The organism is Ruminococcus sp. AM42-11 (assembly GCF_003480145.1).
Lineage (GTDB): Bacteria > Bacillota > Clostridia > Lachnospirales > Lachnospiraceae > Blautia_A > Blautia_A faecis.
In genome coordinates, this window is the sequence record NZ_QUIO01000020.1 from 1 (window position 1) to 56,490 (window position 56,490).

Genomic DNA, 56,490 nt, shown 5'->3' on the forward strand with positions numbered 1-56,490 from the left:
TGGACTTGCCCGAATAACCGCCCGACCTATCCGACACAATGCGCAAGTGCCGGATAGGAACGGCAAAATTTTTTACACTTCTATTACTTCTTTATCGCACATCAGTAAAATCCCAGGGAATTAAACAGCTGATGAGCGGTGGTGGTGTTATCCTGATCGGAACACAGCTGATCCCGCTTCTGAGTGGATTATTTGGTTAAGAGAAAGGAGTAGAGATCCATGTTCAGTCAGATTTTTGATGCGATTGAGGAATGGATGAGGGAACTCTTAACCGGGATGATCACTTCCAACCTGGACACGATGTTTACTGATGTCAATCAAAAGACTGGTGAGATCGCTACCCAGGTTGGACAGACCCCGCAAGGGTGGAACGGCAGCATATTCAGTATGATCCGGAACTTATCGGATTCCGTGATCATGCCGATCGCAGGTATTATTATCACACTCGTACTCTGCTACGAATTGATTTCTATGCTGACCGAGCGCAACAACATGCATGATATTGATACCTGGATGTTTTTCAAGTACTTCGTAAAAATGTGGATCGCTGTATATCTGGTGAGTAACACATTTACGATCACAATGGCGGTATTCGATGTGGGCCAGCACGTAGTTAATTCTGCGGCCGGTGTTATCAGCGGAAGTACCGCCATTGATATTTCTTCGGCATTGACGGATCTTTCCGCAACCCTGGAAAGTATGGAAATCGGAGAACTTGTTGTATTGGCGCTGGAAACCCTTATCGCTGGCTTCTGTATGAGAATCCTGTCTGTACTGATCACAGTGATCATGTATGGACGTATGATAGAGATTTACCTATATACCTCAGTTGCGCCGATTCCATTCGCAACTATGAGTAACAGAGAATGGGGACAGATCGGCACGAATTATTTCAGAGGACTCTTTGCCCTGGCTTTCCAGGCATTTCTGATGATGGTATGCGTTGCAATCTATGCAGTGCTTGTTGCAGGTATCCAGTATTCAGATAATCTGAGTTCTTCATTATTTGGCGTTATGGCTTATACGGTGATCTTATGTTACAGCCTCTTTAAGACAGCATCATTAAGTAAGTCGATATTTAACGCGCACTAATTTACAGGAAGGAGTGAAAATCATGGCATATGTCAGCGTACCGAAAGACTTAACGAAGGTAAAAAATAAAGTAGCATTTAACCTGACCAAAAGACAGCTGATCTGTATTGGGATTGGTGCTGCAATGGGAATTCCAAGCTATTTCCTCTTGCGTAATGTGATGGGAAACAGTAATGCAGCAACAGTCATGGTGCTTTTGATGTTACCGGCATTTTTATTTGCCATGTACGAAAAAGACGGGATGCATCTGGAAGATGTTCTGATGCATATGATCAGGGTGAAGTTTCCTCGTTCACCCGTTAGAAAATATGAAACTGAAAACTATTATGAGACAGATCCGGAACAGATCAGACAGTCTCCGGATACAGGAAAACCGAAAGGAGGAAAAACGGTTGCGAAAAAAGAAAAATAAGAAAACTGTCGCAGATACCGGATACAAAAAAGTAGACAGAAAAGAGAAAAAGAAAAAAGAAAAGCAGGAAGAGAAACGCAGGCAGAAAAAACTGTCCGTCCAGCAGTCGATCGCTTATAAGGAAATGGGAAGAGATGGAATCTGCAGGGTACAGGGAAAAACGTATTCTAAGTGTATCCGCTTTTATGACATCAACTACCAGCTGGCTCAGAATGAAGATAAAAATGCAATCTTTGAAAACTGGTGTGATTTCCTCAATTACTTTGATGCCAGTATCCATTTTCAGCTGAGCTTTATCAATCATAAGAGCAGCATGAAGGAGTTTGAGCAGGTGATCCAGATCCGGCCACAGGAGGATGCTTTTGATGATGTTCGCATGGAATATGCAAAGATGTTGAAACAGCAGCTGGCGAAAGGAAATAATGGACTGGTGAAATCAAAATATATCACCTTTTCCATCGAAGCAGATAATATCCGGGAAGCAAAGCCAAAGCTGGAACGTATTGAATCAGATATCCTGAACAACTTCAAGATCCTTGGAGTTCCGGCATATCCGCTGAATGGCGTGGAACGTCTTCAGATACTGTATGAGACTTTCAATCCGGATATCATGACAGACTTCCAGTTTGATTATGGTTCCATGATCCGGACAGGACTCAATACAAAGGATTATGTGGCACCGACCAGTTTTGTATTCCGAGACAGAAATACGTTCCAGATGGGAAATACTATCGGGGCTGTCTCTTATCTGCAGATCCTGGCACCGGAGCTTACGGATAAGATGCTGGCAGAATTTCTGGATATCGATAAGAACCTGATCGTCAACCTGCATGTCCAGTCTGTGGATCAGATGAAGGCAATCAAGCTGGTAAAAAGCAAAGTGACGGATATCAACCGTATGAAAATCGAAGAACAGAAAAAAGCAGTCCGGGCCGGATACGATATGGATATCATTCCATCGGATCTGAACACGTATGGCGGAGAAGCTAAGCGTCTGTTAGAAGACCTGCAGTCACGAAATGAGCGTATGTTCCTTGTAACAGCGCTCTTTTTAAATACAGCAAAGACCAAACAGGCACTGAACAATGCCATCTTCCAGACTGCCGGAATTGCACAGAAATACAACTGTGTACTGAAACGTCTGGACTATCAGCAGGAAGAAGGACTGATGAGCAGTGTTCCGCTGGGAGTCAATCATATCCCCATCAAACGTGCACTGACCACGACCAGCACTGCTATCTTCGTACCGTTTACCACTCAGGAACTTTTTATGGCAGGAGAATCCCTGTATTACGGATTAAATGCACTCAGCAACAACATGATTATGGTGGATCGTAAAAAGCTGAAAAACCCGAATGGACTAATCCTTGGTACACCTGGATCCGGTAAATCCTTTGCTGCAAAAAGAGAAATCACCAACGCGTTCTTTGTCACGAAGGATGACATTATCATCGGAGATCCGGAGGGTGAGTATTATCACTGGTCCATGCACTTGGCGGACAGGTCGTACACATTTCACCAACCAGTAAGGATTATATCAATCCGATGGATATCAATATGGATTATTCCGATGATGACAATCCACTTGGAGTGAAATCCGATTTTGTCCTGTCTTTATGCGAGCTGATCATGGGAAGCAGGGATGGAATTGAAGCAGAGGAAAAATCAGTGATCGACCGCTGTCTTCCACTGGTGTATCAGAAGTACTTTGCAGATCCAAAACCGGAAAACATGCCGGTCCTCGGTGACCTGTATGACTGCCTCAGAAAGCAGAAAGAACCACAGGCCCAGAGAATTGCAACAGCACTGGAAATCTATGTAAATGGATCACTGAAAGTATTCAACCATAGAACCAATGTGGAACTGAATAATCGAATTGTCTGTTTTGATATCAAAGAGCTTGGAAAGCAGCTGAAGAAAATCGGAATGCTCATCGTCCAGGATCAGGTATGGAACAGAGTTACGATCAACCGTGGCATCAAATCCACCAGGTACTACATCGATGAGTTCCACCTTCTGCTCAAAGAAGAACAGACAGCAGCTTATTCCGTAGAAATCTGGAAGAGATTCCGTAAATGGGGAGGTGTACCGACTGGTATCACTCAGAACATTAAGGATCTTCTTGCCAGCAGGGAGATTGAAAATATCTTTGAGAACAGTGATTTTATCCTGATGCTGAACCAGGCTGCAGGTGACAGACAGATCCTTGCAAAACAGCTGAATATTTCCCCATATCAGTTGTCTTATGTGACGAATTCCGGGGAAGGTGAAGGACTTCTTTTCTATGGAACAACGATCATTCCATTTAAGGATAAGTTCGATAAGACATTGAAATTATATGGTCTGATGACCACGAAGCCCGAGGAAACATTGAAACGAGATAAAGAAATGAGGGATGCAAATGAAGGAAATCGATAAGATCCGAATCAAGCAGTGGAATCAGGACAATCCTTACATTCAGATGAAAAATCTGGAAAATGTGCAGCCAGGATACCGTGTTCATACAGTCAATGATGATCATCATCTGTATGAACTTCCGCTGGAAACACAGAACATTATCCTTGACTGGGTATTCTGGAATTTTTATCCGGCACAGAAAATCTATCCGTATCTTACCAGTGATGATCTGAAAGAAGTTCTGTATAAACGTACCCAGATCCATCTGCACAACAATCAGTTCAAGGAGGCTATGCTGATCAATGGTTTCTGGCCGAGAGATCCGAGTGAATTGAACTGGGTATTTCATATTCAGGCGAGCTCTCCGGCAATCAGGACACAGGCAGATGGTTATCCTGGTATCCCGATTATAGGACGCCAGGAACTGAATGAGTACAGAAAGAAAAGTTGTGCCAGGAGGTGATGACCTATAGCTGGAAAAGAATTTAAAGGCAAAGATAAAAAGGTCGCAAAGATGACCAGAGATGGTCTGACAGAAGAAAATCTCCATGATGGTAGTGTAAAAGATATCAGTCACAGGAGCCGTGGGCGACCGGAAACTAAAGAAGAATTTGTTCCTGAACGGGAACGAAAAAAGGCTGAAAATGAAGATACAAAATCGGGAAAAGGAAAACGACTGCAGATGGAGAAAGTCCGTAAATCTTCTGTCCGGCAGGAAGCTGTTGAGGATACAGTTGAAGTTACACCGGAAGAAAAAGTATCCGGATATCGAAAGAAACTGCATCGTTATGAAAAAATCCCGGATGATGATAATAATCTGAACAGCCAAAAGAAATCCATTCGGAAGAAACAGTTGCAAAAACAGATGACCAAAGAACAGGCAAAAGCTGGAAGATTATCTTTTGATGATGAAGGAAATCAGATGGTGAAAGGTGCTGGCATGAAACCGGGAGGGACAGCCGGGAAATACATTGCTACACAAGCTGTTATATCTGGCATGAAAGCAGTCTCTTCCGAAGAGGAAGAAACAGATGAAAATGCAGGTGTGGAAAGTGCCAGACTTGTAGAGCGTGAAACAGAAGATGCGTTACGTGGTCTGCGTCATGCTCAGATCCGCAGCAAACGGACGGATGTGAAAACCCATCGCAGAGGTTATCGTGAGGCTACCGTAGAAAAGAAACTGAAATTTGGTTCTGCAGAAAGTATGGAAGGAGTCAAGAATGCAGAAACGGTAAAGAAAGCCGAACAAAAGAGACATTTCTATAACCGCTTCTTCCAGAAAAAACGATATAAGGATGCTTACCGGGCAGCCAGAGCCGGAAAATCCGCTGGCAGTCTGGGTGGAGCAACAACCATTGCCGGTGTCGAGAACATGACGGTAAAAGCAAAGATCGCCTTGAAAGAGATCATAAAGCGTAATCGTGCCATGTTCGCAGGCATCGGTATTTTTGCGCTTCTTTTTCTTGTCATAGCGGTATCTCTGGGGAGCTGCAGTGCTTCTATCGAGGGTGCTGGATCTGTGATCGGTATTACAACGTATCCAAGTTCAGACGAGGATATTTATGCTGCCGAAAACAGATATGCTGCTTTGGAAAGTGCCTTGAATCAGCAGATCAATGAGATGGAACGAAGACATCCAAATTATGACGAGTATCAGTACAACATTGCTGAGATTGGTCATAATCCATATCATCTTATCTCGTATCTTACTGCAAAATATGGAGACTGGACGTACTCAGATGTTGAAAACGAGCTGCAAGCACTTTTTGAAGCACAATATCATCTGAATACGGAAGGTCGAACAGAAACGGTGACAGAAACCAGAAATGTTCGAGTCGGAGAATCATTAGGACAGGTAGTGACCAGCGGATATTGTAACTGTCGAATCTGTTGTGGTGTATGGTCCGGAGGTCCAACTGCTAGTGGTGCATATCCAACTGCAAACCATACCATTGCTGTAGATGCTTCCAATCCATTTGTGCCGATTGGCACTAAGGTAGTAATGAATGGTGTGGAATACACAGTTGAGGATACCGGAGCCTTTGCACGATATGGTGTGCAGTTTGACGTTTACTATGATAACCATGCTGCCGCTTCTGCTCATGGACATCAGACCTGGGAAGCCTATATCGCAGATGACAATGGCAGTCAGGAAGTAACGGTTACCAGTACAAGCACTAAGAAGATTCTATATGTGACACTGACAAATGGAAGCTTTGACGCTGTGGCAAGAGCCAATCTGAATGCGGAGCAGCTGATCATCTATAATGCATTAAATACGACCTATGGAAACAGAAATTATCTGTGGGATGTAAACAATGTGACCAGTGGATCAGGCGGTAATGGAATGAGTTATGAGATTCCACCGGAAGCACTGCAGGATGAAGAATTTGCCCGGATGATCCGAGAAGCAGAAAAATATCTGGGAGTACCTTATGTATGGGGTGGCTACTCTCCATCTGGATTTGACTGCTCAGGTTTCGTATCCTATGTCATTAACCATTGTGGTAATGGCTGGAACTATGGACGGTTGACCGCAGAAGGATTAAGAGGCGTATGTACTTATGTATCACCGGGAGAAGCAAAACCAGGAGATCTGATTTTCTTCCAGGGAACGTATAACACATCCGGTGCAAGCCATGTGGGTATCTATGTCGGTAACAATATGATGATCCATTGCGGGGATCCGATCCATTACTCAAATATCAGCACATCCTACTGGCAGCAACATTTCATGTGCTTTGGAAGACTGCCATAAAGGGGTGAACGAAGGGAGGTGAAAGTTTGAATAAAAAGATTAAAAAATATCTGGATGAGATTGTCAAGACAGAGAAAAAGATCGCGGATCTGCAGCAATATCTTAGGGGTGTCCAGGCTGCATTAAAGCAGGAAGAGGACAATGAGATGATCAGGTGCATTCGTGGTATGAAGATGGATAATGATCAGTTATATGATCTTTTGGATGGTATCCAGAGTGGAACAGTTAAATTTCAGGTAAGCAGGGAGTCTGACGAAGAAGGTTCAGGCTCCTTTGTATTCACAGAAAAAAATAAGGAGGAAAATCAGAATGGTGAAATGGAAGAAAATGAATAAGAAAATGGCAGGACTGTTGTTGGGAGTCATGATGCTTTTTACAGCATCAACCACAGCATTTGCCTATGTGGATGAATCAGCAGAGGCATCCAAAGTAGAGACAACTCAGACAGAGCAGTCAACAGACAAAGAAGAGAAAAAAGATGACAAAAAGGATGAGGTGGCAAGTACAAGTGAGGTGCTGCCGGAAGATGGAACAGACAAGGGAACTGCCTTTACGACACCAGGAAATGGCGAAGTCAAGGATGACATTACCGATGATTCCACAAAGGAATTTCTTACGGTTACAACGAAGAATAATAACACTTTCTATATCGTGATCGACCGCAGTGCCACATCCCAGAATGTCTATATGTTATCCCAGATTGATGAGAATGATCTGTCTGAATTTCTGGATAAAGACAGCACTTCTACTGTCGTAACACCACAGCCGGATACATCAAAGGTAGTGTTGGATGAAACAAATAATGAGGATGTAGACAAGGAAGCTACCGTTGATCCGGAGAAAACAGCATCTACCAAAACCAATATGGGTGCAATGGCAACAATCCTGATTTTGGCTCTCGGCGGTGTGGCAGCTTACTACTACTTCAAGATCTATAAACCTAAAAAAGAGGAAGATGAGGATGATCAGCCGGAAGGTTTGGAAACAGGTGGACTGGAAGAAGTTCCGGATGAGGAAGAGTCTGAAGACGAAGATTTTGAAGAAAATGAAAAATAAATAACTTTTTTAGCGGAGGGGGCTGTAAAACATGCTCTCTCCGTTTCGTTATATGAAGGAGGTAATACATCATGTATTTAGTAATTGCAGAAAAACCAAGTGTATCAAGAGCAATCGCAGAAGTGATTGGAGCACAGGAACGAGAAGACGGATATTTAAGAGGAACCGACTGTATGGTCAGCTGGTGCTTCGGACATCTGGTCGAGTATGTTTCACCGGATGTCTACGATGAGAAATTTAGCCAGTGGAGATATGAAGATCTCCCGATCATCCCGAAAGACTGGAAAGTTACAGTCTCAGAAGATAAGAAAGATCAGTTCTATATCTTAAAAAGACTGCTCAACAGTCCGGAAATTGAATACGTCGTAAATGCCTGTGATGCCGGACGTGAAGGAGAATTAATCTTCAAACATGTCTATGACTTATCCGGAAGTAAAAAGCCGGTGAAACGATTATGGATCAGTTCTCTGGAAGATTCCGCAATCTTTGATGGAATGCAGCATCTGAGATCCGCAGAGGAATACCGACATCTGGCCGAAGCTGCTGTATGCCGTTCTCAGGCTGACTGGCTGGTAGGAATGAATGCAACCAGAGCTTACACCACAAAGTACTTCAAAAAGCTGACCGTTGGAAGGGTTCAGACACCGACACTTGCCATGTTGGTGGAACGTGCCGGACAGATCAGCAATTTCCAAAAAGAAAAGTATTTCAATGTGGAACTGGATTGTGACGGAATTCCGGCAGTAAAGTCAAAGATCTTTGATCCGGATGAGGCGGAACAGTTAAGAAGCAGATGCCAGGGAAGTGAAGCTATTGTCACTGCTGTAAAAGAAGCCGAAAAGAAAGTAAAAGCCCCAAAGCTTTATGATCTGACCACACTGCAGAGAGAAGCAAACCGTATCTATGGAATGACAGCCAAACAGACATTAGATACCGCCCAGAGCCTGTACGAAAAGAAGCTGATCACTTATCCAAGAACGGACAGTCAGTATCTGACCGAAGATATGGAGCAGACCGCAAGAAATGTGGTACGTCAGATTTATGAGAAATATCAGCTGACAGGTCCTTTCGATCAGCCGGAACAGCCAGATGTGAAGAAAGTCATGAATAACAGCAAAGTGACAGATCACCATGCAATCATCCCAACGATGGAACTTACATCCTGCCATATGGATGAACTGAAATCCTGGGAAGAAAAGATTCTGTTTCTGATCGCAGTCCATACGGTCATGGCAATGAGTAAAGATCACATTTACCAGGAAACAGAGATTGAAGTGGAATGCCAGGGAGAAGTCTTCAAGACAAAAGGAAAAACTGTCCTGCAGGATGGATGGAAAATCTTTGAAAACTGCTTCAAAAATAAGGACCGCATGGCAATAGCAGATCCAGATCAAGAAATGAAAGAGAGGATTCCGAAAGTAACCAAAGGACAGACTTTCTATGCTGTAGCTGCAGAAAAGACAGAACATTTCACATCACCGCCAAAACCATACAGTGAAGATACGCTCCTTGCGGCAATGGAAACTGCTGGAAATAAGGAATTCGATGAAGATACAGAAAAGAAAGGATTAGGAACTCCGGCAACAAGAGCCGGTATCATCGAAAAACTGATCTATTCCCAGTATGCCACCCGAAAAGGAAAACAGATCATTCCAACAGATGATGGAAAAGTCCTTGTTGAGATTCTTCCAGACTTCCTGAAATCTGCAAGTATGACTGCAGAATGGGAAAATCAGCTGCTCTTGATGGAGCATGGAGAAATTGCACCGGAACAGTTTATGACTGGGATCAAAAATATGCTCACCATGATGCTGAATGGATGTGATGCGATCTCCGAAGAAGAAACAAGAAGATTTCAGACCAGAGAAAGCATTGGAACCTGTCCGGTATGCGGCAGCCTGGTATACGAAAGCAAGACCAACTTCTATTGCAGCAACCACGATTGCCACTTTGCTCTCTGGAAAGATAACCGCTATCTGCAAAGCATGGAAAAAACCATGGATAAAAAGATGGCTGCAGAACTTCTGAAAAACGGAAGTGTGCATGTAAAAGACCTGTATTCCAAAAAGAAGAATATGTACTTTGAGGCAGATCTTCTTATGGATGCAGATGAAACCGGAAGGGTGAATTTCTCTTTATCCTTCCCACAAAAGAAACCAAAAAACAAAAGCAAAAAGAAATAAGAAAACAGATTAGAGGAGGAAACGAAAAATGAATTTTAATGAATTTGTAAATGAAGTAAAGGACAATATCAAACTCTTTTTACCAAGGGATTATGAGAATGCAGAGGTATCAACGATGGAGTGTCATAAACTGAACCGTGCCTATACGGGACTGATGGTGAGAAAAGAAGGTGAGATGCTTACCCCGACGATCAATCTTAACCGGCTGTATGAAGCATATAAAGCACAGCCTGGCGTAACAATGGAAACTGTATGCAGAAAGATTGCAGATATAGTTATTGAGGCACCGATACAGGTTGATCTGAAAGCTATTTTAAACTATGAAGATGTGAAGGACAAGCTGTTTATCCGTGTGTCATCAGCCGAAGCAAATAAGGAAGTCCTCGAAATTGTGCCACACCAGTTAAAGGAAGATCTTGCAATTACCTATCATGTGGCAGTAGGCAAGAATCAGGATGGATTAAGTTCCATGCTGATTACAAATGAAATGATGAAGGAATATGGAGTGACACAGGAGCAGATTCATGAAGACGCTATGAAAAGTTCACCGCGTGTCATGGTCCCAGAGGTATCAAGTATAGGTGTACTGATAGATGAAATATATCAGAAAAATATTCTCATGCTGACACCAGATGAACGTGAAATGCTGCTAGAAACATTGCAGGAGTCAAGCGAGATGCCGACATTCTTTGTTGTTACGAATACAGAAAGAATTGATGGAGCCGGTGTGATCTTTTATCCGGAATTCATGGATAACATGGGGGAACTTCTGGGAAATGATTTCTTCATTTTGCCATCATCCATCCATCAAATGCTGATCTTGCCGGATGACGGTCAAGTGGATGCGGAAATGTTAAGAGATATGGTAAAAGAAGTTAATGCCACTCAGGTAGCACCAGCAGAACGCCTTACCAATGATGTATATCACTTTGACACAAAGGATCACGTCTTTGAAAAGGCAGACAGGTTCACAGAACGTCAGAAAGAAAAAGAAGCGCAGGTTGCAAAAACAGAGAAAGTTGGAAAAGAACAGCCGGATCAGAAACCGAAAACAAAGAAGCACGATATGGAACTCTAATAAAAAATAATCATCTCATCAACTAATAAAAAGCCCTGCGGCATAAGCACAATGTCGTAGGGCGTTTTTGGAAAGGAGTATTATGACAGAACAAAAAAAAACTACTACTATTCCACTGCCGGTCCAGGGAAAAGATATGGACAGCATTATGCAGTCACTGGAATCCGGTGTGGAAGAACTTTTTACAAGTAACCGCTATCAGGAATTTCTTAAAACCATGGCAAAGTTTCACAATTATTCCTTTAATAATACAATGCTGATCGCCATGCAACGACCGGATGCCACACTTGTTACCAGTTACAAAAACTGGCAGTCCATGGGTAGACAGGTCATGAAAGGGGAAAAAGGAATTACAATCATTGCACCGGCACCATATAAGAAAATGAAGGAAAAAGAGGTTCTGGATGAAAATCAGCGACCAATCATGGGAACTGATGGAAAACCTAAGACTGAAAAAGTGGAAGTTACAGTTCCACATTTTAAAGCAGTTACCGTCTTTGATATTGCTCAGACATCCGGGGAACCAATCCAGACACTAGCACCGGAATTACTGACTGCAGCTGTACAGGATTTTGATTCTTTCATGCAGGCTATTCAGAAAATATCCCCAGTGCCGATTCGATTCGATGAGATCGATGGCAATGCCAATGGATATTATCACAATGCAGACAAGGAAATCGTGATCAAAAAAGGGCTCAGTGAAAGTCAGACCTTAAAGACTACTATTCATGAAACAGCCCATGCTAAACTGCATGACAAGGAAATCATGGAAAGCCTGGGTGTAGAAAAAGACCGTCTGACAAAAGAGGTTGAAGCAGAATCCGTTGCTTACTGTGTGTGTTCTTCCTTTGGTTTGGATACATCGGATTACAGTTTTCCTTATATTGCAGGTTGGAGCAGCAGCCGGGAAATGAAGGAAATGAAAGCATCTATGGATGTGATCCGCAAGACAGCCGGTGAAATGATCGATCAGCTTACAGAAGAACTGGAAATCATTCTTGAAGAAAAACAAAAAACAGAATTACATGAAAAATACGGCATTCTGGTAGATGCACTGGAAGCAGCCGGATACCGCTATGATTATCGGGAAAGCAAACCGGGACATATTGTACTGGCACCGGATGGGACACATGAAATTGCTGGGTATTTGCAGTTTGAATCATGGGAAGATATCAAAGATTGGCTGGAAGATACGATTGCAGAAGGAACGGATATTTCGGAAAGAGTTGATCGGGCTTTGTATCCATTTAAGTTTGATTATACCCTAGAGGAAGAAATGTTCAGAGGGAATGGTGACCGCTATGCGATTTACCATGTGGATGAAGGCACACCGGGAAAACAACATTTATTTATGAATATGACAATGGTCAAAGAAGATGGCATTACAATCGATGCGGACAATTATAAATGTGTCTATTCTGGCAGATTACATGAAAATGAAAAGCTGGATGATTTGTACGCTATGTTCAACGATAATCCACCGGCAGATTATAAAGCACATTCTATGTCGGTCAGTGATGTTATCATTACAAACCGTGGTGGGGATATGCAGGCATATTACGTGGATCGATTTGGATTTGCAGAACTTCCAGACTTTGCAGCACAAAGAGAAAAAATACTCGATATTGTCCCGGAAATAGAAAATGTGGATTATGAAAATGATCTTACATGTATCAGCTTTTATGCGGCTGAATGTGCTGAATTTCCTGTAATGGGTGAAGTACATTATGACCTGACATTACCAGAAGCCTTGGAAGCTTATGAGAAAATCCCATCAGAACGTATGCATGGACTGAAATGTGTTGGCTTTGATCTGAAAGACGGAAGTGATTATGAAGGAATGCAGAGTCTGATGATTGAAGGAAAAATACAGAAAGAATTTTTGAATTCGATTCCTGGATTTAGAGAAAATTCTTATGTGCAAAATGCAATCAGTCGTGTGGAAAAATACTTGGAAGAAAGACATCCAAATGTGGAAAATCCTCTGGAATCCAATAAGAAAGTGGATAACGAAAAAAATATAAGCGAAGAAAAAAACGAGAAGGAGCTGAATATACAGATGAAACCAATACCGAAAAAGAAAAGGGGGGAAATGAGCCTATGAGAAATGTAAACCTGGAAGAAAACGAACTGACTATTACTGCTATCTTCCAGCAGCACACAAAGGAAGAAACAATCCAAACACTGAAAGAAGCTTTGGAAGTTTTGGAACAGGAAGAAAGTGATTCTGAGAATGATGAAATAATTGAGATCATCAATTCTACAGTTGGAAAATTACAGCAGATCGAAGACAAATACTACTATTCTCTGGATCTGAATTATTATCTGAATAACTTGGAGGACGATGCCTATGAAGCTTAATCAATTTGCAGTCTACCGAGTAGATCAGCAGACAGCAGGAAAAGCACTGTGGCATCTGCCATATCAAGAAGCAAGACAGCAGAATGTGTCGATTACTGTCGAAAATTACCGAGTAATCTCGATTCATGAAATGCAGGAAGAAGAAAAAGTCGCTGACATCTGGAAACGAATGAAAAAGCAATGCGAAGTCAGTGACGTACTTGTACTGAACAGGGATGGAGAAATCAACTGCTACTATGTAGATGAGAACTATCCACAGTATCTGGCCGGATTCATTCGTATCAATACATCGGGCGCACTGATCACTATGGAGACTGAGAATTATCAAATTGACGGAAAAAAAGGGAACTGGATTGCAACAGACACCATCATCATCAACGGGAAACAGTTTTATCTGATGGAGCATCAAGTATACCGGGATCAGGCTCAAGGTGTTATCCTGGATGCCTATGGAAAAATGGTTGTCGAAGAATGTAAGAAATTCGACGAAAAAACAAAACAAAAGATCCATAATTACATTCAACAGCAGGCACCGCTAAATTCAGTCGAACAGTTAAAACAAGATGGTAAAATCCGTCTGGAACATTACCAGAAGTTCTACCAGAACGGCACTTATGAACGAAGCAGAGAATCCGGTACCGAAGCCAATTATGATATGGTGGACGGTCTGGTAAATAATCAGAAGAAGAATCCAGAAAAGATCTCTAATGCCCGCAGCAACAAACAGACTCCCAGAAATCAACAGGATGGCAAACCTAAGAAACGAAGATCCGTGATTAAACGACTGCATCAGAAACAGATTGCTATTGCTCGTCGGTCCGGAAAGCCGATACCAAAGTACCTGGATCAGGAAATGGAAAGAAAGCGGGGGTAGAATATGCGAAGGTTAAAGTGTGAAAAAGAAACGATTATTCTGACCAATGAAGATGACGGATTCTATGATGTGTATACCTTCAATCAGAGCTTGCAGAAACGGTTGAGATCCTTTGCTGAGAAGTGTCCGGATGATTGCTGGTTGAAAGGAGCTTCGGAAGATGGCAGTGAAACGTATATGATCAGAAAGGGACGGTTATCATTGAATTTAAGACCACCCTATTCCAAGGATAGGATTCATAAAGCAACCGAACGAATTATTGAAGAACAGAAAGAACAATCAAAGGATTCATAGAATGCGATTTAAGAGAAAAAAGCCTCATGACCATGAGGAAAAATGAAAGCAAAATACGTTAGTTGATAAAGTGTATAGGCTCAAAAGGGAAAGTGCCCTTTTGGGCCTTTTTAATTTAAAATAGTTCTAAAGAACAAGTTAACAATCTGTAGATTCTGTATGTTTTAAAGATCAATCGTTATACTAGTTTTAGACCGAATTATCGTTCTAAAGGAGGTGTCACAATGGATTTAAAGGCGGTTGGTCAGAGAATAAAAGCTGCAAGGGAAGCTAAGAATCTTACACAAGAAGAATTGGCAGCACTGGTAAGCTTAAGTCCAACTCATGTAAGTGTTATAGAGAGAGGACTGAAAGTAACAAAACTTGATACCTTTATTGCGATTGCAAATGCATTAGATGTTTCAGCAGATACACTATTGATTGATGTTGTGACACATTCGGTTACTGGCGTTACGAATGAATTATCTGAAATGATAGAGAAACTACCTAAAGAAAAGCAACAGAGAATTATCAATGCGGTGAGGGCATTGGTGGAATAAATACATGAATAAGAAGATGGAAGGGCTTATTGCTCTTCTTTTTTATTTGGTTTAACGTGAAAATATGATATAGTAGTTCTAAAGACTTATATATAATTCTGAGGAACTTAATAAAATGAAGAAAAATAATATAACACTTGTATTTGTTGCTATCGTTTTTTCGATTATTGTTGGAATGATAATTGGAAAAAGCTTATTAAAGTATAAAGAAGGTGAGCCAGATGTAGTTGGCAGTTTTTCTATGAATAGAGATGAAAATCTTACAGTAGTTGCTAACAGAAAAAATATTTCTGATAAAGAAGCATTTGCAAGACTGCTTTTAAAAATGTACAAAGAGAATTCATTTCATTCAATAAAATTTTCTACAGATCATGGATATGCAACCAGCCTTGATATGACCGTATATTCTTGGAAAGAAGATATCGAAAATGGAAAATCCATTATGCAGATAGAATTTAGACCGATTGAATATGGAAAAGATTATGATATTGTTCATAATCTAGATAAATATGTTCTTTTTATCGATGGAACAGAAATAAAATGAAATATATAGATATGCAGATAAAGCGCAGAAAAAGAGGATTGCTCAACGCAGGATATTTTCAATTATTACCCCAAAAAATGATAAGAGAGAGGCAGCGGAAAAGCCGTTGCCTCATTTCAGTATTATGACACTTAATCTAGTTCTGCCCCTAACTCATACCTCCAATACTCCGCTGCCTCATACTCCCTGGGTTCTGAGAGTACCGGTACGGTAAAGAGTTCAACCGGAACACCGAGTTTTGATGCGAAGAGTTTCATAAGATCCTCTTTCGGTGTTCGGACATCGCTTTCATACTGAGAAATCCGGACATCAGCACAGCTTTCTGGAAATCCAACAGCCATGCCGAGTTCTTTCTGGGTGAGATGATTTTTCTGTCTTAAGTGTTTTAATTTTCTTCCAAATGTAATCATAGTATTATTCTCCTGTACTTCCAAAAGCCCCGGTTCCTCGTTCATTACCAAGGTCCAGGACAAAATCTGCGATCACGACTGGTGTAATCACCAGCTGACCGACGCGTGTGTCTTTATGAATGGTCTGAGAAGATGTGCTTACGTTGCTGATAATGGCATGGATCTCACCACGGTAACCGGAGTCGATCGGTGGAAGTTCGCATACCAGTCCTTTTGCTGCCATGCTGCTTCGTGGAAAGACATATCCGGCAAATCCATCGGGGATGATGAGACCAAATCCAAGTGGAATTCTTGCAACCTCACCTGGTTTTAATACGCAATCATAAGGCATGAATACATCAGCACCGGCATCATTTTCATGTGGCCGGAAGGGATAATGATCTGCTTTCAGACCAAAGTCAATCAGTTTAATCTTTATGGCTGCTCACCTCCCTTCTGATGAGCAATGGATAATCTGCTTTTAAGATATCTGATGGTATCCAAAGTTTTGAAATAGGATTCTGGCAGGACATCTGTTTTTCCATACAGCTTCCTCTCTGACAGAATGGACCGGTCAGATCCGGTGCAAAAAGAATCGGGCTTAATTTGTACAATCTCTGCCAGATCTGTAGCATCACAATCCTTGTTTCATCCGTATTTCTTCTGCAGGTTCTCTGACCGATCATATGCTTCCACTGGTAAGGCGTTGCACTGATGATCAGTACGTTTCGAAGTCCCTGAGGTGTGGCATATCCGGCTGAATCATGATCAATGCCTAAGGCACAGAGTTCTGTATAGTGGTCCAGATCTGACTGACAGCTTTTTTTGTAAATATCCTGGATTTCTTTATCTGCTTTCATGATCCCATATGGAATAGCAAATGCAGCGTGACCGGAATAATTGCTGTACTGCAGAGATGCACTCATGTACTTTACTTCGTTCTGATGCCTTGTGATCTGTGCCAGGAAGCGTCTGCTTGCACCAACAACAGCCACGGTAATGACCATGAATTTCTGTACGGTTGGATGTGGAAGCCCCGCAATGTTTTCTACGGTCTTCTGACTGTAGGATTGATGGTAAAGGTCCATCAGATCTGCCATGCTCTGAATCGTATGACCGTGTTGTGTGAGCCTGGCAGCAAAGACCATATTTTGTTCTGCTTCCCGGATTCCATAGCAGTTTAAGATAGCTGTTTCAATGTGATCCATAGGCCTGTTCCTCCTTTACCAGAGCTTTTAAAAGGATCAGATAATTGATGCAGTCTGTGATTTTTTCATCCCACTGTTCCATGTCAAAATGTAACAGAGTGGAATAACACATATCGTAAAGGGATACGACATGTTTCGACATCATGCCGGCCAGTGCTGCTTTTGGATCACAGTTCTGTAAAGCGGCAGCAATCTTGAATGCACTGAGGCGGTCAATATTATCACCGGTATATTCTTTCTTTTTATGTGCCAGAATATCGGCACACTTTCTCATCTGAAGTTCAAATACAACATTAAATTCTTCTTGTGTCATGTGATAGTTCCTCCTTTGTTTTGTAATAGTTATCGTTCGAGATCTTTGGTTTTTGATTTCACTGGTTCTGGAATCTGCATCTGAAGAATGGCATCAACATTCTGATCGGCAGTGTCCAGATCTTTTAATTTTTCTTTCAAGCTGCTTATTGCTTCTTCTTCGGAAGCTATCTGCTGTTGCAGTTTTTCTTTTTGTAAAGTCAGGGTTTTTAGGCTTGTCATCTTTCCATCCTGATAAAGGATCTCAGCCAATCTCTGGCTTCTTCATATTTCTGAATTTCTTTCGCATGTTCTTTCCGGTACTTTCCTTTGTACTTTGCATTTGAAAATTGGGAATAAACTTCCTTGTTTGCATAGTACTGTCCGGTGTAGCGGATCTGATCATTGAGAGTCCTTAGATTGGACCGATGCTGAGCAAACTGTGTCTGCATTTCTTTCAATTCCTGCTTTGATGCAAGCAGTGTGTTTTTCAAATCTGACTGCGTATCAAATCCATGTTCCTGCACATAGATAATGGTATTTGCCATTTGCTGCAGATTAGAAAGTTTTACCCGATGAGCATAAGCCGGGCTCTGCATTGCTTTCACATTTGTCTGGAGATTTACAACCAGGCACAGGTGAGATCTGACGTAGAGAATGGCCAATGGATCCTTGCGTAAGAAGGTCTGTTCCAGGTGTTCTTTTCCATATCGTGTTCCAAGTGCACGTTCAGAAATCCGCTTCTGTCGATCAGGATGAAGATAGCTGTATCTGCCACGATGCTCAATCACAGAGATCTGAAATAGTTCCAGAAGTTTAGATTGGAATTCATCAAAATTACTGGAAGTGACAGCACATTCATCAATCGCTTGTCGCAAATATTCTTTCTGCGTAAGGAATACGGTGGATGTTGGTTTGAGACCATCTTCGATAATTTTCCGATTGATCTCATCTATTGTTTGCTGGTCGTGTTTCTGTGCCATATACTCTTTCTGAGTGATTTTTCTTTCAGCCGGAGCAAGAAGATCTATCTGGTGAAGTCCTTCCTGTAGGCAACGATCCATGACAGTTTTCTTAAAAGTGTTCATGAATTTATCCGTGGAACGATGCTTGTATCCGGCAACTTCTTCATGTGGTTTATCCATATAAGGCTGCCTTTCCACTGCAGTCTTCCTCACACTGTTGATGACGATGTGAGTATGGATATTTCCGGATTCATTGTGGCCATCGGTGTGAGTAACTACCAGTGCCTGATATCCAGGAAACATCTGCTTTGCAAGTCCCAAACTGATTGCTTGTGCTCTCTCGCCGGTAAGTCCATTTTCTGTAACATCGGCTGGATCGTAGCTGATAATGTAGTGGTGACTTTTGATATCTTCACGTTTCTTATTTTTGTGAAAATGAGCATTTGTCAGTTCGCATTCCTTGTCAAAAGACATCGGATCACAGTTCAGTCCATCCATATAAAACTCTTTTCGCAGGATGCTTCGTCCGGATTCATCTACAATCTTTTTCCCGGTTTTTTCATCATGTTCAAACAGAAGATAATTGATAGCAGCCGAGTAATTTGCATTTCTGCTTTTAATGTGTTTTACGATTGCCATTCATACCACCTGCCAGTTTCAGTACCTCTTTTCTTAATAGGAATAAGTCCGTGATGCACTGATGAATCTCATTTTCTATAGCACGTGACTGACTGCCACCACTGTTAAAATGCTTGGCAATCTGATTGAGATTCGATCCAATCTTTCCATATTCACTGACCAGTTTTCTGAGATCGTTCATGTCTGCAACAACTTTAATCTGATGATTGATTTGCTTCTCAAGCAGAAGTTTTCTCAGATATTCAGATCGTGAGATTGAAAAACAAGTAGCTCCTTGATCCAGCAAATTGAGTTCGACATCTGTCAGTCGTACTGCAACAAAATGTCTGTGATTTAGTTCTTTATCTTTGTTTTTTGTTCTCATACTCCTCCTTCCGTTGCTACTATTCCGCCCACTGGGAGTCCACGTATTTCAATATCGGCTGTCCCTTCCGATATTAGAAATAGTGCTGTGAACACCTTTAGGTGAAACCAACAGACAAGTGAAACGTCTGTTATGAAGAGGGTATGGGGAGATCCCCATCAAGATAAAACCCATAGGAGAACAGGATGCCAAGTGGCAATACTGTTAAACACGGGTGGATCTTGCTCTGTATGTGTACCCCTCTATATAACGAAACGCTGAGAGCCTGTTTTACAGTGGGGGAAAAGAAAAAATATCAAAAAAATGATGATTAATGGTGAGCTTGTGATAGAATGAAAAAAAGAGAAAAGCATAAAGGATGTAGTTGTGGAGAAAATTTGTTATGATTAGAAAGTTGCTGAACGGAGATATCGATAGAATTGCTGACATATGGTTAAAGACAAATCTGAAAGCCCATTATTTTATTTCCAATCAATACTGGAAAAGTAATTATGAATTAGTAAAAGAAATGATGTCACAATACGAAGTTTATGTGTTTGAAGCAGATAAAATGATACAAGGATTTGTAGGACTAAATGATAAATATATAGAAGGTATTTTTGTCTCCGATGAAATGCAGTCATGTGGCATAGGTAAGCTTTTATTAGATTATGTTAAGGATAAAAAAGTTAGCTTACGATTAAATGTATACCAGAAGAATGCCAGAGCAATTTCTTTTTACCAAAGAGAAGCGTTCATTATTCAATGTGAAGGCTTGGATGAAGCTACTGGTGAAAAAGAGTACACTATGCTATGGAAACGAAAATAGAAATCGAAATTTGGAGGATTGAATTATGTGGAATGAATTAGGTATAAGTGGAGGAACCGCAATTGTTATTTTGATTGCGCTGTATTTCGTTATCAAATGGGCAGTGAAAAATGGCATCAAAGAAGCCTACAGTGCTATCACTGGAAAGAAAACTGTTGAAGATATCCAAAACGAAAAAGAGCTGAAAGAACTTGGATTGGATTCAGAAGATCAATAACTTCCAGTTTTTGAAACTGAGAAATTGGTATTTTAAGAGGAGGTATGTATTATGAATATAGGATTTTGGTCATGTATAATTTTGGTTATACCATTTGTAATTATAGGTGTGTTATTTGCGATTTTTAAGGAAAAAGCAACTAAATTTGTTTCAGGATTTAATTCATTTTCTAAAGAAGAACAAGCAATGTATGATAAAGCTCAGATCTCTCGTGATATAAGAAATCAGTGCTTCATATGGACTGTTATAATGTTAGCAGGAGCGACATTATCCTGCCTTTTAACCCCATATATGGCTATACCAACCTATATTATTTGGTTAGTTCTGTTTTTTAGAGAAGTCCACTTTGATAATCATAAAGCGTTTAAAAAATATTTATTAAAATAAATTATTGTTTGCAGGAGATGCTTATTTATGAAAAAAGGGATAAACAAATCAATCTTATTTTACATTGCATCAGTTCTGTTTTTCATAGCGTCAGCTATTGGCTTTACGAGTGGAAATGAAAGTTCTATGGCTATAGTATGGTTATGTCTTGGTTCTTCATTTCTTTGCTTGGGTTCGACTCATAAGAAAAAGGAAAACAATACAGATGATAAATAATTTCCTGCTTGTATTGTTGGAAAATCGGTAGTTATGGAGGTGAAAAATGTATTTCACAGACGAAAAAGACTATATTATGCGAATGATAAAAGAAATGGTAAGAGTATTATTTTCTTTAATGTTTGGGAAAAAGTATGTTTCTGTTGAACTTGAAAAAGAAAATAAATATGAAGTATCAGGGAAAAATTTGAAAGATTTTCTTGATATGATTGATTCTGGGAAAATTAACGAAGCAGAGAATATACTTTTAGATAGCATTGATTATACAGACAGAAATGAGGTAATGGCAGCAGCTCTTTTCTACCAATACCTTAGTGAGAAGGATAGTGAGTTTTTGAAAAATAACAATTATACAAAAGAAGAAGTGCTTTCTGGTTTTAAGCAATTACTTATGCAGTCAGGATAAGGGAATTTCCGTACAATGCAGTCGTGGAGCTTGTCAATCCAGTAGCCGATACGGTATCACGAAAAACCTATACGGGTGCAGATGTGGACTGGTATGTAAAGGCAGAGGATATTATCTTGAAGAATAAGCCGAGCCAGAACGCAGGCAATCCACAGCCCCCTACACCGCAGGGACAACCGAAAAAATAGGCTTGCTGAATAGATTTTCATTGTAGCGGATATGTGGAACTGTTATAATATGGGTATGAAGAAACGGACAAATAAGAATTTTTGAAAGAACAGTATTATTCATATTAAGGGGAGGCGAAATGATGAATGGACAAATGTTTCAAATTGCATCTATTGTAGCGACGAGCAAAAAAGCGTTGCAATTATCAGAACCAATTAGATTTTCACAATTAGAATATGAGAATAAAATTGAATTTGTCTTTTTACCTCAAAAGAAATTTTTAAGGACAGAAAAATATACTGCTTCTAATGTTTCATTGTGGTTTGAACAAATAAAGAAAAATGGGATACAGGATATAAAGTTGCTATGTCCATATTCAGTAAAGGATAGACAATTTTTAGGATTTTCAAATACAACAGAAAGTTCCATTTTGTGTTTTTACAAAAGCGGAAAAGTAACATACTTTACTGCTGATTGGCAATTTGACTCTATGCAAAAAAAATGGAATATTCTATATTCAGAGTATGAGTGGACTAACCCACCATCAAAAAAACCATATTTTGAGAATAACATTAACTCATTTCGAGATGTATTATTATCGATTAAAGAATTGGCTAAAAAAATTGAGTGTGAAAATTTTGCTAATATTTTTACTTCTGCTATAAACCTTTTAGATGGCTGTAGCGAATATCCAGATGAAAAGTATGGTTTGAGTTTACCACCAATTCCACAGCAAAATCTTCAAATGTTCGAAGCTGCAAGTATTTCGGATGTTTTTGGAGCAATGGGTTCGTGGAATGATAGCCCAGCATATATGGCTCACAAAAAAGGGTTATCTGAAGAATACGAAACTCTATCTTCTGAGTTGTTAAAAAATGTAAGACTTGCTATTTTGTATGCCATAAATGAATGGTAAGATTATAATCCTATATTTCATACATGCAAATAAGAATTTGAAATACTCAAAAATATAAAATTGGAGGAGCAAAAGCATGGGTTTATTCGGACTGTTTGGAAGAAAAAAAGAAGTTGAATTAAATAAAGTAAAAGATGATAATAAAGAAAAGTTCTTAAGAGAACCTAATGATAATGAAGAAGGAATCTTGCAGTTTGAAAATCTGAATTTTAAACTTGCAGTAATTCAAGTTTTGATGTATGACTTGAATTTGTTAAAACCCTGTTTTGATATTTATGATTTTGCTGATGAACATAAAGAACTAGAGATAAATACAGATAGCTATACTGTAATTGAACCTGCACTAAATTTTTTTATAAAATTGTCTATTCCAAGGGAATTTGCACAGTATGTAGAAAAAATCGACATGGATGGTGGGAATGAAGTGTATATGAATATAATTCCACAATGGGATGGAGAAGATGAATGCTTTGATTTAAATAACATAACTTCCTCAGAAATAAGACAATTTCCAAATCTTAAGGAAGCAACAATAATGAGCAGTAATTTTGATAAAGTAAAAGAAATTTTTGAGGCTGAAAATATTGATGTAGAATTGCTTTAAATTAGTTCTTCTATCAAACCTCCAGTTTGTTTAACTAGAAAGAAATAGAAAAATTCCAGTTTGTGTAACAGGAAAATTAGAATTTTAGAGGAAAATAAATATGGAATTATTTGGTAAATTAAAGAATAAAAATGAACCTTTAAAAGAAAAAATGTTTGAGGATTATTTTACAGAGATACAGTCAGATATGGTCTCTATTTGTTTAGAATATGTTGAAAATAAAGCAGATGAAATATATATCTATACATCATTTGAATCTAATGTTGCGACATCTAATTATTTCTATAATATCGGTGGAAATATACTAAAAAAGCATAATTTAAACAATGCCAATAATGGCTTTAACTATGATGTTTCACTAGAACGCCAAAGGGATTGCTTGCAAATTTTAATTGATGATATAAAGCAGTTGGTTGAAGTGTGTAAAAAGTACGGTAGACCAATGCCAACAGAAATAAAAATGGTGTATGATGTTAAGACAAAACAATTTAACGCAGACTATAAGTATAATCTAGTGCATAGTAATCACAAAACTAAGACAGCAGACGATATCGTAAATGACTGGTATTACGAAGTAAAGAACAAACGAAATTCCAGTTTGTAGAACTGTGTTAAATCATAAAATCACATAGAGGTGGCGATTATGCGATATTAAAAATTTTTATTAGGTGTTATAGCAAGCATGCTTTGTTTAGGGCTATTGAATGGCTGTGGACATGAGGATGAGATTTCAATAAAAATTGAAACCTACTTACAAGAAGAATATGGAGAAGAATTTGAAGTATTGTCTTGGAATCAACCAAAACTTTTGCCATCAGACAATGGTGCAATCTATGCAACTTGTATTTCAAAAAATGACCCAAATCATCCATTTGAGGGTAGCTATTTTAATCCAGAAGAACCAAACTCAAAAATAGAAATTATTTATGATGGTTATGCGGAACGACTTTTGGCAAAACAAATGGAGTCTATAACGGAAGGAGCTGTTTCACAGGTAGCCGAAAACTATTATATTAAAGGACGTATCTGGTCACAAGAAGAAGAATGGGAAAAATGGCAAAGCATGCCAGTAAAAGAAGTTTCTAATTGGAATAAGTTTGTTAATCTTCGTAATCTTGCAGATGATCCAGATAAAAGAACATTGGGAGCTGTTAGGGTTTATATTGACACTTCTACAATGACTGGAAAAACTGATGAAGAAGAATATCAAATGTATGAAGAAGTCTTTCGTGATAAATTAGGTGGCGAAGCATTGCTTTATGTTCATTATTTAGACCATAAGAGTTTTGAAAAAGCAGAGGCAATATTAGAAAGAACAGCCCCAAGAAATAGCGGAAGCGATTTAGATGAAATAGAAGAAGGTCAGCCATACTTCGGAACAATCATGCGATATGGTTCAGATAAATTTGATGATAGCTTAGAGATATTCAAGGCTGCAAAACAAGGTCAAGAACAAGAAAAATATCAGTAAGTGAAACAAATTCTGATTGATGTGGCAATAAAGGAGTGAAATAAAATGATTTACGAACCCGAAAATCTAAAAAATAAAAGAGCAATATATGAAAAAAGAGATAAATGGCTTATCCGATTAGCATTTCTATTTTGGGCGGTACTACTATTTATTTATGTGACATAGTAATTCCCTATGTAAAATCAACAATTGGCTTTTTAGGCATTATTGTTGGTGGTATTGCTGTTATTACTATTGTTTATTTCTTTACTGTATTCTTTGTTTTAATGCGGAGAGGACGTCAGTTTAGAAAAATGAACAATGATATTGTAAGAGAATATCACGAAAATAAAAATGGAGAACTCTTTTTAGAAAAACTTCTTGCAATAGATACGAAACCTAAAGATATGAAAGATGAAATGACATGGTATCTCAATATTGCAACTGCATTTAATGTATTAGGTAAACGAAATGAATGTATTGCTTTGTTTAAACAATTAGAAGAAGTTGCAACAGAAAAAGACAAAGAATATATTCAAAATAGCATTAAATTTGTGCAAGAACAGTTAGAAAAATAATATTGACTAAGTGGTTTGGTAAAATCAAAGGAGCGATTAGGAATGACAATTCTTATTTATTTTTTAACAATAGTATTTGGTATAGTATGTTTTGTAATTATGAAAAAGAAACGCTATAAAGTCATGCCACTTATCTGTTTGATTATGTTTATTTGTTTCATTGGCTGTGGAATCGTTTCTATCTTATCTTTAACTTTGCCATATGGTGAGATTTTGGTTTATCCATTGGGAGCAATTATATTTGGTTTGGTATTTATTTTGGTTGGGGTAAATGATTTATATTCGTTATTGCGTTGTAGAGAAAAAGTGGACGGCGTGTATTGTGGCTACAATACATATTATGGTGGCAATGGCATTTCTACACAATCTCCAATATTTGAATATACATATAACGGAACTTATTATCGTGAGCAAACAGCACAAAATATATCTCATAAACGATTAAATAGGAGTATGACACAAGGAAATGTATATAGCATATATATTGACCCAAAGCACCCAGCAGTATTTATTCTGGCTAAAAAAATTAAAATAGGAACAATAGTTTCGATAATATTAGGGTTATTCATATTTACGTATGGAATTGATTTATTATTAAAATTTTTGCCTATGTTATTGAGTCGATAGTATATACTTTGTTGGTAAATTGTCTGATAACCTTATATCACATATAAAGCAGTTAGTCTTAGGATTGACTGCTTTTTTCATACTCAGAAAGGAGTGAACGATTTATGCGTAAGATTTTGAACAAAGGACACCGTATCAGAGCCAGCGATAAACACCTTGTTTACCACTTTTCCATAGGGACGCTTACATGAAAATGGAAAAGCTACTGGAAAATAAAATCTCCCGTCGCTTTAAGGTGCGTCGCTTGGAAATCAATGATTTTGGGTATCTCATGGAACATCTTTACGGCAGGGACGGTATCGCCTATGAAGATTATGAGTATCAGCTACCAAAGAGGAAATTGAACAAAGAAACGCTGATAAAATACTACGACCTTATCCGTCCGACAAGGTGTGTGATTGAAGAAAGCCAGCGATATTTACGCTTGGAACATGAGGACAAGGAAAGCTATGTGTCTTATTTTACCGTCAATGCGATTGTCGGCGAGCTTGATTTTCCGTCAAGTGAAATCTTCTATTTCCAGCAACAGCAATTTACCTTTCCCGTTGATACTTCTATGAATGTAGAAATCGTAGAAAATCGAAAAGCATTAACAACCGTCCGCAATAAGAAAAAGGAATTGAAAGACCTTGACAATCACGCCTATCAAGCTGGAAGTGAAACCAGTTCAAATGTGGTGGACGCTTTAGACAGCGTGGACGAGCTGGAAACAGACTTAGACCAGAGTAAAGAAAGTATGTATAAGTTAAGCTACGTTATTCGGGTGTCTGCACCCGATCTTGACGAGCTGAAACGCCGTTGTGATGAAGTCAAGGACTTTTACGACGACCTCAATGTAAAGCTGGTGCGTCCTGCTGGGGATATGCTGGGGCTTCATTCTGAATTTCTTCCAGCCAGCAAGCGATATATCAATGATTATGTGCAGTATGTAAAATCAGACTTCCTGGCAGGGCTTGGGTTTGGTGCTACCCAGCAGTTAGGGGAAACTATGGGTATCTATATGGGCTATTCCGTTGATACGGGAAGAAATGTGTACCTGCAACCGTCTTTAGCTTCGCAGGGTGTAAAAGGAACAGTTACCAACGCCCTTGCTTCTGCTTTTGTCGGTTCGCTTGGCGGTGGTAAATCGTTCTGCAACAATCTTCTGGTGTATTATTCGGTTCTCTTTGGGGGACAAGCGGTTATCTTAGACCCAAAATCAGAGCGTGGCAACTGGAAAGAAACACTTCCAGAAATCGCCCATGAAATCAATATCGTAAATCTTACCAGCGACAAGGACAATGCAGGACTTCTTGACCCATTCGTGATTATGAAGAATGTAAAAGACGCTGAAAGTCTGGCAATCGACATCTTGACATTCCTTACGGGTATTTCCTCTAGGGACGGCGAAAAATTCCCCGTGTTACGAAAAGCGGTACGTTCCGTTACCCAGAGCGACAGTCGAGGTTTGCTCCATGTGATAGACGAGCTACGCCGTGAAGATACACCCATATCAAGAAATATCGCAGACCATATCGACAGCTTCACGGACTACGACTTTGCACACCTGCTGTTTTCAGACGGTACGGTGGAAAATGCAATCAGTTTAGATAATCAGCTCAATATCATTCAAGTAGCCGACCTTGTGTTGCCAGATAAAGATACCACTTTTGAGGAATACACGACCATTGAATTATTGTCGGTGTCTATGCTGATTGTGATTAGTACCTTTGCCCTTGATTTTATCCATTCGGACAGAAGTATTTTTAAGATTGTCGATTTGGACGAAGCGTGGGCGTTCTTAAATGTGGCACAAGGAGAAACGCTCTCTAACAAGCTGGTTCGTGCTGGACGAGCTATGCAGGCAGGCGTTTATTTCGTTACACAATCTTCTGGCGACGTGTCAAAGGAAAGTCTGAAAAATAATATCGGCTTAAAATTTGCTTTCCGTTCTACTGACATCAACGAGATAAAACAGACCTTAGAATTTTTCGGTATCGACAAGGACGACGAAAACAACCAGAAACGCTTGCGTGATTTGGAGAACGGACAATGCTTATTGCAGGACTTATACGGGCGTGTCGGTGTGGTACAGATACACCCCGTCTTTGAAGAACTGCTACACGCCTTTGATACCAGACCGCCCGTACAGAGAAATGAGGTGGAGTGATGAAAGAAAGGGTAAAAGGTGCGTTCACAAAAAAGAAGATTTTCCACTTTCTCAAAATGCCTCTGTTCGTGGTGGCACTCTCCCTTATCCTGCTTTCACTTCTGGGGACGGTAGCTCATGCAACGGGGCTTGTGGACGATACCATAAACGCAGAAAATCTGTATTCAAAATATCCGTTGTCGAATTACCAGCTTGATTTTTATGTAGATAATAGCTGGTCGTGGCTTCCGTGGAACTGGCTGGACGGGATTGGAAAATCGGTACAGTACGGGCTTTACTGTATTACCAACTTTGTCTGGACGATAAGCCTTTATTTAAGCAATGCCACGGGCTATGTGGTGCAGGAAGCCTATAAACTTGATTTCATTAACGATATGGCAGACAGTATCGGAAAAAGCATACAGACTCTTGCAGGCGTAACACAGAACGGCTTTTCTTCTACGGGCTTCTATATCGGTTTTCTGCTTCTCATTATCTTAGTGGTGGGACTTTATGTTGCCTATACGGGACTGATAAAAAGAGAAACCAGCAAGGCACTTCACGCCGTTATCAACTTTGTGGTGGTATTCGTGTTGTCTGCTTCATTTATTGCCTACGCTCCCGATTACATCAAAAAGATAAATGAGTTTTCATCAGACATCAGTACCGCTTCACTTGACTTGGGAACAAAAATCATGCTCCCCAACTCTGACAGCGAGGGCAAGGACAGCGTGGACTTGATACGGGACAGCTTATTTTCTATTCAAGTGGAACAGCCGTGGTTACTCTTACAATTCGGGAACAGCAACGCAGAGGAAATCGGAACAGACCGTGTAGAAGCTCTTGTATCGGCAAGTCCAGAGGACGAGGACGGGAAAACCAGAGAGGAAGTCGTGAAAACAGAAATCGAGGACAACGACAACAACAATCTGACGATACCGCAGGTGGTAAACCGTTTAGGTATGGTGTTTTTCCTCTTGTTCTTTAACTTAGGTATCACGATATTTGTATTCTTGCTTACGGGCATGATGTTGTTTAGCCAGATACTTTTTATTATCTTTGCAATGTTTCTACCTATCAGCTTTTTACTTTCCATGATACCGAGCTATGAAAGCATGGCAAAGCAGGCAATCGTAAGGGTGTTTAATACCATAATGACACGGGCAGGAATAACGCTTATTGTAACGGTGGCGTTCAGCATTTCCAGTATGTTTTATAACATATCCACGGACTATCCGTTCTTTATGGTAGCGTTCTTGCAGATAGTATGTTTCGCTGGTATCTACATGAAGCTGGGCGATTTAATGAGTATGTTCTCTTTGAACGCTAATGATAGTCAAAGTATGGGACGAAGAATTTTCCGCAGACCGTATCTATACTTGGCACATAGGGCTATGATTTTAGGTACAAGCATGATTTTAAGGACTACAAATGAGTCCAAACAAGCCATGCAGGAAAAGACAAACTCTAAGATTGTGGTTGAAATTACAAGTAAGGACAGCAAGATAACAGAGAATGAAGTAAACAAGATTGAAACGCTAGAAGATGTTTCGTCTATCAACCGCATTGGTAGACAAGAGGTATTTCCGAATAATTTTGCTCCCGTTACGCTCAATACTTCTACGAATGAGGAAAATTTGAAAATAGCACTGCTTTCCTATGATGATTTGGAAAAGGACAGCCCTTTTTCAGAAATGCAGTACCGCTTAGCTTCTGGCGATTATATCAAGCGTGAGAAAAAGGGTGCTGTTATCAATGCGAACCTTGCAAATCAAAATGAGCTAAAAGTTGGAGATACGATTGAATTAAGTACAGAAAACGGAACAAAAGTATCTGTTCAGATTATTGGAATTTTCATGTCCGCAGGAAATGCGGAAAAAGACCAGCCGTCAGAAACTACCGCAGTCAATCGAATAGAAAATCAAATCTTTATTGACAACAGTACTTATAAAGAATTGTTCAAAGAAGCTGAATTTGAAAAAATCTGCATTTACTCAAAAAGACCAGAAAAATTAGATGTGCTGGAAACCAGCCTGCAAAAAATATTCGGAAATGATGTAGCACTTAGCACGTCTGATACCCTTTATCAACAGATGTCTGCTCCATTAGAGCAAATCAGTAAGGTGGCAAATCTTATGCTGGTACTTACATTGGTAACTGGTACTGTTGTTGTTTCCCTGCTGTTATGTATGTGGATGCGGACAAGGCAAAAAGAGGTGGCAATCTTTATGAGCTCGGCAAGACAAAAAGTGAAATTTTCCTGCAAACTTTATTAGAAGCAGGCAGTGTATTTACACTTTCGGTTTTAGGAGCAACAGCCATTGGTAAATTGTTCTCGGGCGTTTTGCAAAACGTCATTACCGGTTCAGAAACAGTAACAGAAAATCTGAAAGTGGTTTTGCAGATACAAGATATTGGAATGTTGTTCCTTTTAGGCGGTGCAGTTATTTTGGTGGCATTGTGCTGTTCCATTCTTCCGATATTACGAGCAAACCCAAAAGATATATTAGCAAAAATGGAGGGATAGTACATGAATTTTTTTGGATTGGCAAGGCGTTCTGTGTTCAGAAAGCCCGTAAAAAGTATTCTCTTATTGTTGATTGTTTTTGCAATCAGTACCTTGCTTCTTGCAGGTGTGGCGAGCAAAAATGCCAGTATTGAGGTGCAGGACAAAACCAGACAAGCCATAGGTGCAGGCTTTCTTTTAGAAAGAAATGCAGAGTACCGAACAAAGCGAGTTCGTGAATACTCAGAAAAGATTGGTAATGATAAGGAAGGTAGTTTTGGTGGCTACCATCAGGAAAAAGAGATTATCAATGGTGTGGAGACTTGGACAGGCTGGACAACAAATGAATTTGAAAGCTTAGATATAAAAGACATTGAGAAATTGGCAAAAGCAAAAGGAATTGCTGATTACAATATTACAACAGTAACAACTCCCGTAAACCCTGTAAATTTCAAAAGGATTGAAGATAAAGATGTAGACCAGAATGCAGATGTTGGCGGTGTAAGTTTAATTGGAAACAAAGATATGAAACTAGACAGAAATGTTTTATCTGGAAACCTGCATATCAAAGAGGGACGAATGATAACCCCAGAGGATAAAGATATGTGTGTCATTTCAGAGGAACTGGCAAAGCAAAATAATCTGAAAATCGGCGATAAGATTTCTTTTAATGATTACCACGATACTGAAAATTCAAAGGTATCAGAAGCTGAGATTGTTGGAATTTATCAAGTGGATCAAAAGATGTCCCCACTTATGCAGGGAGATACTTACCGTTCGGAAAATGTAATATTTACAGATTTGAGATTTCCAGAAAAGGCAGAGGGTGAAACAAGTCCATTATATGAAAGAGCCTATTTCAAAGTGGAAGATGTGGAAGCTTACGACGAAGTAAAAGAAAATCTGCAAAAAGTAGACATCAATTGGGAGCAATATGATTTGATTGACAATAACGGAAATTCCGAAACCATGTCCTCAAACTTCAATGATTTAGCAAAAGTAAGCGAAATGATGATATTGGTAATCTCTGTTGCAAGTTTTGTTATCCTTGTTTTAGTATTTCTGTTCTGGCTGAAAAATCGAGTGCAGGAAGTCGGTATTTTCTTATCTCTCGGTGTTCCGAAATTTAGAATTATCGGACAAATTTGGAGCGAAGCGATTATGATTACTGTTCTTTCCCTTATGTTATCCTTTGCTGTCGCTCCTGCTGTTTCCAAAGTAACGGCAAATTATCTGGTATCACAGCAGGTTCAGCAAATGCAAGAGGAAGAAAAGAATAATGAGGGAAAAGTATCCACAGAATACGTTGCACCAAAGCAGGACGTGCAGAGTATCAGCGTAGAGGTTACACCAGAAATGTATCTGTTGGACGGTGTAAGTGTTCTTGTGTTGATAACGGCTTCTGTTCTGGTATCTGGAATTGTAATACTAAAGAGAAACCCGAAAGATATTTTATCGGAAATGAGTTAGGAGGACGACGAAAATGTTAGAAGTAAAGAATGTAAGCTATGCTTACAAAACAAAAAAAGATAAAACCATTTTGAATAATGTATCTGCTACTTTCGAGGAGGGTATCTTTTATACCATTATCGGTCCGAGTGGTGCAGGAAAAACAACACTCTTATCGTTGTTAGCAGGCTTAGATACAGCAGTAAAAGGGACTGTCCTTTGCAATGGCGAGGATATTACAAAAAAAGGGCTGAATTACCACAGAAAGCATAATATCTCATTGGTATTTCAAAATTATAATCTGATTGATTATTTGACAACGGTTGAAAATGTCAAATTAGGTGGTAGTGGAAATGCTGAAAAATTATTGGAAGAAGTCGGTATTGGAAAAGAATACTGGCAGAGAAATGTATTGCAACTATCTGGCGGACAGCAACAGCGTGTAGCGATTGCAAGAGCATTAGCCAGCGACGCTCATGTACTTTTGGCAGATGAACCGACGGGAAATCTTGATGAAACTACCGCTGATGAAATCATTGCTTTGCTGAAAAAGACTGCACATGAATTAGGAAAATGTGTTGTTGTGGTTACACACAGTAAGCATTTGGCAGAAGAAGCCGACGAAATCTTAGAAATTAAAAACGGTGCAATTTCTTTTCTGTCTGAATAAACAAGAATAGTGCCGTAAAGGAGCTGTCATTATGGAATATTTTAGATATACCTCGACACAATCAATTTGACCCTAACGGCATTGTTATAAGAACTAAATACAATACAGTTTCAAAGGCTCGTACAGACTATATGTTTTGTGCGGGCTTTTTTCATGCCAGAAAAAAATTTTTTAAGTTTTTTTTGATTTTGGTTACGCTGTACCCCACTTTCAACGCGGTATATATGAAAAGGGGCAGACACCTCTTTTCGACTAGCGAAAGGAGGTGAGGAAAATAAAACCGTCAGAACTACAAGAAAAAACCTGTCATCAATTCGATTGTGCTATTAAAACAGTTATACGTCATAGAGCGATTGACTTCTATCGAGCGATACGTCGTTCAGAGAAAAAAGAAATGCCATTCGCCGAAATTATGGACGACCTCTTAAATTCCATAGGCACAGAAGATACATATTCTACGGATTATGTTGCAGTATTTGAAGTCTGTGGCGAAAAAGTGTCAATCGAAGATGAACAACTGGCTCGTGCATTGAAAGCTATTGAAGAACGAAAGCGTAATATCGTTTTACAGTATTTTTTCATTGGGGACACGGACACTTATATTGGAAAAATGCTTGACTGTTCCAGAGCTAATGTAACAAAATGCAGAATACAAGCACTCGACAAGCTAAAGCAACTGATTGAGGAGGAAAAAGAGAAATGCCAAAAGAGCTGACACCGACTTTCACGGTTATTTCCAAAGCATGCGACGGCGACGAAACAGCTATTTCAAAAATCTTGGAGTTTTACGACCCATTTATCAATCAGTGCTGTATGCGTCCGTTTTACGATGATAACAACAACTTGCGTCTTGCGGTAGATTTGGAAATGAAAGGTTTTATCAAAGAAGCGATTATTCGTAAAATCTTAAACTTTGATATTAAACGCTTCTAATTCATATCGGGATTGATTATGCCCGTCTGGTCTTTGACAACTGAATAAAGCAGACAGATACGTTTGTGAGATAGCAAGCCACGGGGACTGTACGCCATGACCTTTCCAAAAGAAAGCGAGCGACCCATGCAGTGATCCGAGAGCGACCGTTGGAAAAGTCGCTTTGCCACGACCTATCCTCACAGAATAATGATACGTCCGCATGGTGCGGTTCTGCCCACAGGAATGGGAATGGTTGAGATACCAACGGAGCTTTCCAAAGCCGTCTGCCTGCTTGTAAAAAATGACACACAGTAAAGGGGGTGCATAGATTATGAACAATACTGATGTGCCTATCTGGGAAAAATATACTCTGACGATTGAAGAAGCGTCTAAATACTTCCGCATTGGCGAAAAGAAATTGCGTAAATTAGCCGAAGAAAATATTGACGCTGGCTGGGTTATCGTGAACGGTAATCGTATTCAGATTAAGCGAAAACAATTTGAAAAAATCATAGATACATTGGACGAAATCTAATGTCATTGAGCCGTAGATATGGTATAATAAGGTATAGCGTATCACGGCTCATTCCATGACGGAAAGGAGCTTTACACTATGTCTAATGTAAAACGAAAAGACAGTAAAAATCGCAATTTGCGTAATGGAGAGAGCCAGCGAAAAGACGGAAGATACGTTTATAAATATACCGATATATACGGAAAGCCACAATTTATCTATTCTTGGAAACTTGTACCGACAGACAAGACACCTGCTGGAAAGCGTGATGATATTTCATTGAGGGAAAAAGAAGCACAGATAAAAAAAGACCTTAACGACGGTATCGACACAGTCGGCGGTAAAATGACAGTCTGCCAGCTCTACGACAAGAAGAACAGCCAAAGAAAGAACATCAAGAGGGCTACTGAAAAAGGACGACAGTATCTTATGAACGCTCTGAAAAATGACCCATTGGGTATGAGGGCGATTGATACTGTTAAGCAGTCGGACGCTAAAGAATGGGCTATCAGAATGAGTGAAAAAGGATATTCCTATAAAACGATTGATAACTATAAGCGTTCCTTGAAAGCTTCATTTTACATGGCGATACAAGACGACTGTATCAGAAAGAACCCATTTGACTTTAAGCTAAGTGATGTTCTGGAAGATGATACGGAGCAGAAAGTTATCCTTACACCAGAGCAGGAAGAACGCCTGCTTGCCTTTATGGAAAAGGACAAGATTTACAGCAAGTATTATGATGAGGTTGTGCTTCTGCTGGAAACGGGACTTCGTATTTCTGAATTTTGCGGATTGACGACGCATATTGATATGCAGAACAGAATACTCAATATAGACCACCAGCTATTGAAAGATAGCGAAATGGGCTACTATATTGAAACACCAAAGACCAAAAACGGAAAACGGGAACTTCCATTGACAGAACGGGCTTATCAAGCAATCCAAAGAATACTAAAGAACAGAGGAAAAGCACAACCGCTGATTGTAGGTGGTTACAGCAATTTTCTATTCTTAAACCGTGAGGGCTTGCCTAAAGTTGCAGGAAACTATGAGGGCATGGTGCGAGGACTAATTAAAAAGTATAACAAGTATCACACGGATAAGTTACCGAACATCACACCACATTCATTCAGACATACTTATTGTACGAATATGGCAAATAGAGGAATGAACCCAAACACCCTGCAATATCTCATGGGACACGCTAACATAACTATGACACTTGGTTATTACGCACACGGTACATTTCAATCTGCAAAAGAAGAACTGGAAAGACTGGCTTGTTAATATCGGAGCTTATATTTACTACTCATTTACTACTTTTGGTTGCATTTTCATGCTGGTAAATGCCAGCTTATGCAAGGTATCTTCCAAAAAGAAAATACCGATAAAGCCCTAAAATACGGGATATATCGGCATTTACCAACTTATGAAAAGATAATCAGAAATTTAGTAAGTTTTTAGTACAATAACTTTGATTAAAAAAGATATCTACAATCCATCTTCTTCCAAAAAGCTGGCTGGAGGATGGTGTATTACTAGTTTTGTATTGCTTGGAATGGGTGTCGCAAAAGTACTTAGTAGCAGCGTTGAATATACAGCCATGATTAGAATTGCAAGCCTTTGTTCCTATTTTTGTTCTTTGGGTTCTATCTTAGGAGTTTTTCACCTGGTAAAGTATTTTGCTGTCAAAAAATGGGAGGTTGAAAAATGAATATTTTTATGAAAAGAATATAGATGAAAATAATTATAGCATCCAGGAAGAAGGATGGCTGGGAATTTTATTTTTGGTTGGAACTATATTTTTCTCAGGATTACTTTTGTATGGTTTTATAGACGGACAGGCGGATTTTTCAGTTATAGTGGCGTATGGAATATTGATTGCTTTTTCTGGAATCTGTACCCTGCATTTGTTCCTGTGGAGAGTCAAGGTAAATCATGATGTAATTGAATACCGGTCGTTTTTTGGAAAAAAATATTATAAATTTTCAGATATAACAAGAAGTGTACATAAAGAAAATGGTACATTGGAAATATATGCAGGGGACAAAATAATATTCAAATTTGATGAAAACATAAGCGCATCATTGTTTGCAAATAGTCTGTCTAAGCATAAAATTTCACAAGAAACATGGTTGAGTTGTAGAGATAAAAAGTGCATCATAAGACCAAAAGAAAGCCACTATGTTCTGCCAGGCATTTTCTTTTTATATTTGGTTTACAATAGTGTGATACTTGTATTCAATGCAAAAGAAACAGCTTTTGTTTTCCTTTTATTCTCTCTTGTACCGGGAGGTATATTTTTCTATTTTTTATCCCAAAAAGAGTAAAAATCGAATTATCCGCATAAACACAGGGATTTTAAGCAATATGAAACAAAAAATAAAAGAATTTTACCACTAATTTACTACGAATGAAAGAACCTTGATACGACAGAGAAAACAGCATAAATAAAGGCAAAATTGGCATTTCATACAGAATATGAGATGTCTTTTTTGTTGCTGTAATACAGTATAACTATTCTTTTTCTGCTTGATTATTAATCATTTTTTAGGACATGAATTGTCAAGAGCTTGTTGCGTAGCAATGTTTACACTCTTGATAATTTATGGAATAAAAAATATTCTGACAGATACTAGAAAAGTGATGACTACTCAATTTTCTAATGATATAATATGATAAATAATAATAGATAAACTTGAAGTGATTAAGGAAGTGTATGCCATGAAAAAATTTTTGAAAATAATGTTAATCATAATTGGAGCGATTTCTTTGATTTTTGTAGCTCTGATAGGGATTGGGTTATTTGTTGATGTTGAATATGATGACCATATTGAAAATGGTCGTTATACTTATGTTCCGGAAGAAGAAAATAAAGATAATGAATACGTGGAATTTACGATAAATGATTATGATAAAAATAATGCCAAGCTTGTATATTATGACACGATTGAAGAAGCTATTCAACTTTCCACTTTGAATGCTGAAAATGAGGAACTTTCGGTTCCTGCTGATTTTCTTAATCATGTTGATGAAACCTTGCATATATGGCAAGGCAAAAAATATGATACGATTTTCTATCGGGCTGGAAATGATAACGATGATATTCAAGGCTTAGTAATGGCTCGTTGTAAAAAGCAGATACAGAATGGGCATACACAATACGCATTTATAAATGCTACACCGGTTACAACGAAACGAGATAGAATTTTGTTAGATGATATTACAGAGCTTATTCACTCTTCTTTGAAATTAAGTGATTTCCAACAAGACTTAAACCCCGATTATCCAAGCAAGCGTTTTGTTTACGGCTATGCACATGATAAAGAAATCTATTCATTGGAAGTAGAAGGACAAAAACCGGACGGTGTAATTGAAATCAATGTATATGACAGAGTCATGTATCTATGGTATTACAATGACTTACAAAGTAACAAAAGAGGTGACTGTTTAAGCTATTCGGTAGATGTACCTAAATAAAATGACATTTTTACATAATACTATATTATTAGTTAGGCAGACGGAGTGATCCAGACACGGTGGCAGGAAAATCTTTCAGATTTTTCTGCCATGTCTTGCAAGTGGCTGGTTTACTTCGTCTGTGAGCGAGCCTGTGGCGAGCGAAGATTAAGCCCCCGTTATCTAACAAGGGGGGCACAAAAAACAAAAGACACTATACACTAACAGGCGGAAAACGCTGTATTTACAAGGCAAAACCGCATTTTATAAGATGTGATATAAAAAGTATCTATTTCACAAAAGAAAAACAATAAATTTAAACATTATAATATTTTAATTTTTGTGGTAATGATATGCAAACTTTTTAGGAGGGAAGATATGGATTGTAAAATGACTGATATTATTGCTATTATTTCAAGTATCATTGCTATTGGTTATTCAATTTATTCCATAATTACTAAAAGTTATATTCGTCAATACAACCTTGAAAAATTTGAACATTTTTCTTTAAATCAGAAGAAAGTTTGTATTGTTTTCAATTTTATTATGACACTTATAATTGGGATAAGTGGGGTGTATATATTGCTATTATACTTATTCTAATGGGATTGAAAGCATTTATGTAGCAAATAGCAAAATTTTTAATGGACAAAACAATTGTCAAGGATGGATGGCTATATAGAAATGGATTTTTAAGGAAGAACTGTAAAATAAGATTAACGGATATTACCCAGATGAAAAGAAAAAAGAATTTATTTGGAGAAGCTCTTATTTTATATAAAAATCAGAAAAAAATCGCTAAAATTTCTGCCCGAAATAGAAATGTGGACTGGCTGCAAGTAAAGATTGCAGAAATAAAAAAGGATAAGAAGAAATTAGAACGTAAAAAATGAAAAATGTGAATCATATAGGGAGATTGAGTTTATGGATAATGTCATTAGATTAAGTAAATTTGTAAAAAATTTAGGAATAGTAACAACAGTTCTTTTTTTAATAATCGTACTGGTAACATTTGTTACAGGAAATATGGGGGTTGCGATATGTTTTATGCCTTTTGTATTTTTAGGTATTGCTTTAATTTTGGCATACAAGAAACAAATAATTGTAGTAAATGAAGATGAAATTGTATTTAGCTATCTGGTTAAGAAAACTCAGCATATAAAATATAATGATATTCGTTGTATTTTAATGATTCCATTAAATGGTAGAACAGATGTCATATTAATTGATAAGATGTACAATAGACTTGTTACTCTGGAGCAAGTGTATGTAAATTATGATATTTTATATGATACACTTATAAAACATGAAATAGATCTTGTGGATTTTGGTGAGTTAGTTGAACAGAACAAAGATGTATCAAAGTATGTACCTGCTTTAAACTGGATAGAAAAGAATTTCTATAAATCTATATGTAATGAGAATACAACTATCAAAAATATGTCAAAAACAATAGAAAAAGAAAAGCGTAAAAAAACAAAGCAATTTTTAAAAGCTTTAGGTTGGATTCTAATAATTGCTGATGCGGTAGCATTTTTTATTGGTGGCAAAACAATGTTAGTTATATTTATAATGGTTTTGATGATTACATATGCAGTGTATATAAAATATTATCCATATATATTTATAGAAGTCACCACAAAAAAAGGACAAGAACTGGCGTATCAATTACCATTTATGGGTGCAGCAATAGCAATGCTTTTATCCCTGAATACGAGTAAACTCTTTAATTATGAATTTGGAAACTATATGAAGATTACGGCAATTATTACTGCTTTACTTGCACTGCCATTTATTATTAAATCTTTAAAAACAGATGTACCACAGAAATTTGGACGTAAACTTTCAGTTGTATTTGCTGCTTTTATAATCGCATTTACAATTAGCTTCCCAATAAATTTTTTATTTACATTTGATGGGGCAACTCATGAAATTGCAATTGTAACAGACAAAAAGATTAGCAGTGGTAAAACTAGAGATAGAGAGTTATATGTAAGTTGTAATGGTAAAAGAGAAATATATACTGTTTCAAACAGTGAATATGAAAATACATCAATAGGCGATAGTAAAAGAATTTGTAGAAGAAAAAGTGCATTAGGATTGGAATATAGTACGATACATGATTAATATTTATTTAAAGATAAGGAAGGAATATATAAGATGAAAATATTGTTAGCAGTAGTTGGAGGATTATTATTACTGATATTCCCTTTTATAGTTATGAAAAAAGCAAAAGTAACAAAAGAAGAAAATACTGATGAAGCAAGGAAAAAATTTAATGTGTTTCTCATTTGTATGATACCTGTTCCTCTAATAGGCTTCATATTTCTTTTAATAGGGCTTAGAAGTTTTTTATAAAATTAAATAAAGGAGAAAAATGTTAAAAAACAATGATATATCAATACCAGAAGCCTGCTATGCAGATTTATGTAAGGTGGGTTTTTTTGAAAGAAAACAGGTTAAATTAACAATTATATGGAATGAAAAAATAAGCAGAAATAAACAAATACTTACACTTAAGAAGTTATATCCTGAATTAAATAAAGTGTCTACAGTTGAAAGCTATAAAATTACAAAAAAACGAAGAAATGGCAATTTGCAGAGATGGGATGGGGATTTGCTGTTGACTTTTCGCATAAAGCAGAAAAAGCGGGGATAAAAATATTGTTAGAAGAATAACTAAAAATCTTGCTAATGTATAAGTTAAGTAAAAAATAGAATGAAAAATAATCATATAGCAGAGGAGATTGGGTAATATGAAGGAACAAAAGAAATCTTCTTGGGGAGCGGTTCTGGTGTCATTTTTAAAGGAATTTCTATTAAACTCATTCGAAGCCCCAGGTCATCTTTATTATGATGAAAATTTAACTAATGAAGGAAAAAGAAAGAAAAATTATATTTGGAGGGTGCTTCTACTGGTGACTGCGGTAGGAGTAGCTTTGCTTCCTGTTATAGCTTGGAACATGTTTGTTCCAGATGTGCTATGGGCAAAAATAGTTACCGTTGTAGTGTGTGAAGGCTATGTTGTTTTTATAGTAAGTATGGAGATTATCCAAATAAAGGATGAGCTAAAGGAAGATATGTTAAAAATAGGGGGATATAAAATTACTCCCAAAGGAAGTATTTCCCTATTTAAAGAAATTGATTTTAAGATTGCTCAAACAGAGTATTCTTATACAATATTGATTTCTAAGAAACCTTTAAAATGGCTTTATAAGAAGTTTTATGTTACAATCTATGGAAGACATGGAAAAGTAAAAAAGATTGAATTGGTTCGAGCAGACAAAAAGTATTCTACGAAATATGAGACAATGAATGGTACAGTCTTAGAAAAGTTGCAAGAAGAAAATAATAGGTTTTTAAGGAAATGCTTAGGTACTCCCAGTAAAAAGAGTATGACAGGCGTCGAATATTATTATGAGTGGGGACAAATACAATCCTTCTATGATGATCGTTCTTGTCAAACAGGAATTGTAATTATGTTTTAAAATAAGGAATATTGTATCTCTTGCTTCCGTATGCAGAAAGATTACATCGGTACAGAGAAATGTGGTAGTGATACACCAAAGAACACAGGCGAAACCTTATATCTCGGTTCCACAAGTAGCGAATCTTTCAAAAGAGAGAGATGGGTAAAACTTCGCTGTTTATATAATAGTAGGGGACGATGTTTTATCCCCTGCTATTATACGTTTTTTAGCATGTTTTCACCAATATTGCTTGGTACCTAACCGATTTTTCAAATAACATCTGATTCCAAGATATACTCCCTGAGAAAGTACGAAAAGCAATAGAAGATTTACGGAAAGTGCTTTTTTAATTGCTTCTCCAAAATAAATGATGACAGCAGTACTTGTCAGTATCATCAGTAGAGTAATAACATCCCAACAGTTTTTCTTATATAATTCTATAACCTTTATTTCTATCAGTATCGCCAGTATCCCTGTCCCTGCCACACATATTCCGACAACCAATATCAGAAATAACCAATATACCATTCCGGCTATAAAAGGATTTGGAATTTTTGTGCTAATCTGTGCCACAGATTGCCCGGCATCAATTGTCCAACCGATAAAAGTTTGTAGGAATGACGCTGCATCATGGAAGAATGATTTACAATCGGAAAGGAACACATCGGACTGTACTGCCTGAAAAAGAGTGGTTGTCAGCGAATACCATGCAAGAAGGAACAAGGTTGTTTGGAACATTACCGTTTTTGCTTTATACTGTCCGGCAAGTCGCTCTTTTTGTGTTCCGTATTTCGCTTTTTCATTCTGATAGGCTGTCCGGTCACAGGATTCACATTTTTCATAGAGTACCGGCTTTTCTACCGGTATCTCTACGATTTTCTGATGTGTCCGGGCATAATCCCGTTGTTGTGTTAAACAGCGTATTTTATTTTGATATTCCCCGATCATGACGTTTGCGCTTCGCAGCTTCTCTTTCTCGTTCCGCAATGCTCTGTCTGCCAGCTTCAAGTCGTTCTTTAATGCTTGAATATTCCCGGCTCTGTTCTCTTTGTTTAATTTCTCGTTCAAGATCAGAGATTCGTTGAGCTGCGTCTTCAGTTCCACGATAAGCTGGTCTTTCTGTTCCAGTTCTTCTTGTATCTCCTCGGTCAGGAGCAGAAGCTCTTCCAACTGTTCGGCGTTCTTTAATTCTCTGGATTCGTTCATCTATATCACGTCCTTTCTCTATCTGCTGTTCCAGTTCAGCAATTCGGTGTTATCCTCTGCTGATTTGGTCGTTTCAATCAATACGCTACATTCTTCCATCGTAATTCAGCCCTTTCTTTTTAATTTTGAATATGAAAAAAGCAGTCGATCATAAATGAAAGGCTGCTTTAAATCATATCCTTTATTGCTTTGTGTGGAGATTTAACTGATTGTCTATGTCCCGTCCGGCATACATTACTCTAAGTATTGTTACAACTTTTTTATCGCTGTCTGGAATATAAAGTACCACATAATTGTCTACTGGTAATACACGAAGTCCACGACTTTTCCACGGTTCTTTTTCATATTTTCGATAACGCTCCGGCATCGTATCCAGACTTAATATCTGTTCTTCCAGACGGTCAAGCTGTCCGCTTGCATTTTCCGGCGATTGTAATTCAAAAGAAATATATTCAAAAATCCCTCTCAAATCACTGTCAGCCTGTTCGGATAATTCTACTTCATATATCATAAGCCATAATCCTTGCGAATGTCAGCAAATGCTTTCTTCGCATTTTTTGTCCGTCCAGCCTGCATATCCGCATATCCTTTCTCCAATTCTTCATTGAACTCTGCTTCTGATAATGTGCTGATATCAACAGGTCTGTCAGATGGTATTTTTACTTCAAACGGAAGTCCTCTCTGTAAGATAATCTGTTTATAAAACATATTGATAGCACTGGAAGCAGGGATACCAAGTGTAGACAGGATACTTTCTGCTTTTTCTTTGACATCTGGTTCAATCCTTGCATATAAATTTGCTGATTTTGTAGCCATATAAAACATCTCCTTTCGTGAGTAGTATTTCCATCTATCTTTATTATATGCAAATGTCCGCACAATAGCAATACTAATTTTATGCTCCAATAATCTTATTGAATAACTGTAACAATACATCTTTTACGCCGGACGCATTGAATACAAGACCAACGGCTACTAAGGCAACTACCAAGAATCCGATAAGTTTGGAAAACTCACGCTTACAGGATAATCGAACTACTGCATACTAACCGCCACAGGGAACTCCTAATCCCTTGCTCATGAGGGGAAGAATAGTTTATCATATTGTAAAAAAATATAAAAAGTTTTTGTGTTTTTAAATGATTTGTTAAGGTTAGTTGTTTATATATAGAGAAGAATAATTAAGAGAAAAGTGATGGATATGATACAAGACTGGATGATAATAAACAAAATTAAGATGGGAGATCCTGATGCATGGGATATTTTAGTACATAAATATTATGATAGTGTGTATTTTTATTGTGTTCGCAGATGTTATGGAGACTGCGATATAGCTTCTGATTTAACACAGGATATTTTTTTAAAATTGGTAGAAAGTTTACCTAGATACCGATTCATAGGAAAATTTCAAAATTATCTATACACTATGGCTGTCAATACTTGCAATAATTATTTGAAAAAAAGACATATTGAGCAAATAGAACTCACAGATAATTTTACAACTGATTTAGACACTTCATTGATTGATGAAATATTACATGATGAGAGAAAAGAAACGGTTCAAAAAGCACTTGATTTACTTCCTGAAATACAACGAGAGGTTGTGATACTACGGTATTATCACGATTTAAAGGTAAAAGATATTGCGACAATTACTGGCGTGGGGGTATCTACTGTACAGTCACGTATTTATCAAGGCCTTAGAAAATTAGAAAAAGTTTTAGAAAGAGAGGAATTTTATGATGGATAAAAAAGATATTATATCGAAATTGGCTGGTTATAAATTAGAAGGTGATATAGAAGGACGTGAAAAAACCATCGAATTAGGATATGAAATAATGATTAGACTTGAAATGAGTCGACATTCTTACTTTGAGCTATTCCTGTCAACTTTTCGCTTCATACATGTTCATACTTGGATAATTCAATTATTCATCTTTCTATCAGGGATAACTATGGCATTAAATTTTAAAAATTTACAGCCGATAAGTGAAATAATGTTATGCATTACAGGTGTAATATTCATTTCGGCTTTATTTTTTTTAGATGAATTATTCAAAAGTTTTACTACAGGAATGTGGGAATTGGAACAGACATTCAAATATGATTTGCGACAACATATTATGATGAAATTATTGATTTTTGGCATTATTGATATGGTAATTGTTATTTTGCTTTCTCTTATGACTAAATCTATAGTATCTTTGCCTTTGTATCAGATATTAGTCTATGTACTTGTTCCATACAATATTGTTTGCATTATTTTATTTTCGCTTATAACTATATGGAGAAAGCAATTACATAATTATTTCCTATGGTGTATATCGGGAAGTATTTGTGTCGCAGTTATTTTAATTGCAAATATCTTTAAAATATATGAAATCCGAATGCTTTATTGGGGAATAGCATATTTCATTACAACGACAATATTAGGGATTATCTTATATTCTCAAACTAAAATAATCAAATGGGAGGTAGCTTCAGTATGGAATTAACTATTAATAATATAACAAAACAATATGGGAATGTAACTGTGCTTGATGATGTGTCGTATCGATTTACTCCTGGAATTTACGGAATATTAGGTGCTAATGGGGCGGGTAAAACAACTTTATTTCGTATTATTTGTGGACTGATGAGAGCAAATTGTGGAAATATACAATATGACCATAAAGATATTGCTCTGCAAGCAGAATATTATCGCTCGATTCTTGGATTCTTACCACAAGATTTTCGATACTATCCTGATTTTACAGGATTAAATTTTATGATGTATATCGCTTCATTGAAAGGCTTAAATGGGAAAATAGCAAAAAAGAGATGTTTAGATTTATTGATTCAGGTTGGCTTAGATGATGTGAAAAATAAAAAAATCAGAAAGTATTCTGGCGGAATGAAACAGAGACTAGGTATCGCTCAAGCAATGATTAATAATCCGGAAATTTTAATATTAGATGAACCTACGGTAGGGCTCGATCCCAAAGAGCGAGTTAAATTTAGAAAACTGATAAGTTCGTTTGCATCAGAAAAAATAGTATTATTGTCTACACATATTGTATCAGATATAGAATATATAGCAGATGAAATCATTATTCTAAAAAAAGGTAGAATTGAAAATACAGGCACAATAAGATATTTGTTGAAAGATATTAACAAGTGTGTATGGGAATGCCTGGTTCCAGAAAAAGAAGTAAATCGAATTGAGCAAGTATATACAGTAAGTAATCGTAAATATGGAGAAGACGGAGTTGTTCTTCGACTTATTTCAAGGGAAAAACCTTTTGCAAATGCGAAACAAGTTGATCCGGTTTTAGAAGATTTGTATTTGTTTTATTTTAGAGAGGGGGAATGAGAGTATGACATCGCTAATTAAGTTTGAACTTGGGAAAATATTGAGAAACCGAACTGTATTTGGTGGGATTGTTGTAGGATGCTTAGTCCTTCTGGGGATTTTTTTTGTTGGGTATCACTATTCACAGCTATCAATGAGTGAAGCGAGTAATAAGAAAAAGGGGTTTGAAAAGAGCCTCGATGTAATAATAGATGAAAAATATTCTGGAGAGTTTACAGATGAAAAAGTTAAAATGATTCTGTCTGATTCTATGAATAATTTCCAAGAGAATGAAGAGAAAAAAGTTGTTAATAAGCCTTTTTATCCATTTTATTGGGAAATGGGAGATACTTTTTTTTCAAAAGATGCCGAAAATGTTTATTCAGAAATGATTGAACAGGTTAATAAAGGCCAAAGATTAACAATAGAAGACGTGGATTTATATTCATTGGACGAGGTTGGATTTAAAAAATTTGATACTCCTTTGACATTAGGAAATTATGTTCCATGGACAGACTTATATCGAGTACTTGGATATATATATGCTCTTTTGTCCATAATTACAATATTGGTATCTTCCATAGTGTTTTCAGATGATAATTCTAAAAATATCAATCAGATTCTGTTAGTTACAAAATATGGAAGAAACAAAATGATATTTGCTAAATTGATTGCGACAAGTATTATTACAGTGAGTTTATTTATTATTTTTCAATTGGTCAACATAGGTGTTTTCTCTACAATGTATGATATGAGCGGATGGAATTCAGACATACAAACAAATTTGTCGTTGGGATTATTTGACTTCCCTTTGCAATATAACCATATTCAAATATACTTTTTAATTCTTGTCATGCAATTAGTTGGTATTGGATTTGTTGAGAGTGTAACATTGTTAATATCAGCTCTTATGCATTCATCTATGTCAGTATTAGCTGTTTCATTAGGGGTATATATATTACCATTATTGCTGGTGCAAATGATAAAAACAGGGGTAGGTAACAAAATTTTGTATTTGTTTCCAATAAATAATTTGAATGTACAAAATATATTAGGTATTCTATATTCAAAAGATGCTTTTTTCTTCCATTCCTTCTTCATTAATATAGGATTTATATTTATTTTTCAGCTCTTAATACGAGTAGGGATGCAACTATATTGCTTTATTTATATTAAACATTGGAAGTTTTAATGATTTTTTCAATGAAAATGCAATTGAAGAAAAAATATGATATCATGTGAGTAACAAATCGGGATTTGTGGAGAGATTTCCTGAACTTTCCTTATTTTACAGGCTTTTCAGCCCATTAAATAGTGAAATGATATGTATTTTCCCTTATTTTTGCCCTTATGCGGAATCCGCAAGGGAAATAAGGGAAATTTTTAGTTAAGCATTGCTCGCTACTTTATCAAGAAGTCTTGCGGAATCCCGTTTTGCTTTTCTTGTTGAGTGAGCGTAAATATTCATTGTGGTACTGACATCAGAGTGTCCTAACAGTTCCTGTACATCTTTCGGTGCAGCTCCATTGGAAAGCAGATTGCTGGTATAAGTGTGACGCAACTGGTGAAAATGGAAATCTTCAAATCCTTCCAGCTTCTTTGCCACTGATCTGCATACAATGCTGAGTGTACTCGGCAGTTCCAAAGAGCCATCTGGTCGCAGGCAGACAAAGGAGATTTCTTTGTAATCTGTCGGGACTTCCTGTGTTCCGTCAAGATGATAGTATTCATAATATACCCTGTTTTTCACATGCACTTCTTTGTAGTAATTGCGGTGATATAATTCGCCATACTGCATCCGGTTTTTGAGCTGTTCTTTTCTGGCAGCTTTCAGTATTTCAGTCAGCGTATCTCCAAAATCAACAATCCTTACTTTTTTCCGTTTCGTTGGTCCGATAATATTTTTGTGTTTCATGCCGTCGTAGCGGATACTGCGTTTTATGGTCAGGCATTGTTCCTCAAGGTTAATGTCCTGCCATGTAAGACCACAGGTTTCCCCGATACGGAGCCCGGCATAATACGCAATTTGAATCGGAAGAATAGCAGGTGGATTTTTCTTTTCCAGATATTGGATAAGCCGTTCATAATCCTCATGTGAAATCGGCTGTGTACCTTCTTCCACTTCATCATCGGAAAAGAGGTCAACTTCCTCTGCCTGCTTTTTCAGCTTAATATACTGCATCGGATTGAAACTGATTAACTGTTTTGGAAATACTGCAAAACGGAATGACTGCTGTAACACTGCGGAAAAAGAATGGATATAATCTTTGCTGTATCCCTTTTTTACTTTCCCGTCTGGAAACTCACCACCGAATGTAAGCAGATCAAGAAATGCCTGTAAATGTTCGGCAGTAACTGTTTTCAGTTTGCGGTCTGCAATCGGGTGTTTTTTGATACATCGGATTGCACCAAGATAATTTTCCACTGTACCGTTGCTGAGTGTCCCAGTTTTCAGTTCTTCTTCTGCCCACATATCCAGAAGTTCCCCTACGGTAAGATTATCTGCCTTTGCAACAAACTTCTTATCTTCGTAGTCTTCCAGTGCCTTGCGGAGAAGCTTTTCCGTCTCACTTTTACTTTCGGTTCCGGCGTATTCTTTCTGAACCATTTTACCGCTTGCATCTTCTACATAGAAACGATAGTACCATTTTTTTCCTTTTTTTCTAACAGATCCTTTTGCCATAATCGTATGTCTCCTTTCGATATCAGACAATCGGAACTGCTGAAATGCTTCTTGCGTGTAGGCATCTTATGGACAAGTCCATAAGCCAATTCGCCGCTCGTCAAATCTGTAAACAGCTTGACTCGCTTGCGCTCATTGTATCATAACTCCGATTATCTTACTATACCGATTCAGAATCGTCATACATAACTTCGGATAAAAGATTTGCAAGCCTTTGTTCTGCCGCTTCCGGTTTCTTTGAATAGAGCCTTACAACATCTGCCATATCATTAAATGCGTTGACAGTATGTGTGATCTCCCTGAGAAACATAATCTCATTATATTCATCTTTCGATTCAAATCCCATTACTTTGGCAATGTCCGCATCTTTGGTACTGCCTTTGTAATTTTTACAGGCGAACTGAAACGAATCCAGAAACAGTTCATATTGCTTTAACATTAACAGCAGTAAGTCTTTAGAAAAAGCGTCTTCTGTTTTATTGAGGTCAAGAGGAAACTGTTTGAGAATGTCGCCCATCGCATCACGAATCTGCAATTCTTTCTTATCCGTAATATCAGTTTCATATTCATCGGTTTCCCCTTTGAGCCATTCAATCGATACATGAAGTGCTTCCGAAAGACCTTCCAGTACCATCTTTTTGGTATTGTCAATCGAACCATTCTCATAACGCAGGATTGTGGAAGCGGTAACTCCCATCTTCTCTGCGACATAAGGCTGTGTCAGATTTAATTCCAGACGGCGCTGTTTTGCCCTGCTGCCAATCAGCTTGCGTAGTTCTTTATCTTTCATGCTGATGTGCTCCTTTTTCGGTATGTCATTACTATACCACGCAACAAAATATATTGCAATATGCAATTTTAAGAAAAGCAGAAAAATTTCATAATGCTTGACAAAGCAATATAAACACGCTATACTGACAGCACAAATGAAATTGCATAATGCAATTCGAAAGGAGGTGGTCATATGACGCAAAGAAAGATTGCCTTATCTATTGAGGAAGCTGCTGATTATACGGGAATTGGCAGGAACACCCTGCGAAAGTTGGTAGAGTGGAAGAAACTTCCGGTATTGAAGGTTGGGAGAAAAGTCCTGATCAAAACGGATATGCTGGAACTTTTTATGGAAGCCAACGAGGGCAGGGACTTGAGGGATAAGGGAAATGTGAAAGCAGTCACAAGAAACGGTTCAACTTAAAAAAGCGGTTCCCGAAGAAACCGCCAAAGGTTCTATCAGACCGGAGTCATGATATACCTACACGCAAGCAGATTATACCATGTACTTCGTCTGACAGACAACAGGAAACTTATGTTTGGAAAAAAAGAAAGGACGATGATATTTATGGCAAGATCAACAAAGAGTTATGAGGAGCGTATGCTCCAGTTGGAAAAGAAAGAACAGGAAAGCCTTGAGAAAGCAAAACAGTATGCAGCACAGAAACGGGAACTGAAGAAACGTCAGAAAGATGTGGAAACCAAAAAACGGACACACAGGCTCTGCCAGATTGGCGGTGCAGTGGAATCGGTACTGGGTTCTGCGATTGAGGAAGATGATATCCCAAAGCTGATCGGCTTCTTAAAAAGGCAGGAAGCAAATGGGAAATTCTTCTCAAAGGCAATGCAGAAAGAGCCAGTTGCAAATACGGAGGAAGTGTAATGCCGGAGGGAGTGGAGTTTCCATTCCCTTCATTGCTTTTTTATGAAGGGCGCACTTATGGACAACCAGAGGTCGTCCGTATAAGTTTGCCACAGGTGGCAACCGGTCTGCGCTTACGCTTGCCGGGCTCGTTCCGTCGGCGGGGCTTTCAGCCAGACCTGCTCATGCCGCAGGAGGCACTCTTCGCCAGAGGGGCACATTCCATGCAGGCTGTTATGCACAGGGCACTCTTACGCAGAGGGTGCTCCGGCAGATACCATTTTCTTTTAGGAAAAACGTTACCTGCCGGAAATCAAAGCCGGATACGGCAGAATGGGGGAAACGGAGCATGGCGATTTTTCATTATACAGTAAAGATTGTTGGACGCAGCAAAGGAAAATCCATCATATCGGCGTCTGCTTATCTCAATGGCGATGTGATGAAAAATGAAGAAACAGGCAGGATCAGCTACTATACTTCAAAAAAAGAAGTCGTTTATACCAGCCTGCTGATGTGTGAAAATGCACCACAGGAATGGCAGAATGTACCTGCTGAAAATATCAGACGGTTCCAGAAATCTGTCCGATATAAAAGGGCAGATAACCAAAATGCTGCACTGGAAAAATTCAAACTTACTTTTCAGAAGCAGCGTTTATGGAATGAAGTCTTGAGGATAGAAAAAAGTTCAGATGCACAACTCGGCAGGTCATTTGAGTTCTCACTTCCGAAAGAATGGAGCCGACAGGAACAGATTGATTATACAACTGAATATATTCAAAAGACCTTTGTAGATAAGGGAATGTGTGCGGATTGGAGTATCCACGATAAAGGAGATGGTAATCCCCATGTGCATTTATTGGTGACGTTGCGACCATTCAATTCAGACCACTCATGGGGTAACAAAGAAATCAAGGATTGGGAGTTTGTCAGAGATGAAAATGGAAATATTGTGGTGGATGAATCCCATCCGGACTGGTGGCAGGATAAAAAGAACCCTGACCGTCATGGAATCCGAATCCCCGTACTTGATGAAAATGGAGTCCAGAAAGTCGGGACAAGGAACCGCAAACAGTGGAAACGTGTATTAACCGATGCTACCGGGTGGAACAATCCGAAAAATTGTGAGCTATGGCGGAGCGAATGGGCAAACGTCTGTAATGCACATTTGAAAACGGAAAATCACATTGACCATCGTTCTTATGCAAGGCAGGGAAAATTAGAGATACCGACGATCCATGAGGGCGCAGATGCCAGAAAAATTGACGAGAAATTTCAAAACGGACAGACATCCTCTACTTCATGGAAAGTAGAGGAAAACCAGATCATAAAAAGACAAAATGCACTGCTGGATAAAATACAGATTTCTTTTGGAAAAGTATCCAGTGCATTAACACAATGGAAGGAGCGATTGCGTGACATTAGAAGAAAGCCGGGAAGTCATTCCCATGATGGAGACAATGATAAACCAGATCGAGGAACAGCAGAATCTTATGGCAGAGATGGTACAGGAATTGCAGGAACGGGACAGGCAGCTCCTGTCTTTTCAGGAGCAGAACCAGAGTTTAAAAAGCTTAAACAGCGAATTATCCAGGCTGCTAAATCTTTTGCCAGATACAGAAGAACTGCTCTCACAGATCGAGCAACAGAAAACCAGAATCGAACAGTTGGAAAACGAGAATCAGCAATGGCAGGAATTAACGCAGAAGCTGAACAACGAGAACAGCTTATTGCAGAAACAGAACAGCGAATTGCTGACCTTAAACAGCAGATAGAGAAAGCGAGGGAGATCGATGAGCGAATGCAGAAACTTAGAGAACGTCGGGCAGGTGGAAGAACTTCTGCTGATGACCGAACAGATGCAGGACGAACTGGATCAGAAAGACCAGACAATCCAGGAACTAAACAGGCAGCTAAGCGAATCGCTGACCTTGAACGAGAAATTGAACAGCGAAAACAGAGCCGAGAATATCGAAGCATTGCGGACAAGATTAAGGCAAACAGAGGAACGATTGACCAGCGAGACAGACAGCAGGAAAAGAGCCGACGCAGAAGCCGTGGCATGGAAATTTAAGTATGAAAAAGCAGAGCAGGAAAAACTTTATGCACAGACACACCAAAAGACGGTAGAGGTAGCTGTTGAGAAAAAAGTGCCTTATGAGAAATGTGAAAAATGTGACCGTACTGCTTACCGGAAAGCAAAAGAAAAATGCGATAGCCGTAAAAGCCAGTTAGAAAAGAAATATAAAAATATGACGATTGGTTATGAAAGTATCTTGTTTCTACTGGCATGGTACAGCATAACAACAACACTGTTTACTGCGATTCTTTCGCCGGTTTTCCTTAACGACTGTATCGTCTTTTTCGGTGCGTTAGGAAAAGGAATGGGAAGTTTATTTCGGGAGTTTGTGACAGGTGCAGACTCTTTCGGACAGTTAAGCAGTGGAATACCTAACAGTATTCTTTCCGGGATTGTGTACTGGCTGATTGCCGGTACTGTCATGGCAATTTTATTCGTAATAACCGGGTGGCTGATAATCGGGATTGGTTATCAGGTAGGAAAAATCTACCGGAAATATTGTTGGGATATCATCAGTATCGTGGTAGCGATAACGAGTACAGCTGTTGTAATTTACTTTGGAGAATGGATTAAAAACGCTAATCCGATAAATCTTATTGTATTGCTATTACTGTCGCATATTATTTATATTGGAATCAGATGTTATGTGAAAGACTGGATGGAAGAACGAGGATATTATTAAAAGAGGACAGGGAAATTTCATAATCTTCCTGTCCTTAGTAAGGGACTATTGATTGTTTATATAAAGAAAAAGTATATAAATAAATCTTGACAATTAATACGAACTCGGACTATAATACAAAAGTCCGGATTCGTACTAATTTAAGGAGGAAAAAGATGAGAAAAGATAATAATATGATAATACAGTTGCAACGATATTATGCTTTATGGAAAGAATGTACAGCAATGTATGAGGAATGGTCAAAGGATCAGGGACTGTCTTCAAATGGAGTTTTTGCTTTGTATTCATTTTATGAAAGTAATGGAAGATGCACGCAGAAAATGATAAGTGAAGAATGGAATATACCTAAGCAAACGGTAAATACGATACTAAAAGATTTTCAGAAAAAAGGATACATCAATATGGTATCTGATGATTCAGACAAGAGAAATAAGCTGATATGCCTCACAGAATCAGGAATGGAATATACGAAAGATATCATAGAAAAACTGCACTCAAAAGAAATATATGTAATCGAAAAAATGGGATTAGAGAATATAGAAAGTCTTAATGATAATACAGAGCTGTTTATCAGACTTTTCAAGGAAGGAGATTGTAAGAAAAATGAATCATAAATCATTATTTTTTAAATATGTTATTCCATCTATTATAGCATTTGCATTATCAGGAATATATGCGATAGTGGATGGATATTTTGTAGGCAATACCATAGGAGATGCTGGACTTTCGGCTATTAATATTGCATATCCGATTGAGGCTTTGATTCAGGCTCTTGGAACAGGAATTGGTATGGGAGGAGCTGTTTATTACTCAATTAATGCAGCAGAAAAGAAAGGAAAACGGGCAGAAGAATTTATTGCTACAAGCTGGTGGCTTCTTGTAATAGTAAGTGTTATCAGTACCATAATTATTTACTCCTTTTCGTCTAAAATTTTAGGATTGCTTGGAGCAGATGGAATTATATTAACAAATGCGACAGATTATATCAAAATTATAGCACTTGGAGCAATATTGCAGATTCTTGGAACTGGAATGATGCCATTCATTAGAAATTATGGAAACTCTTTCTGGTCAATGTTTGCGATGGTTGGTGGATTCATAACCAATATTGTTCTGGATTTTATCTTTGTATGGATATATGAAATGGGCATGAAAGGTGCAGCCACAGCTACAATAGCCGGACAGGGTGTGACTGCAGCAATTGCAATCATATACGCATTATATAATAAAAAGTTTTATGTGTATGTATCCTTAAAAAATGTAAAAGAAATGTGTGGCGCTATATTCAGAGTAGGTCTTGCACCATTTGGGCTAGCATTGACTCCTAATATTTCATTGGTGTTTATAAACCGATTCTCCGCTTCTTATGGGGGAGAAAAAGCTATTGCAACTTATGCATGTGTATCCTATATTATCTGTATCATATATCTCATATTGCAGGGCGTAGGTGATGGAAGTCAACCTTTAATGAGCCGTTTTTATGGTGAGAAGGATCAAGAAAGCCTGAGAGGAGTTCAGAGAATGGCATACATTTTTGCAATAATTCTTGCTGTTTGTGGTGGAATTATCATGTATGTAAACAGAGCAAATATTGGAGGGGTTTTCGGAGCTTCTTATGAAGTAAGTATTGAGATTTCTAAAATTGTACCTATATTTTTAGTGTCATTACCATTTGTTGCGATTACCAGAATAGCGACAGCTGGATTTTATGCTACTGAAAAAAGTGGATTGTCATACATTCTTACATTCATTGAACCAGTATTGATGCTGATATTTATGCTTGTTTTACCACCTTTATTTGGTGGACAGATTATGATATGGTGGAGTACGGTATTGGCACGTGTTTTTTCAGCGATTCTGGCATTCATACTAATAAAATATTGCGAAAAGGGAGATTTGCAATATGGAATACAGAAAATTTAACAATCAGATAGTAGCAAGAATAATCTAGGTTTATCTATTGTATTTTTAAGGACAGCCTCATAGCAATAGGGCTGTCCTTTTAAATTATGAAGCTAATTTTTAATAAATTCTAGTAGATTTTGATTGGAATAATCATAACTCTAATGAATCTTCAGCATCTACCCACATCTGTAAATTCCCATCAAGATATAACCTTGCATATTCTAATGGCTCATCGATTGCAAGCGATGTCAAAGCACAATCAGATCCAGGTGTGGTTCTTAAATTTTTTTCTGCTTCCCAACAATCAATACGGAGTATATAGCCCGTATTAGTATATACATCAATGCTGTTGCACTGTGGATTGTATTCTGCAAATATTGTTCTCATCGTATCCCATCTCCTTATCATTTAATCAATCAGTAGTAGCAAAAATTAAGAAGCATTTCAATCAGTTCACCATGTCACTTTTATTTTGTGTTATACTGTCTTATAGATTTTTCTTGCCCTTGTATTTGCCCTTATCAGAGTGCATAAACACTGATGGGACGATATAACACAAGGGAAATAATAAGGGAAAGCTCACCTGCGACAAATCCAGTGTTTTCAAGGGGTTGCGAAGAATTTAATAATAAAATATAACAGTTATTAAATTTCTTAAAACAGGTGAAATCTCAATCGGGATTGACCGAGTTCTTTGAGTGAGATACACTTCTTGGACGAAGGGAAGGAAGAAGAAAAAAGTACTTTAGAGGTATTATGGAATGAGTAATAAATTGGTTAAGCACCAAGAACCAAAAGAAATATTAACTGGAAATCAAAAGAAAATTTTGTTTTGGATTTGTTTCATTATTTTAAGTATAGCTTTCATTACAGTCTGGATAAATATACTTTTGACATCTAAAGCATTTAATACACAAATGGAAGAGATGGTACTGGGAGAAGATTACTATATGGAGGATATTGTGATTACAGGTAAAAGGGCTGAAGCTGCTTCGGCTGATACGATATCTCGGAATTATTTCTTCTACTACAACAATGGAAAAGTGAATGATTATCACAAGCGAATGCAAGTACCGGGATTTGTATATTCGGAATATAATGTAGGAGATTCCATAGCTGCATATACCACAGACCATGTTAGTTATTCTTATTACAAGTATGGGATTCTTCCGGATACAGAGTATACAAACAATGAATTAATGAAAGTGGCTGGCGTATTGCTTGGAATTGGAATATTTTTATTGGCTTTGTTTGGGGTATTAAGTAAGAAAATGAATTACAAGAAGTAACCAACTTCCCGTTTATTGGGAAGTCGCAGAGAACGAAAAATCGGTATTTGTGGGGTGGTGAATATGAAAAAGAAAATTTTAAAAGCAGTTTTAGGTATTCTTATTTGTTGGGGGATTTTTGTTGCTATTGAGGGATTTCGTTTGATTGGAAGCACTGACCCAGGAAAATGTCCGCTTATAACACTTGGAAGCACACAAACTGCGGATGAAATTGCTGATTATGGAAGTTTAGGATTTTCACAAACATATCATCTGACAAACGGCGATGCATTTGTATATGGTGAATTTCGAGTTTGGGGAATCAGAATTGCAAGATGGGAGAGTTAAATTCTAGTTTGTTGAATTTAAAAATGAAATAAAGTTCCAGTAATCATAGAGTGTATGGATTCAATTCCATATGCTCTTTTTCTTTACTTAATTTCATGAAAAATGTAAAAATCTAATGTTACGAGTTGCATTAAAGAAAACTCGTAAGAAAAAAGTAAAAAAATTTGCTTTTGACCACTGTAAAACATGCTCTGAGCGTTTCGTTATATGAAGGGATAATTTTTCTTTCATATTTCAAAGAAAAGAGGATAAAGAAATGTCAGAAAAAAGATGTTATACAGTTCAAGAGTTACAGGAAATCTTAGGAGTCAGCAGACCTACTATTTATAACCTTTTAAAGAAAAAGGAATTCCGGTGGATCCAGTTGGATGGCGGAAAGTATCGCATCTCTAAGAAGAGTTTCGATGACTGGCTCGATAACT

The 56,490-nt window shown here is 37.9% G+C and carries 67 protein-coding genes and 5 pseudogenes (1 of these 72 only partly in view); 58 read left to right on the plus strand and 14 right to left on the minus strand.

The genetic code is table 11. The features are described 5' to 3' along the window. Positions 1–107: 107 nt before the first annotated feature. The 16 genes and pseudogenes from DW904_RS25620 to DW904_RS12540 form a co-directional block, all read left to right on the plus strand. Positions 108–200: pseudogene (locus DW904_RS25620) on the plus strand (Maff2 family protein); the annotation flags it as partial. Between the two features lie 19 nt (positions 201–219). Beyond that, positions 220–1,092, plus strand: a complete 873-nt coding sequence (locus DW904_RS12470; RefSeq protein ID WP_015535383.1) for a VirB6/TrbL-like conjugal transfer protein, CD1112 family — start codon at positions 220–222, stop codon at positions 1,090–1,092. A 22-nt stretch (positions 1,093–1,114) separates the two neighbouring features. After that, positions 1,115–1,504: a PrgI family protein gene (locus DW904_RS12475; protein WP_118581117.1), complete on the plus strand. Its 390-nt coding sequence runs from the start codon at positions 1,115–1,117 to the stop codon at positions 1,502–1,504. Positions 1,505–1,628: 124 nt separating this feature from the next. Then, positions 1,629–3,922 (plus strand): annotated as a pseudogene (locus DW904_RS12480) (DUF87 domain-containing protein). Then, a complete protein-coding gene (locus DW904_RS12485; RefSeq protein WP_117788192.1) occupies positions 3,906–4,364 on the plus strand; it encodes a hypothetical protein in 459 nt (152 codons plus the stop codon). Before DW904_RS12480 ends, DW904_RS12485 begins: the two are co-directional and overlap by 17 nt. Before the next feature lie 51 nt (positions 4,365–4,415). Next, entirely contained in the window at positions 4,416–6,659 is a 2,244-nt protein-coding gene (locus DW904_RS12490; RefSeq protein WP_117788194.1) for a CD1108 family mobile element protein, read from the plus strand. 26 nt (positions 6,660–6,685) lie between these two features. Continuing rightward, positions 6,686–6,994: a DUF4315 family protein gene (locus DW904_RS12495; protein ID WP_117788196.1), complete on the plus strand. Its 309-nt coding sequence runs from the start codon at positions 6,686–6,688 to the stop codon at positions 6,992–6,994. Continuing rightward, positions 6,969–7,715: a CD1107 family mobile element protein gene (locus tag DW904_RS12500; protein ID WP_117739822.1), complete on the plus strand. Its 747-nt coding sequence runs from the start codon at positions 6,969–6,971 to the stop codon at positions 7,713–7,715. The genes DW904_RS12495 and DW904_RS12500 overlap by 26 nt, the downstream gene beginning before the upstream one ends. A gap of 71 nt (positions 7,716–7,786) precedes the next feature. Continuing rightward, on the plus strand, positions 7,787–9,898 hold the full coding sequence (locus DW904_RS12505) for a DNA topoisomerase 3 (protein WP_117788198.1): 2,112 nt from the start codon (positions 7,787–7,789) through the stop codon (positions 9,896–9,898). 28 nt (positions 9,899–9,926) lie between these two features. Beyond that, a complete protein-coding gene (locus DW904_RS12510; protein ID WP_029471611.1) occupies positions 9,927–10,976 on the plus strand; it encodes a DUF5688 family protein in 1,050 nt (349 codons plus the stop codon). 82 nt (positions 10,977–11,058) lie between these two features. After that, positions 11,059–13,080 carry a YodL domain-containing protein gene (locus DW904_RS12515; protein WP_117640013.1) on the plus strand — a complete coding sequence of 674 codons (2,022 nt, stop codon included), beginning with the start codon at positions 11,059–11,061 and terminating at the stop codon, positions 13,078–13,080. Then, the gene (locus DW904_RS12520; protein WP_029471612.1) at positions 13,077–13,337 is read left to right on the plus strand and encodes a transposon-transfer assisting family protein; all 261 of its coding nucleotides are present in this window, start codon (positions 13,077–13,079) and stop codon (positions 13,335–13,337) included. The genes DW904_RS12515 and DW904_RS12520 overlap by 4 nt, the downstream gene beginning before the upstream one ends. Continuing rightward, on the plus strand, positions 13,327–14,211 hold the full coding sequence (locus DW904_RS12525) for a DUF4316 domain-containing protein (RefSeq protein WP_117788201.1): 885 nt from the start codon (positions 13,327–13,329) through the stop codon (positions 14,209–14,211). Before DW904_RS12520 ends, DW904_RS12525 begins: the two co-directional genes overlap by 11 nt. Before the next feature lie 3 nt (positions 14,212–14,214). Then, positions 14,215–14,505 (plus strand): hypothetical protein, encoded by a 291-nt coding sequence (locus DW904_RS12530; protein WP_029471613.1) that lies wholly within the window; start codon positions 14,215–14,217, stop codon positions 14,503–14,505. A gap of 224 nt (positions 14,506–14,729) precedes the next feature. Then, positions 14,730–15,044, plus strand: coding sequence for a helix-turn-helix transcriptional regulator (locus DW904_RS12535; RefSeq protein WP_029471614.1), 315 nt, complete (start codon positions 14,730–14,732; stop codon positions 15,042–15,044). A 115-nt stretch (positions 15,045–15,159) separates the two neighbouring features. Further along, positions 15,160–15,588 (plus strand): hypothetical protein, encoded by a 429-nt coding sequence (locus DW904_RS12540; protein ID WP_029471615.1) that lies wholly within the window; start codon positions 15,160–15,162, stop codon positions 15,586–15,588. A gap of 131 nt (positions 15,589–15,719) precedes the next feature. Here the strand turns inward: DW904_RS12540 and DW904_RS12545 are convergent, their stop codons facing one another. From DW904_RS12545 to mobC, 7 genes are read right to left on the minus strand one after another with little or no spacing between them, the layout of a single operon-like run. Then, positions 15,720–15,998 (minus strand): helix-turn-helix transcriptional regulator, encoded by a 279-nt coding sequence (locus tag DW904_RS12545; RefSeq protein WP_029471616.1) that lies wholly within the window; start codon positions 15,996–15,998, stop codon positions 15,720–15,722. A 4-nt stretch (positions 15,999–16,002) separates the two neighbouring features. Then, complete coding sequence (locus DW904_RS12550) at positions 16,003–16,416, minus strand: deoxyuridine 5'-triphosphate nucleotidohydrolase (protein WP_029471617.1); 414 nt, start codon at positions 16,414–16,416, stop codon at positions 16,003–16,005. Continuing rightward, the gene (locus DW904_RS12555) at positions 16,406–17,185 is read right to left on the minus strand and encodes an FAD-dependent thymidylate synthase (protein WP_029471618.1); all 780 of its coding nucleotides are present in this window, start codon (positions 17,183–17,185) and stop codon (positions 16,406–16,408) included. Before DW904_RS12555 ends, DW904_RS12550 begins: the two co-directional genes overlap by 11 nt. Beyond that, positions 17,172–17,498 (minus strand): hypothetical protein, encoded by a 327-nt coding sequence (locus tag DW904_RS12560; protein ID WP_029471619.1) that lies wholly within the window; start codon positions 17,496–17,498, stop codon positions 17,172–17,174. Before DW904_RS12560 ends, DW904_RS12555 begins: the two co-directional genes overlap by 14 nt. A 29-nt stretch (positions 17,499–17,527) precedes the next feature. Continuing rightward, positions 17,528–17,719 carry a hypothetical protein gene (locus DW904_RS25625; protein WP_347562137.1) on the minus strand — a complete coding sequence of 64 codons (192 nt, stop codon included), beginning with the start codon at positions 17,717–17,719 and terminating at the stop codon, positions 17,528–17,530. After that, positions 17,716–19,080, minus strand: a complete 1,365-nt coding sequence (locus tag DW904_RS12565) for a relaxase/mobilization nuclease domain-containing protein (RefSeq protein ID WP_347562138.1) — start codon at positions 19,078–19,080, stop codon at positions 17,716–17,718. Before DW904_RS12565 ends, DW904_RS25625 begins: the two co-directional genes overlap by 4 nt. Then, the gene (gene mobC, locus DW904_RS12570) at positions 19,058–19,444 is read right to left on the minus strand and encodes a plasmid mobilization relaxosome protein MobC (RefSeq protein ID WP_029471621.1); all 387 of its coding nucleotides are present in this window, start codon (positions 19,442–19,444) and stop codon (positions 19,058–19,060) included. The genes DW904_RS12565 and mobC overlap by 23 nt, the downstream gene beginning before the upstream one ends. Before the next feature lie 382 nt (positions 19,445–19,826). On the opposite strand from mobC, the gene DW904_RS12575 reads away from it, so the two are divergent. From DW904_RS12575 to DW904_RS12720, 28 genes and pseudogenes are all read left to right on the plus strand, one after another. Then, on the plus strand, positions 19,827–20,252 hold the full coding sequence (locus DW904_RS12575) for a GNAT family N-acetyltransferase (protein ID WP_117499790.1): 426 nt from the start codon (positions 19,827–19,829) through the stop codon (positions 20,250–20,252). 25 nt (positions 20,253–20,277) lie between these two features. Then, on the plus strand, positions 20,278–20,469 hold the full coding sequence (locus DW904_RS12580) for a DUF6019 family protein (protein WP_008373533.1): 192 nt from the start codon (positions 20,278–20,280) through the stop codon (positions 20,467–20,469). A 51-nt stretch (positions 20,470–20,520) separates the two neighbouring features. Beyond that, entirely contained in the window at positions 20,521–20,856 is a 336-nt protein-coding gene (locus DW904_RS12585; protein WP_023923463.1) for a DUF3784 domain-containing protein, read from the plus strand. 27 nt (positions 20,857–20,883) lie between these two features. Beyond that, positions 20,884–21,072: a hypothetical protein gene (locus DW904_RS12590; RefSeq protein ID WP_005342828.1), complete on the plus strand. Its 189-nt coding sequence runs from the start codon at positions 20,884–20,886 to the stop codon at positions 21,070–21,072. Between the two features lie 46 nt (positions 21,073–21,118). Next, positions 21,119–21,478 carry a DUF6483 family protein gene (locus tag DW904_RS12595; protein ID WP_118581120.1) on the plus strand — a complete coding sequence of 120 codons (360 nt, stop codon included), beginning with the start codon at positions 21,119–21,121 and terminating at the stop codon, positions 21,476–21,478. Continuing rightward, a pseudogene (locus DW904_RS12600) lies at positions 21,475–21,666 on the plus strand (DUF961 family protein); the annotation flags it as partial. The gene DW904_RS12595 and the pseudogene DW904_RS12600, both read left to right, overlap by 4 nt. Before the next feature lie 119 nt (positions 21,667–21,785). Continuing rightward, positions 21,786–22,562 carry a hypothetical protein gene (locus tag DW904_RS12605; RefSeq protein ID WP_118003330.1) on the plus strand — a complete coding sequence of 259 codons (777 nt, stop codon included), beginning with the start codon at positions 21,786–21,788 and terminating at the stop codon, positions 22,560–22,562. Between the two features lie 76 nt (positions 22,563–22,638). Next, positions 22,639–23,166, plus strand: a complete 528-nt coding sequence (locus tag DW904_RS12610; protein WP_074140228.1) for a hypothetical protein — start codon at positions 22,639–22,641, stop codon at positions 23,164–23,166. Positions 23,167–23,266: 100 nt separating this feature from the next. Further along, the gene (locus tag DW904_RS12615; protein WP_118473444.1) at positions 23,267–23,770 is read left to right on the plus strand and encodes a DUF600 domain-containing protein; all 504 of its coding nucleotides are present in this window, start codon (positions 23,267–23,269) and stop codon (positions 23,768–23,770) included. 78 nt (positions 23,771–23,848) lie between these two features. Then, positions 23,849–24,637 (plus strand): DUF5037 domain-containing protein, encoded by a 789-nt coding sequence (locus tag DW904_RS12620; protein WP_118581123.1) that lies wholly within the window; start codon positions 23,849–23,851, stop codon positions 24,635–24,637. Between the two features lie 104 nt (positions 24,638–24,741). After that, positions 24,742–25,194: a hypothetical protein gene (locus DW904_RS12625; protein WP_207664912.1), complete on the plus strand. Its 453-nt coding sequence runs from the start codon at positions 24,742–24,744 to the stop codon at positions 25,192–25,194. 42 nt (positions 25,195–25,236) lie between these two features. Then, the gene (locus DW904_RS12630) at positions 25,237–25,821 is read left to right on the plus strand and encodes a hypothetical protein (RefSeq protein WP_074140231.1); all 585 of its coding nucleotides are present in this window, start codon (positions 25,237–25,239) and stop codon (positions 25,819–25,821) included. A gap of 190 nt (positions 25,822–26,011) precedes the next feature. Further along, positions 26,012–27,970 (plus strand): annotated as a pseudogene (locus DW904_RS12635) (ATP-binding protein); the annotation flags it as partial. Further along, positions 27,970–30,225: a hypothetical protein gene (locus DW904_RS25630; protein ID WP_347562139.1), complete on the plus strand. Its 2,256-nt coding sequence runs from the start codon at positions 27,970–27,972 to the stop codon at positions 30,223–30,225. The pseudogene DW904_RS12635 and the gene DW904_RS25630, both read left to right, overlap by 1 nt. Next, positions 30,141–30,476: an FtsX-like permease family protein gene (locus DW904_RS24015; protein WP_243110414.1), complete on the plus strand. Its 336-nt coding sequence runs from the start codon at positions 30,141–30,143 to the stop codon at positions 30,474–30,476. The genes DW904_RS25630 and DW904_RS24015 overlap by 85 nt, the downstream gene beginning before the upstream one ends. Before the next feature lie 3 nt (positions 30,477–30,479). After that, positions 30,480–31,925, plus strand: a complete 1,446-nt coding sequence (locus tag DW904_RS12645) for an ABC transporter permease (protein ID WP_021423053.1) — start codon at positions 30,480–30,482, stop codon at positions 31,923–31,925. A gap of 13 nt (positions 31,926–31,938) precedes the next feature. Next, positions 31,939–32,574 (plus strand): ABC transporter ATP-binding protein, encoded by a 636-nt coding sequence (locus DW904_RS12650; RefSeq protein ID WP_021423054.1) that lies wholly within the window; start codon positions 31,939–31,941, stop codon positions 32,572–32,574. Positions 32,575–32,839: 265 nt separating this feature from the next. Beyond that, entirely contained in the window at positions 32,840–33,289 is a 450-nt protein-coding gene (locus DW904_RS12655; protein WP_021423055.1) for a hypothetical protein, read from the plus strand. Next, on the plus strand, positions 33,274–33,507 hold the full coding sequence (locus DW904_RS12660; RefSeq protein ID WP_032509628.1) for a helix-turn-helix domain-containing protein: 234 nt from the start codon (positions 33,274–33,276) through the stop codon (positions 33,505–33,507). The genes DW904_RS12655 and DW904_RS12660 overlap by 16 nt, the downstream gene beginning before the upstream one ends. A gap of 313 nt (positions 33,508–33,820) precedes the next feature. Then, positions 33,821–34,024, plus strand: a complete 204-nt coding sequence (locus tag DW904_RS12670; RefSeq protein WP_004613735.1) for an excisionase — start codon at positions 33,821–33,823, stop codon at positions 34,022–34,024. Between the two features lie 78 nt (positions 34,025–34,102). Next, positions 34,103–35,293, plus strand: coding sequence for a tyrosine-type recombinase/integrase (locus DW904_RS12675; RefSeq protein WP_117636801.1), 1,191 nt, complete (start codon positions 34,103–34,105; stop codon positions 35,291–35,293). 416 nt (positions 35,294–35,709) lie between these two features. Further along, on the plus strand, positions 35,710–36,336 hold the full coding sequence (locus DW904_RS12685) for a DUF6560 family protein (protein ID WP_243023837.1): 627 nt from the start codon (positions 35,710–35,712) through the stop codon (positions 36,334–36,336). A 394-nt stretch (positions 36,337–36,730) separates the two neighbouring features. Next, positions 36,731–37,486: a hypothetical protein gene (locus DW904_RS12690; protein WP_040015611.1), complete on the plus strand. Its 756-nt coding sequence runs from the start codon at positions 36,731–36,733 to the stop codon at positions 37,484–37,486. 623 nt (positions 37,487–38,109) lie between these two features. Further along, complete coding sequence (locus DW904_RS12700) at positions 38,110–38,358, plus strand: hypothetical protein (RefSeq protein ID WP_005334776.1); 249 nt, start codon at positions 38,110–38,112, stop codon at positions 38,356–38,358. Between the two features lie 31 nt (positions 38,359–38,389). Continuing rightward, on the plus strand, positions 38,390–39,592 hold the full coding sequence (locus tag DW904_RS12705; RefSeq protein ID WP_005334774.1) for a hypothetical protein: 1,203 nt from the start codon (positions 38,390–38,392) through the stop codon (positions 39,590–39,592). Positions 39,593–39,625: 33 nt separating this feature from the next. Then, the gene (locus DW904_RS12710) at positions 39,626–39,823 is read left to right on the plus strand and encodes a hypothetical protein (RefSeq protein WP_005334773.1); all 198 of its coding nucleotides are present in this window, start codon (positions 39,626–39,628) and stop codon (positions 39,821–39,823) included. 19 nt (positions 39,824–39,842) lie between these two features. Beyond that, positions 39,843–40,124: a hypothetical protein gene (locus DW904_RS12715; RefSeq protein WP_055057068.1), complete on the plus strand. Its 282-nt coding sequence runs from the start codon at positions 39,843–39,845 to the stop codon at positions 40,122–40,124. A gap of 97 nt (positions 40,125–40,221) precedes the next feature. Further along, positions 40,222–40,953, plus strand: coding sequence for a hypothetical protein (locus DW904_RS12720; protein WP_005334769.1), 732 nt, complete (start codon positions 40,222–40,224; stop codon positions 40,951–40,953). A 219-nt stretch (positions 40,954–41,172) separates the two neighbouring features. On the opposite strand, the gene DW904_RS12730 is transcribed toward DW904_RS12720, so the two are convergent. From DW904_RS12730 to DW904_RS12745, 4 genes and pseudogenes are all read right to left on the minus strand, one after another. Next, a complete protein-coding gene (locus DW904_RS12730; RefSeq protein ID WP_008369915.1) occupies positions 41,173–41,883 on the minus strand; it encodes a DUF6040 family protein in 711 nt (236 codons plus the stop codon). Further along, positions 41,861–42,190: pseudogene (locus tag DW904_RS12735) on the minus strand (conjugal transfer protein); the annotation flags it as partial. The pseudogene DW904_RS12735 and the gene DW904_RS12730, both read right to left, overlap by 23 nt. 132 nt (positions 42,191–42,322) lie before the next feature. Continuing rightward, positions 42,323–42,652, minus strand: a complete 330-nt coding sequence (locus tag DW904_RS12740) for a type II toxin-antitoxin system RelE/ParE family toxin (protein WP_005334765.1) — start codon at positions 42,650–42,652, stop codon at positions 42,323–42,325. Further along, positions 42,649–42,957, minus strand: coding sequence for a type II toxin-antitoxin system RelB/DinJ family antitoxin (locus DW904_RS12745; protein WP_029471590.1), 309 nt, complete (start codon positions 42,955–42,957; stop codon positions 42,649–42,651). The genes DW904_RS12740 and DW904_RS12745 overlap by 4 nt, the downstream gene beginning before the upstream one ends. A gap of 379 nt (positions 42,958–43,336) precedes the next feature. Between DW904_RS12745 and DW904_RS12750 the strand changes: the two genes are divergently transcribed. From DW904_RS12750 to DW904_RS12765, 4 genes are read left to right on the plus strand one after another with little or no spacing between them, the layout of a single operon-like run. Beyond that, on the plus strand, positions 43,337–43,891 hold the full coding sequence (locus tag DW904_RS12750; protein WP_005334762.1) for an RNA polymerase sigma factor: 555 nt from the start codon (positions 43,337–43,339) through the stop codon (positions 43,889–43,891). Continuing rightward, positions 43,881–44,636, plus strand: coding sequence for a hypothetical protein (locus DW904_RS12755; protein WP_005334761.1), 756 nt, complete (start codon positions 43,881–43,883; stop codon positions 44,634–44,636). The genes DW904_RS12750 and DW904_RS12755 overlap by 11 nt, the downstream gene beginning before the upstream one ends. Next, positions 44,627–45,493: an ABC transporter ATP-binding protein gene (locus DW904_RS12760; RefSeq protein WP_005334760.1), complete on the plus strand. Its 867-nt coding sequence runs from the start codon at positions 44,627–44,629 to the stop codon at positions 45,491–45,493. The genes DW904_RS12755 and DW904_RS12760 overlap by 10 nt, the downstream gene beginning before the upstream one ends. Positions 45,494–45,497: 4 nt before the next feature. Further along, entirely contained in the window at positions 45,498–46,664 is a 1,167-nt protein-coding gene (locus tag DW904_RS12765) for an ABC transporter permease subunit (RefSeq protein WP_005334758.1), read from the plus strand. Between the two features lie 195 nt (positions 46,665–46,859). Here the strand turns inward: DW904_RS12765 and DW904_RS12770 are convergent, their stop codons facing one another. Both DW904_RS12770 and DW904_RS12775 read right to left on the minus strand, forming a co-directional pair. Next, positions 46,860–48,155 carry a tyrosine-type recombinase/integrase gene (locus DW904_RS12770; RefSeq protein WP_009321335.1) on the minus strand — a complete coding sequence of 432 codons (1,296 nt, stop codon included), beginning with the start codon at positions 48,153–48,155 and terminating at the stop codon, positions 46,860–46,862. Positions 48,156–48,315: 160 nt separating this feature from the next. Further along, positions 48,316–48,945 carry a helix-turn-helix transcriptional regulator gene (locus tag DW904_RS12775; RefSeq protein WP_009243739.1) on the minus strand — a complete coding sequence of 210 codons (630 nt, stop codon included), beginning with the start codon at positions 48,943–48,945 and terminating at the stop codon, positions 48,316–48,318. Between the two features lie 174 nt (positions 48,946–49,119). Here DW904_RS12775 and DW904_RS12780 point away from each other — a divergent pair, with 174 nt between their 5' ends. The 7 genes from DW904_RS12780 to DW904_RS12810 all read left to right on the plus strand — a co-directional run bounded on the left by DW904_RS12780 (position 49,120) and on the right by DW904_RS12810 (position 54,470). After that, entirely contained in the window at positions 49,120–49,350 is a 231-nt protein-coding gene (locus tag DW904_RS12780; RefSeq protein ID WP_002578307.1) for a helix-turn-helix domain-containing protein, read from the plus strand. Positions 49,351–49,494: 144 nt separating this feature from the next. Next, positions 49,495–49,809: a DUF3847 domain-containing protein gene (locus tag DW904_RS12785; RefSeq protein ID WP_002578306.1), complete on the plus strand. Its 315-nt coding sequence runs from the start codon at positions 49,495–49,497 to the stop codon at positions 49,807–49,809. Continuing rightward, positions 49,809–50,162 carry a hypothetical protein gene (locus DW904_RS25635; RefSeq protein WP_058692446.1) on the plus strand — a complete coding sequence of 118 codons (354 nt, stop codon included), beginning with the start codon at positions 49,809–49,811 and terminating at the stop codon, positions 50,160–50,162. Before DW904_RS12785 ends, DW904_RS25635 begins: the two co-directional genes overlap by 1 nt. Then, the gene (locus DW904_RS12795; protein ID WP_109214826.1) at positions 50,138–51,859 is read left to right on the plus strand and encodes a MobA/MobL family protein; all 1,722 of its coding nucleotides are present in this window, start codon (positions 50,138–50,140) and stop codon (positions 51,857–51,859) included. Before DW904_RS25635 ends, DW904_RS12795 begins: the two co-directional genes overlap by 25 nt. After that, positions 51,798–52,547 carry a DUF6040 family protein gene (locus DW904_RS12800; protein WP_009243742.1) on the plus strand — a complete coding sequence of 250 codons (750 nt, stop codon included), beginning with the start codon at positions 51,798–51,800 and terminating at the stop codon, positions 52,545–52,547. The genes DW904_RS12795 and DW904_RS12800 overlap by 62 nt, the downstream gene beginning before the upstream one ends. Before the next feature lie 155 nt (positions 52,548–52,702). Next, positions 52,703–53,161, plus strand: coding sequence for a MarR family transcriptional regulator (locus DW904_RS12805; protein WP_002595211.1), 459 nt, complete (start codon positions 52,703–52,705; stop codon positions 53,159–53,161). After that, on the plus strand, positions 53,151–54,470 hold the full coding sequence (locus tag DW904_RS12810) for an MATE family efflux transporter (protein WP_002595210.1): 1,320 nt from the start codon (positions 53,151–53,153) through the stop codon (positions 54,468–54,470). The genes DW904_RS12805 and DW904_RS12810 overlap by 11 nt, the downstream gene beginning before the upstream one ends. Before the next feature lie 132 nt (positions 54,471–54,602). Here DW904_RS12810 and DW904_RS12815 read toward each other — a convergent pair whose 3' ends face one another. Next, positions 54,603–54,839 (minus strand): DUF6061 family protein, encoded by a 237-nt coding sequence (locus DW904_RS12815; protein ID WP_002578301.1) that lies wholly within the window; start codon positions 54,837–54,839, stop codon positions 54,603–54,605. 374 nt (positions 54,840–55,213) lie between these two features. Between DW904_RS12815 and DW904_RS12820 the strand changes: the two genes are divergently transcribed. From DW904_RS12820 to DW904_RS12830, 3 genes are all read left to right on the plus strand, one after another. Then, positions 55,214–55,741, plus strand: coding sequence for a hypothetical protein (locus DW904_RS12820; RefSeq protein ID WP_029471585.1), 528 nt, complete (start codon positions 55,214–55,216; stop codon positions 55,739–55,741). Positions 55,742–55,804: 63 nt separating this feature from the next. Continuing rightward, a complete protein-coding gene (locus DW904_RS12825) occupies positions 55,805–56,068 on the plus strand; it encodes a hypothetical protein (protein ID WP_029471584.1) in 264 nt (87 codons plus the stop codon). A gap of 256 nt (positions 56,069–56,324) precedes the next feature. Further along, positions 56,325–56,490, plus strand: the 5' portion of a protein-coding gene (locus DW904_RS12830; RefSeq protein WP_003864535.1) for a helix-turn-helix domain-containing protein. It continues 11 nt past the right edge of the window; 166 of the gene's 177 nt are visible here — the first part of the coding sequence; the start codon lies at positions 56,325–56,327; its stop codon lies off the right edge, out of view.

Bases quoted from the DNA above. Each gene is read 5' to 3' on its own strand.
- DW904_RS12470 (WP_015535383.1), top strand. From the start codon at position 220: ATGTTCAGTCAGATTTTTGATGCGATTGAGGAATGGATGAGGGAACTC.
- DW904_RS12475 (WP_118581117.1), top strand. From the start codon at position 1,115: ATGGCATATGTCAGCGTACCGAAAGACTTAACGAAGGTAAAAAATAAA.
- DW904_RS12485 (WP_117788192.1), top strand. From the start codon at position 3,906: ATGAAGGAAATCGATAAGATCCGAATCAAGCAGTGGAATCAGGACAAT.
- DW904_RS12490 (WP_117788194.1), top strand. From the start codon at position 4,416: ATGACCAGAGATGGTCTGACAGAAGAAAATCTCCATGATGGTAGTGTA.
- DW904_RS12500 (WP_117739822.1), top strand. From the start codon at position 6,969: ATGGTGAAATGGAAGAAAATGAATAAGAAAATGGCAGGACTGTTGTTG.
- DW904_RS12505 (WP_117788198.1), top strand. From the start codon at position 7,787: ATGTATTTAGTAATTGCAGAAAAACCAAGTGTATCAAGAGCAATCGCA.
- DW904_RS12510 (WP_029471611.1), top strand. From the start codon at position 9,927: ATGAATTTTAATGAATTTGTAAATGAAGTAAAGGACAATATCAAACTC.
- DW904_RS12515 (WP_117640013.1), top strand. From the start codon at position 11,059: ATGACAGAACAAAAAAAAACTACTACTATTCCACTGCCGGTCCAGGGA.
- DW904_RS12520 (WP_029471612.1), top strand. From the start codon at position 13,077: ATGAGAAATGTAAACCTGGAAGAAAACGAACTGACTATTACTGCTATC.
- DW904_RS12525 (WP_117788201.1), top strand. From the start codon at position 13,327: ATGAAGCTTAATCAATTTGCAGTCTACCGAGTAGATCAGCAGACAGCA.
- DW904_RS12530 (WP_029471613.1), top strand. From the start codon at position 14,215: ATGCGAAGGTTAAAGTGTGAAAAAGAAACGATTATTCTGACCAATGAA.
- DW904_RS12535 (WP_029471614.1), top strand. From the start codon at position 14,730: ATGGATTTAAAGGCGGTTGGTCAGAGAATAAAAGCTGCAAGGGAAGCT.
- DW904_RS12540 (WP_029471615.1), top strand. From the start codon at position 15,160: ATGAAGAAAAATAATATAACACTTGTATTTGTTGCTATCGTTTTTTCG.
- DW904_RS12545 (WP_029471616.1), bottom strand. From the start codon at position 15,998: ATGATTACATTTGGAAGAAAATTAAAACACTTAAGACAGAAAAATCAT.
- DW904_RS12555 (WP_029471618.1), bottom strand. From the start codon at position 17,185: ATGGATCACATTGAAACAGCTATCTTAAACTGCTATGGAATCCGGGAA.
- DW904_RS12560 (WP_029471619.1), bottom strand. From the start codon at position 17,498: ATGACACAAGAAGAATTTAATGTTGTATTTGAACTTCAGATGAGAAAG.
- DW904_RS25625 (WP_347562137.1), bottom strand. From the start codon at position 17,719: ATGACAAGCCTAAAAACCCTGACTTTACAAAAAGAAAAACTGCAACAG.
- DW904_RS12565 (WP_347562138.1), bottom strand. From the start codon at position 19,080: ATGGCAATCGTAAAACACATTAAAAGCAGAAATGCAAATTACTCGGCT.
- mobC (WP_029471621.1), bottom strand. From the start codon at position 19,444: ATGAGAACAAAAAACAAAGATAAAGAACTAAATCACAGACATTTTGTT.
- DW904_RS12575 (WP_117499790.1), top strand. From the start codon at position 19,827: ATGATTAGAAAGTTGCTGAACGGAGATATCGATAGAATTGCTGACATA.
- DW904_RS12580 (WP_008373533.1), top strand. From the start codon at position 20,278: ATGTGGAATGAATTAGGTATAAGTGGAGGAACCGCAATTGTTATTTTG.
- DW904_RS12585 (WP_023923463.1), top strand. From the start codon at position 20,521: ATGAATATAGGATTTTGGTCATGTATAATTTTGGTTATACCATTTGTA.
- DW904_RS12590 (WP_005342828.1), top strand. From the start codon at position 20,884: ATGAAAAAAGGGATAAACAAATCAATCTTATTTTACATTGCATCAGTT.
- DW904_RS12595 (WP_118581120.1), top strand. From the start codon at position 21,119: ATGTATTTCACAGACGAAAAAGACTATATTATGCGAATGATAAAAGAA.
- DW904_RS12605 (WP_118003330.1), top strand. From the start codon at position 21,786: ATGATGAATGGACAAATGTTTCAAATTGCATCTATTGTAGCGACGAGC.
- DW904_RS12610 (WP_074140228.1), top strand. From the start codon at position 22,639: ATGGGTTTATTCGGACTGTTTGGAAGAAAAAAAGAAGTTGAATTAAAT.
- DW904_RS12615 (WP_118473444.1), top strand. From the start codon at position 23,267: ATGGAATTATTTGGTAAATTAAAGAATAAAAATGAACCTTTAAAAGAA.
- DW904_RS12620 (WP_118581123.1), top strand. From the start codon at position 23,849: ATGCTTTGTTTAGGGCTATTGAATGGCTGTGGACATGAGGATGAGATT.
- DW904_RS12625 (WP_207664912.1), top strand. From the start codon at position 24,742: ATGGCTTATCCGATTAGCATTTCTATTTTGGGCGGTACTACTATTTAT.
- DW904_RS12630 (WP_074140231.1), top strand. From the start codon at position 25,237: ATGACAATTCTTATTTATTTTTTAACAATAGTATTTGGTATAGTATGT.
- DW904_RS25630 (WP_347562139.1), top strand. From the start codon at position 27,970: ATGAAAGAAAGGGTAAAAGGTGCGTTCACAAAAAAGAAGATTTTCCAC.
- DW904_RS12645 (WP_021423053.1), top strand. From the start codon at position 30,480: ATGAATTTTTTTGGATTGGCAAGGCGTTCTGTGTTCAGAAAGCCCGTA.
- DW904_RS12650 (WP_021423054.1), top strand. From the start codon at position 31,939: ATGTTAGAAGTAAAGAATGTAAGCTATGCTTACAAAACAAAAAAAGAT.
- DW904_RS12660 (WP_032509628.1), top strand. From the start codon at position 33,274: ATGCCAAAAGAGCTGACACCGACTTTCACGGTTATTTCCAAAGCATGC.
- DW904_RS12670 (WP_004613735.1), top strand. From the start codon at position 33,821: ATGAACAATACTGATGTGCCTATCTGGGAAAAATATACTCTGACGATT.
- DW904_RS12675 (WP_117636801.1), top strand. From the start codon at position 34,103: ATGTCTAATGTAAAACGAAAAGACAGTAAAAATCGCAATTTGCGTAAT.
- DW904_RS12690 (WP_040015611.1), top strand. From the start codon at position 36,731: ATGAAAAAATTTTTGAAAATAATGTTAATCATAATTGGAGCGATTTCT.
- DW904_RS12700 (WP_005334776.1), top strand. From the start codon at position 38,110: ATGGACAAAACAATTGTCAAGGATGGATGGCTATATAGAAATGGATTT.
- DW904_RS12705 (WP_005334774.1), top strand. From the start codon at position 38,390: ATGGATAATGTCATTAGATTAAGTAAATTTGTAAAAAATTTAGGAATA.
- DW904_RS12710 (WP_005334773.1), top strand. From the start codon at position 39,626: ATGAAAATATTGTTAGCAGTAGTTGGAGGATTATTATTACTGATATTC.
- DW904_RS12715 (WP_055057068.1), top strand. From the start codon at position 39,843: ATGTTAAAAAACAATGATATATCAATACCAGAAGCCTGCTATGCAGAT.
- DW904_RS12720 (WP_005334769.1), top strand. From the start codon at position 40,222: ATGAAGGAACAAAAGAAATCTTCTTGGGGAGCGGTTCTGGTGTCATTT.
- DW904_RS12730 (WP_008369915.1), bottom strand. From the start codon at position 41,883: ATGATCGGGGAATATCAAAATAAAATACGCTGTTTAACACAACAACGG.
- DW904_RS12740 (WP_005334765.1), bottom strand. From the start codon at position 42,652: ATGATATATGAAGTAGAATTATCCGAACAGGCTGACAGTGATTTGAGA.
- DW904_RS12745 (WP_029471590.1), bottom strand. From the start codon at position 42,957: ATGGCTACAAAATCAGCAAATTTATATGCAAGGATTGAACCAGATGTC.
- DW904_RS12750 (WP_005334762.1), top strand. From the start codon at position 43,337: ATGGATATGATACAAGACTGGATGATAATAAACAAAATTAAGATGGGA.
- DW904_RS12755 (WP_005334761.1), top strand. From the start codon at position 43,881: ATGATGGATAAAAAAGATATTATATCGAAATTGGCTGGTTATAAATTA.
- DW904_RS12760 (WP_005334760.1), top strand. From the start codon at position 44,627: ATGGAATTAACTATTAATAATATAACAAAACAATATGGGAATGTAACT.
- DW904_RS12765 (WP_005334758.1), top strand. From the start codon at position 45,498: ATGACATCGCTAATTAAGTTTGAACTTGGGAAAATATTGAGAAACCGA.
- DW904_RS12770 (WP_009321335.1), bottom strand. From the start codon at position 48,155: ATGGCAAAAGGATCTGTTAGAAAAAAAGGAAAAAAATGGTACTATCGT.
- DW904_RS12775 (WP_009243739.1), bottom strand. From the start codon at position 48,945: ATGAAAGATAAAGAACTACGCAAGCTGATTGGCAGCAGGGCAAAACAG.
- DW904_RS12780 (WP_002578307.1), top strand. From the start codon at position 49,120: ATGACGCAAAGAAAGATTGCCTTATCTATTGAGGAAGCTGCTGATTAT.
- DW904_RS12785 (WP_002578306.1), top strand. From the start codon at position 49,495: ATGGCAAGATCAACAAAGAGTTATGAGGAGCGTATGCTCCAGTTGGAA.
- DW904_RS25635 (WP_058692446.1), top strand. From the start codon at position 49,809: ATGCCGGAGGGAGTGGAGTTTCCATTCCCTTCATTGCTTTTTTATGAA.
- DW904_RS12795 (WP_109214826.1), top strand. From the start codon at position 50,138: ATGGCGATTTTTCATTATACAGTAAAGATTGTTGGACGCAGCAAAGGA.
- DW904_RS12805 (WP_002595211.1), top strand. From the start codon at position 52,703: ATGAGAAAAGATAATAATATGATAATACAGTTGCAACGATATTATGCT.
- DW904_RS12810 (WP_002595210.1), top strand. From the start codon at position 53,151: ATGAATCATAAATCATTATTTTTTAAATATGTTATTCCATCTATTATA.
- DW904_RS12815 (WP_002578301.1), bottom strand. From the start codon at position 54,839: ATGAGAACAATATTTGCAGAATACAATCCACAGTGCAACAGCATTGAT.
- DW904_RS12820 (WP_029471585.1), top strand. From the start codon at position 55,214: ATGAGTAATAAATTGGTTAAGCACCAAGAACCAAAAGAAATATTAACT.
- DW904_RS12825 (WP_029471584.1), top strand. From the start codon at position 55,805: ATGAAAAAGAAAATTTTAAAAGCAGTTTTAGGTATTCTTATTTGTTGG.